49 protein-coding genes (1 of these 49 cut by a window edge) are annotated in these 56769 nt (G+C 72.8%); 31 read left to right on the top strand and 18 right to left on the bottom strand.

Annotation, left to right across the window (positions count from 1 at the left end):
- Positions 1-197 carry the 3' portion of an AzlD domain-containing protein gene (locus ACZ6Y1_RS13675; protein ID WP_469627493.1) on the top strand. 112 nt of this gene lie to the left of the window's left edge, so 197 of the gene's 309 nt are visible here — the last part of the coding sequence; its start codon lies off the left edge, out of view; the stop codon is at positions 195-197.
- On the opposite strand, the gene ACZ6Y1_RS13670 is transcribed toward ACZ6Y1_RS13675, so the two are convergent.
- Complete coding sequence (locus tag ACZ6Y1_RS13670) at positions 166-1149, bottom strand: hypothetical protein (RefSeq protein ID WP_469627405.1); 984 nt, start codon at positions 1147-1149, stop codon at positions 166-168. The genes ACZ6Y1_RS13675 and ACZ6Y1_RS13670 overlap by 32 nt on opposite strands.
- A gap of 81 nt (positions 1150-1230) precedes the next feature.
- Between ACZ6Y1_RS13670 and ACZ6Y1_RS13665 the strand changes: the two genes are divergently transcribed.
- Both ACZ6Y1_RS13665 and ACZ6Y1_RS13660 read left to right on the top strand, forming a co-directional pair.
- Positions 1231-1425 (top strand): DUF3046 domain-containing protein, encoded by a 195-nt coding sequence (locus tag ACZ6Y1_RS13665; protein ID WP_469627402.1) that lies wholly within the window; start codon positions 1231-1233, stop codon positions 1423-1425.
- Between the two features lie 467 nt (positions 1426-1892).
- A complete protein-coding gene (locus tag ACZ6Y1_RS13660; protein ID WP_469627490.1) occupies positions 1893-2981 on the top strand; it encodes an AI-2E family transporter in 1089 nt (362 codons plus the stop codon).
- On the opposite strand, the gene ACZ6Y1_RS13655 is transcribed toward ACZ6Y1_RS13660, so the two are convergent.
- Together ACZ6Y1_RS13655 and ACZ6Y1_RS13650 are read right to left on the bottom strand one after the other, a co-directional pair.
- Positions 2935-3690 carry a Clp protease N-terminal domain-containing protein gene (locus ACZ6Y1_RS13655; protein WP_469627399.1) on the bottom strand — a complete coding sequence of 252 codons (756 nt, stop codon included), beginning with the start codon at positions 3688-3690 and terminating at the stop codon, positions 2935-2937. The two genes, ACZ6Y1_RS13660 and ACZ6Y1_RS13655, sit on opposite strands and share 47 nt — an antisense overlap.
- Positions 3691-3758: 68 nt before the next feature.
- Positions 3759-4535, bottom strand: a complete 777-nt coding sequence (locus ACZ6Y1_RS13650; protein WP_469627396.1) for a hypothetical protein — start codon at positions 4533-4535, stop codon at positions 3759-3761.
- Positions 4536-4649: 114 nt separating this feature from the next.
- Here ACZ6Y1_RS13650 and ACZ6Y1_RS13645 point away from each other — a divergent pair, with 114 nt between their 5' ends.
- On the top strand, positions 4650-5273 hold the full coding sequence (locus ACZ6Y1_RS13645) for a class I SAM-dependent methyltransferase (protein ID WP_469627393.1): 624 nt from the start codon (positions 4650-4652) through the stop codon (positions 5271-5273).
- Between the two features lie 25 nt (positions 5274-5298).
- Here the strand turns inward: ACZ6Y1_RS13645 and ACZ6Y1_RS13640 are convergent, their stop codons facing one another.
- Positions 5299-6447 (bottom strand): winged helix DNA-binding domain-containing protein, encoded by a 1149-nt coding sequence (locus ACZ6Y1_RS13640; RefSeq protein WP_469627390.1) that lies wholly within the window; start codon positions 6445-6447, stop codon positions 5299-5301.
- A gap of 182 nt (positions 6448-6629) precedes the next feature.
- Between ACZ6Y1_RS13640 and recA the strand changes: the two genes are divergently transcribed.
- The 3 genes from recA to ACZ6Y1_RS13625 all read left to right on the top strand — a co-directional run bounded on the left by recA (position 6630) and on the right by ACZ6Y1_RS13625 (position 10970).
- Positions 6630-7748, top strand: coding sequence for a recombinase RecA (gene recA / locus ACZ6Y1_RS13635; protein ID WP_469627387.1), 1119 nt, complete (start codon positions 6630-6632; stop codon positions 7746-7748).
- A gap of 3 nt (positions 7749-7751) precedes the next feature.
- Positions 7752-8327 (top strand): recombination regulator RecX, encoded by a 576-nt coding sequence (gene recX, locus ACZ6Y1_RS13630; protein WP_469627384.1) that lies wholly within the window; start codon positions 7752-7754, stop codon positions 8325-8327.
- 90 nt (positions 8328-8417) lie between these two features.
- A complete protein-coding gene (locus tag ACZ6Y1_RS13625) occupies positions 8418-10970 on the top strand; it encodes an FtsX-like permease family protein (protein WP_469627381.1) in 2553 nt (850 codons plus the stop codon).
- A 310-nt stretch (positions 10971-11280) separates the two neighbouring features.
- Here the strand turns inward: ACZ6Y1_RS13625 and ACZ6Y1_RS13620 are convergent, their stop codons facing one another.
- From ACZ6Y1_RS13620 to ACZ6Y1_RS13585, 8 genes are all read right to left on the bottom strand, one after another.
- Positions 11281-11670 carry a rhodanese-like domain-containing protein gene (locus tag ACZ6Y1_RS13620; RefSeq protein WP_469627377.1) on the bottom strand — a complete coding sequence of 130 codons (390 nt, stop codon included), beginning with the start codon at positions 11668-11670 and terminating at the stop codon, positions 11281-11283.
- Positions 11667-12218: a cupin domain-containing protein gene (locus ACZ6Y1_RS13615; RefSeq protein WP_469627374.1), complete on the bottom strand. Its 552-nt coding sequence runs from the start codon at positions 12216-12218 to the stop codon at positions 11667-11669. The genes ACZ6Y1_RS13620 and ACZ6Y1_RS13615 overlap by 4 nt, the downstream gene beginning before the upstream one ends.
- An 80-nt stretch (positions 12219-12298) precedes the next feature.
- Positions 12299-12385 carry a putative leader peptide gene (locus ACZ6Y1_RS13610; protein WP_311318651.1) on the bottom strand — a complete coding sequence of 29 codons (87 nt, stop codon included), beginning with the start codon at positions 12383-12385 and terminating at the stop codon, positions 12299-12301.
- A gap of 32 nt (positions 12386-12417) precedes the next feature.
- On the bottom strand, positions 12418-14016 hold the full coding sequence (locus tag ACZ6Y1_RS13605; protein ID WP_469627371.1) for an FAD-dependent monooxygenase: 1599 nt from the start codon (positions 14014-14016) through the stop codon (positions 12418-12420).
- A gap of 153 nt (positions 14017-14169) precedes the next feature.
- Positions 14170-15063, bottom strand: coding sequence for an amino acid ABC transporter permease (locus ACZ6Y1_RS13600; protein WP_469627368.1), 894 nt, complete (start codon positions 15061-15063; stop codon positions 14170-14172).
- Positions 15060-15734, bottom strand: a complete 675-nt coding sequence (locus ACZ6Y1_RS13595) for an amino acid ABC transporter permease (protein ID WP_469627364.1) — start codon at positions 15732-15734, stop codon at positions 15060-15062. The genes ACZ6Y1_RS13600 and ACZ6Y1_RS13595 overlap by 4 nt, the downstream gene beginning before the upstream one ends.
- A gap of 83 nt (positions 15735-15817) precedes the next feature.
- Complete coding sequence (locus ACZ6Y1_RS13590; protein WP_469627362.1) at positions 15818-16672, bottom strand: glutamate ABC transporter substrate-binding protein; 855 nt, start codon at positions 16670-16672, stop codon at positions 15818-15820.
- Positions 16673-16789: 117 nt separating this feature from the next.
- Complete coding sequence (locus tag ACZ6Y1_RS13585) at positions 16790-17575, bottom strand: amino acid ABC transporter ATP-binding protein (RefSeq protein WP_469627359.1); 786 nt, start codon at positions 17573-17575, stop codon at positions 16790-16792.
- A gap of 273 nt (positions 17576-17848) precedes the next feature.
- Between ACZ6Y1_RS13585 and ACZ6Y1_RS13580 the strand changes: the two genes are divergently transcribed.
- The 3 genes from ACZ6Y1_RS13580 (at position 17849) to ACZ6Y1_RS13570 (ending at position 21085) form a co-directional block, all read left to right on the top strand.
- Positions 17849-18565: a response regulator transcription factor gene (locus tag ACZ6Y1_RS13580; RefSeq protein WP_469627356.1), complete on the top strand. Its 717-nt coding sequence runs from the start codon at positions 17849-17851 to the stop codon at positions 18563-18565.
- A gap of 12 nt (positions 18566-18577) precedes the next feature.
- A complete protein-coding gene (locus ACZ6Y1_RS13575) occupies positions 18578-19990 on the top strand; it encodes a sensor histidine kinase (protein WP_469627353.1) in 1413 nt (470 codons plus the stop codon).
- A 117-nt stretch (positions 19991-20107) separates the two neighbouring features.
- Positions 20108-21085, top strand: coding sequence for an ROK family protein (locus ACZ6Y1_RS13570; protein ID WP_469627487.1), 978 nt, complete (start codon positions 20108-20110; stop codon positions 21083-21085).
- Positions 21086-21127: 42 nt separating this feature from the next.
- Here the strand turns inward: ACZ6Y1_RS13570 and ACZ6Y1_RS13565 are convergent, their stop codons facing one another.
- A complete protein-coding gene (locus ACZ6Y1_RS13565; RefSeq protein ID WP_469627350.1) occupies positions 21128-22123 on the bottom strand; it encodes a TAXI family TRAP transporter solute-binding subunit in 996 nt (331 codons plus the stop codon).
- A gap of 133 nt (positions 22124-22256) precedes the next feature.
- Here ACZ6Y1_RS13565 and miaB point away from each other — a divergent pair, with 133 nt between their 5' ends.
- Together miaB and ACZ6Y1_RS13555 are read left to right on the top strand one after the other, a co-directional pair.
- Positions 22257-23777: a tRNA (N6-isopentenyl adenosine(37)-C2)-methylthiotransferase MiaB gene (miaB, locus tag ACZ6Y1_RS13560; protein WP_469627347.1), complete on the top strand. Its 1521-nt coding sequence runs from the start codon at positions 22257-22259 to the stop codon at positions 23775-23777.
- Between the two features lie 397 nt (positions 23778-24174).
- Entirely contained in the window at positions 24175-24885 is a 711-nt protein-coding gene (locus ACZ6Y1_RS13555; protein ID WP_469627344.1) for a class III extradiol ring-cleavage dioxygenase family protein, read from the top strand.
- A 58-nt stretch (positions 24886-24943) separates the two neighbouring features.
- On the opposite strand, the gene ACZ6Y1_RS13550 is transcribed toward ACZ6Y1_RS13555, so the two are convergent.
- Together ACZ6Y1_RS13550 and ACZ6Y1_RS13545 are read right to left on the bottom strand one after the other, a co-directional pair.
- On the bottom strand, positions 24944-25192 hold the full coding sequence (locus ACZ6Y1_RS13550; protein ID WP_469627341.1) for an antitoxin: 249 nt from the start codon (positions 25190-25192) through the stop codon (positions 24944-24946).
- Between the two features lie 23 nt (positions 25193-25215).
- Positions 25216-25446 carry a hypothetical protein gene (locus ACZ6Y1_RS13545; RefSeq protein ID WP_469627338.1) on the bottom strand — a complete coding sequence of 77 codons (231 nt, stop codon included), beginning with the start codon at positions 25444-25446 and terminating at the stop codon, positions 25216-25218.
- A 154-nt stretch (positions 25447-25600) separates the two neighbouring features.
- On the opposite strand from ACZ6Y1_RS13545, the gene miaA reads away from it, so the two are divergent.
- The 6 genes from miaA (at position 25601) to hflX (ending at position 33578) form a co-directional block, all read left to right on the top strand.
- Positions 25601-26539 carry a tRNA (adenosine(37)-N6)-dimethylallyltransferase MiaA gene (gene miaA / locus ACZ6Y1_RS13540; RefSeq protein ID WP_469627335.1) on the top strand — a complete coding sequence of 313 codons (939 nt, stop codon included), beginning with the start codon at positions 25601-25603 and terminating at the stop codon, positions 26537-26539.
- A 131-nt stretch (positions 26540-26670) separates the two neighbouring features.
- Positions 26671-27216: a hypothetical protein gene (locus tag ACZ6Y1_RS13535; RefSeq protein ID WP_469627484.1), complete on the top strand. Its 546-nt coding sequence runs from the start codon at positions 26671-26673 to the stop codon at positions 27214-27216.
- A 53-nt stretch (positions 27217-27269) separates the two neighbouring features.
- Complete coding sequence (gene dapF, locus ACZ6Y1_RS13530; protein ID WP_469627332.1) at positions 27270-28145, top strand: diaminopimelate epimerase; 876 nt, start codon at positions 27270-27272, stop codon at positions 28143-28145.
- Positions 28146-28285: 140 nt separating this feature from the next.
- A complete protein-coding gene (locus tag ACZ6Y1_RS13525; RefSeq protein ID WP_469627329.1) occupies positions 28286-30364 on the top strand; it encodes a RelA/SpoT family protein in 2079 nt (692 codons plus the stop codon).
- Positions 30365-30495: 131 nt separating this feature from the next.
- A complete protein-coding gene (locus ACZ6Y1_RS13520; RefSeq protein ID WP_469627327.1) occupies positions 30496-31938 on the top strand; it encodes a M1 family metallopeptidase in 1443 nt (480 codons plus the stop codon).
- 134 nt (positions 31939-32072) lie between these two features.
- Positions 32073-33578 (top strand): GTPase HflX, encoded by a 1506-nt coding sequence (gene hflX, locus ACZ6Y1_RS13515; protein ID WP_469627324.1) that lies wholly within the window; start codon positions 32073-32075, stop codon positions 33576-33578.
- A 125-nt stretch (positions 33579-33703) separates the two neighbouring features.
- Here hflX and ACZ6Y1_RS13510 read toward each other — a convergent pair whose 3' ends face one another.
- Positions 33704-34879, bottom strand: a complete 1176-nt coding sequence (locus ACZ6Y1_RS13510; RefSeq protein ID WP_469627321.1) for a trypsin-like serine peptidase — start codon at positions 34877-34879, stop codon at positions 33704-33706.
- 443 nt (positions 34880-35322) lie between these two features.
- Between ACZ6Y1_RS13510 and ACZ6Y1_RS13505 the strand changes: the two genes are divergently transcribed.
- From ACZ6Y1_RS13505 to ACZ6Y1_RS13485, 5 genes are all read left to right on the top strand, one after another.
- A complete protein-coding gene (locus ACZ6Y1_RS13505; RefSeq protein WP_469627317.1) occupies positions 35323-36660 on the top strand; it encodes a diaminobutyrate--2-oxoglutarate transaminase family protein in 1338 nt (445 codons plus the stop codon).
- Positions 36661-37443: 783 nt separating this feature from the next.
- Positions 37444-39384, top strand: coding sequence for an IucA/IucC family protein (locus ACZ6Y1_RS13500; RefSeq protein WP_469627481.1), 1941 nt, complete (start codon positions 37444-37446; stop codon positions 39382-39384).
- 32 nt (positions 39385-39416) lie between these two features.
- A complete protein-coding gene (locus ACZ6Y1_RS13495) occupies positions 39417-40115 on the top strand; it encodes a GNAT family N-acetyltransferase (protein WP_469627315.1) in 699 nt (232 codons plus the stop codon).
- Positions 40116-40211: 96 nt separating this feature from the next.
- Positions 40212-42068, top strand: a complete 1857-nt coding sequence (locus ACZ6Y1_RS13490; protein ID WP_469627312.1) for an IucA/IucC family protein — start codon at positions 40212-40214, stop codon at positions 42066-42068.
- Between the two features lie 52 nt (positions 42069-42120).
- Positions 42121-44091 (top strand): ATP-dependent DNA helicase, encoded by a 1971-nt coding sequence (locus tag ACZ6Y1_RS13485; RefSeq protein ID WP_469627308.1) that lies wholly within the window; start codon positions 42121-42123, stop codon positions 44089-44091.
- 84 nt (positions 44092-44175) lie between these two features.
- Here the strand turns inward: ACZ6Y1_RS13485 and lexA are convergent, their stop codons facing one another.
- Complete coding sequence (gene lexA, locus ACZ6Y1_RS13480) at positions 44176-44970, bottom strand: transcriptional repressor LexA (RefSeq protein ID WP_384579735.1); 795 nt, start codon at positions 44968-44970, stop codon at positions 44176-44178.
- A 467-nt stretch (positions 44971-45437) separates the two neighbouring features.
- Between lexA and nrdR the strand changes: the two genes are divergently transcribed.
- The 7 genes from nrdR to ACZ6Y1_RS13445 all read left to right on the top strand — a co-directional run bounded on the left by nrdR (position 45438) and on the right by ACZ6Y1_RS13445 (position 54207).
- Complete coding sequence (nrdR, locus tag ACZ6Y1_RS13475) at positions 45438-45950, top strand: transcriptional regulator NrdR (RefSeq protein ID WP_384579736.1); 513 nt, start codon at positions 45438-45440, stop codon at positions 45948-45950.
- Between the two features lie 140 nt (positions 45951-46090).
- A complete protein-coding gene (locus ACZ6Y1_RS13470; protein ID WP_469627303.1) occupies positions 46091-48982 on the top strand; it encodes a vitamin B12-dependent ribonucleotide reductase in 2892 nt (963 codons plus the stop codon).
- 179 nt (positions 48983-49161) lie between these two features.
- Complete coding sequence (locus tag ACZ6Y1_RS13465) at positions 49162-49998, top strand: arylamine N-acetyltransferase family protein (protein ID WP_469627298.1); 837 nt, start codon at positions 49162-49164, stop codon at positions 49996-49998.
- A gap of 32 nt (positions 49999-50030) precedes the next feature.
- Positions 50031-50636, top strand: coding sequence for a YdbC family protein (locus ACZ6Y1_RS13460; RefSeq protein ID WP_469627295.1), 606 nt, complete (start codon positions 50031-50033; stop codon positions 50634-50636).
- A gap of 106 nt (positions 50637-50742) precedes the next feature.
- A complete protein-coding gene (locus ACZ6Y1_RS13455; protein WP_469627292.1) occupies positions 50743-51402 on the top strand; it encodes a histidine phosphatase family protein in 660 nt (219 codons plus the stop codon).
- Between the two features lie 11 nt (positions 51403-51413).
- Complete coding sequence (locus tag ACZ6Y1_RS13450; protein WP_469627289.1) at positions 51414-52331, top strand: ADP-ribosylglycohydrolase family protein; 918 nt, start codon at positions 51414-51416, stop codon at positions 52329-52331.
- Positions 52332-52503: 172 nt separating this feature from the next.
- Positions 52504-54207: a DUF4153 domain-containing protein gene (locus ACZ6Y1_RS13445; protein ID WP_469627286.1), complete on the top strand. Its 1704-nt coding sequence runs from the start codon at positions 52504-52506 to the stop codon at positions 54205-54207.
- Positions 54208-54275: 68 nt separating this feature from the next.
- Here the strand turns inward: ACZ6Y1_RS13445 and ACZ6Y1_RS13440 are convergent, their stop codons facing one another.
- On the bottom strand, positions 54276-55829 hold the full coding sequence (locus tag ACZ6Y1_RS13440; protein ID WP_469627283.1) for an MFS transporter: 1554 nt from the start codon (positions 55827-55829) through the stop codon (positions 54276-54278).
- Positions 55830-55983: 154 nt separating this feature from the next.
- Here ACZ6Y1_RS13440 and ACZ6Y1_RS13435 point away from each other — a divergent pair, with 154 nt between their 5' ends.
- Complete coding sequence (locus ACZ6Y1_RS13435) at positions 55984-56586, top strand: TetR/AcrR family transcriptional regulator (RefSeq protein WP_469627478.1); 603 nt, start codon at positions 55984-55986, stop codon at positions 56584-56586.
- Positions 56587-56769 lie beyond the last annotated feature (183 nt).

The following is a 56769-nucleotide window of genomic DNA, read 5'->3' as shown; positions in this document are numbered from 1 at the left end:
CCGCGCTGCTGCCCGTCGCCCTGCTCGCCGCGCTCACCGCCCAGCAGACCTTCGCCACCGGGCACGAGCTCGTCCTCGACGCGCGGGCCGCCGGGCTCGCCGCCGCCGGACTCGCCCTGCTGTTGCGGGCACCGTTCCTGCTGGTGGTCGCCGCCGCCGTCGTCGTCACCGCGGGCGTCCGGGCGCTGGGCGGCTGACCGGCGCCGGCAGGCGCCCGTACGCCCGCAGCGTGAGCAGCGCCTCCAGCGTGGCGATCGGCCGCCGCTCCAGCGAGCTGCCCGGCGCCCAGGCCCTGCGGCGCACCGGCCAGCCTCCGTCCGGCTGCTGTTCGGCGGCCAGGAAGTCCAGCGAGCGGCGCACCTCCTCGTCGGTGAACCAGCCCCGCGCCAGGGACTCCGGCCGCCGGGCGTAGTCGTACGGGAACAGCCGCTCGCCCGGCGCGTAGCCGGGGGCGAGCGGGTACTCCTCGCACCGCCCCGGGTCCAGCACGGCCAGCCCCCGCTCGCGCACCAGCCGCCCGAGCCGGTCCGCGGCCGCCGCCGCGCGGGCCCGGTCGGGCGCGCCGTCCAGGAACGCCACCGCGCCCTGGAGCTCGTACGGATGCGTATGGCGCAGGCTCTCGACCCGGTCCCAGCAGAAGTCCGTGGCCCGGAAGAGCCACGCGTGCCAGACCCGGTTGCGGTGCAGCACCCCGACCACCGGGCCCGTGGTCAGCAGCTCGCCCGGCGGATCGTCGTGCACCGGGTGGTAGGGCGCCGCGGGGTAGCAGCGCGGCGCCGGGAAGGCCACCGGAAGCGCGCCCTCCGGGGTGGACACCCGGGTCAGGTGCCGGCAGAGCCGCTCGATGCGCTGTCCGGCGCACCGGCCCAGGCTGTCCAGCACGCGCAGCGCGTGCGCGGTGTGCAGGGGCTGGCTGAGCGGGCCGCGCAGATCCGGATCGAGCGCGTGGCCGTATCCGCCGTCGCCGTTCAGGTACGAGCCGAGGGCGGTGTCCACGGCGTCGGCGTCCCCGCCGAGGAAGTGGAACGCGAACCGCCGCTGCTCCAGGACCCGGGCCGTGAGCCAGATGAACTGCTCGGCGCGGGCCAGCGGAGTCGGTGAGGGCGGTGAGGTCGGGGAGGTCGGTGAGGGACCTTCGTCTCCGGGCATGCGTGCAACGTAGGACGCCGTGACGCGGAGCGGAGGGCCGAACGCGGCCGGTGCACTCTCCAGGGGCGGGATACTGGGGGCATGCGGTTGACGATTTTCTGGGAGCGGATGGCGGAGCACTTCGGCGAGGGCTACGCCGACTCCTTCGCGCGGGACCACGTCATGACGGAGCTCGGCGGCCGGACCGTCCACGAGGCGCTCGACGCGGGCTGGGAGACCAAGGACGTGTGGCGCGCCGTGTGCTCCGCGATGGACGTACCGGCCTCGCTGCGGTAGCGCTCCCGCCCGCGGGGTGGGTGCTCCGGCCCCCGGGCCGTACGGTGCGGGGGGCCCCGCGCCACAGGGGCAGGCGCCGGCCGTCGTACGCCGTGGGCCGGCGCCCCCGGCCAGTGGCCGGACGCGGGCGCCGGGCACCGCTTCGCGGTACCGGGCGCCGGTGGGACAGACTTGGCGGCGTGGCAGCCAGTGATGAGACGACGACCGATCCGACCGCCGATGCCCGGGACGCCCCGCCGCGCGAGCGGTCGACGGGTCCGGATCCCGATCCGACCGGGGCCGCCCCCGCCGCGGAGCCCCGCCGCCCCCGCGGCGACGGCCCGGCCGCCATCGGCCCGCAGCGCGGGCCCGGCGGGACCGGGGGACCTGGTGGTGCCGGGGACCCGGCCGGTGCCGAGCCGCAGGCTGCGCCCGCCGGGGCCGGGGCGCCGCCGACCGCTGCCGCGCCCGCCGGGGGCGACGCACGGATGCCGCGCTGGCTGCCCCGCGCGGTGGTCCTCGTACTGGCGCTCGTCGCCTGCTTCCAGCTCGGCAGCTGGGCCTTCCACCAGCTGATCGGGCTGCTCGTCAACATCCTGATCGCGTTCTTCCTCGCGCTCGCGATCGAACCCGCCGTCGCCCGGATGGCGTCCCGCGGCATGCGCCGCGGGTTCGCCACCTTCCTGGTGTTCCTCGGGGTGATCGTCGCGGCCGCCGGATTCCTCGCCCTGCTCGGCTCCATGCTGGCCGGGCAGATCGTCGAGATGGTCGAGGGCTTCCCCCGCTACCTCGACTCGGTGATCGACACGATCAACTCGACCTTCCGGACCGAGCTCTCCCGGCTGGAGATCCAGGAGAGCCTGCTGCGCTCCGACTGGCTGCGCAAGTACGTGCAGAACAGCGCGACCGGCGTGCTCGACGTGTCCGCCACCGTGCTCGGCGGACTCTTCAAGCTGCTGACGATCGGGCTCTTCTCCTTCTACTTCGCCGCCGACGGCCCGAGGCTGCGGCGCGCGCTGTGCTCCGTGCTGCCGCCCGCCAAGCAGTCCGAGGTGCTGCGGGCCTGGGAGATCGCCGTCGCCAAGACCGGCGGCTACCTCTACTCGCGCGGGCTGATGGCGCTGATCTCCGGCATTGCCCACTACATCGTGCTGGTGGTCCTCGGGGTGCCCTACGCGCCCGCGCTCGCGGTGTGGGTGGGGCTGGTCTCCCAGTTCATCCCCACCATCGGCACCTACCTGGCGGGCGCGCTGCCGATGCTGATCGCCTTCACCGTCAACCCCTGGTACGCGCTGTACGTCCTCGGGTTCGTGGTGATCTACCAGCAGTTCGAGAACTACGTGCTGCAGCCGAAGCTGACCTCGAGGACCGTCGACATCCACCCGGCCGTGGCCTTCGGATCGGTCATCGCGGGCACCGCCCTGCTGGGCGCGGTCGGGGCGCTCATCGCGATCCCGGCCGTCGCCACGCTGCAGGCCTTCCTCGGCGCGTACGTGAAGCGGTACGAGCTGACGGAGGGGGCGGCCGCCGCTACGGACCGTCCGCGCCGCCGAGTACGGATGCCAGGGCTTCGGTGACGGCCGTCTCGGCGTCGCCCTTGTCCAGGCCGAGGCCGCTGAGCGGGCCCTCGCCGTTCTCCTGCTCCAGCAGCGCGAGCAGGACGTGCTCGGTGCCGACGTAGGAGTGGCCCAGCCGCAGGGCCTCGCGGAAGGTGAGTTCCAGGGCCTTCTTCGCGGACGCGTCGAAGGGGATGAGGGCGGGAAGGTCCTCCTGGGCCGGAGGCAGTGCGGCCGTCGCGGCGGCGCGCACGTCCTCCTCCGCGACGCCCTGGGCGCGCAGGGCGAGGGCCGCGAGGCCCTCGGGCTCGGCGAGCAGGCCCAGGATCAGGTGCGCGGTGCCGATCTCGGGGCTGCCGGCGGCGCGGGCCTCGTTCTGCGCGGTCACGACGACGTTGCGGGCGCGGGGGGTGAAGCGGCCGAAGCCCGCGTTCGGGTCGAGGGCGGCGTCGCCCTCCTTGTCGGCCTTGGGGACGAAGCGCTTCTGGGCGGCCTGGCGGGTGACGCCCATGCTGCGGCCGATGTCGGTCCAGGACGCGCCGGAGCGGCGGGCCTGGTCCACGAAGTGGCCGATGAGGTGGTCGGCGACCTCCCCGAGCGCCTCAGCGGCCACGACGGCGTCGCTGAGCTGCTCCAGGGGGTCGGTGTGGACCTTGTTGATGGCCGCGATCAGATCGTCGAGGCGTACCGGATTGGTCATGCGAACGGGTTCCACCGAAGGGTTCGTCATGAGTGCAACCGTAGGTTGACAGTCGAAGGACTGTCAACCTCTGGTTGTCACTTGGGGGTGGGGTGCGGTTACGAGCCCGCCCCGCCCGCCTTCGAGAACTTCTCCCACTGGGCCGCGACCACTTCCTCCGGCACTCCGCCGAAGTCCTTCGTGTCGATGACGTCCGACCGGAAGGAAACGGTCACCGGCCCGGAGCGGATCACCGTCAGGTAGTCGTGGAGCGAGATGCCCCCGTCCTTCACGTCCTGCGTCACGATGCGGTAGGCGAGCGCCTCGTCGCCCAGCGCGGGAGCCCTGACCGGCTCCACCCGAAGGACCTTCGCCGTCGCGAGCCCGCGCTCCTCCGTGTACCCGCCCGCGCACCGGCGGCCCGCCTCGGCCAGGTCCTTCATCGCCGAGGCCGCGCCGCCGCCCTGGTACGAGCGCAGCAGGATCTCGGTCCCGACCGACTGCCATTCGCCGGGCACCGCGGTCCTGGCGTAGGCCTGGGCCGTGTGGCCCGCCCTGCCGAGCGCGGTCAGCGGCTGGCAGACCGCCGGCTGTGCGTCGTACAGCTCGCTCATCGGCTCGTCCAGGACCGGCTCCGAGGCCTGGTACCGGCCCGCCTTCTCGCCGGCGGTGAGCACCATGGCCTTCAGCCGCTCCGCGCCCGGGCCGCCGGACTCGCCCGGTCCTCCGGGCCCGCCGGCGGTCGCGGGCGCGCTCGTGGGCGCCGTCGTGACCTTGGCCTCCCCGTCCGCCCCGGTGCTGCCGCCGCATGCCACGGCCCCGGCCAGCACCGCCGCCGTGCCGAGCGCGACCGCCGCCCTTCGGCGCGTCCTCCCGCCCTCCATCACCCTGTTCACGTACTGCCGTCCCCCTCAAGAGCGATTCGGACCCACGATTGTGCGTGACGTATCGCGGCTGCGGGCATCCGGGTGCCCGCGGTGCCATGCTGAAACCGGACACGGAGGGCCGAGATGGGGTTCTACACGGACCGGATCCTGCCGCGGATCATCAACCTCGCGTGCGGGGCCAGGCAGGCGCGGCCGCTGCGGCGGCGGGTGTGCGCGGGCCTGCGGGGCGAGGTCGTCGAGATCGGATTCGGCTCGGGGCACAACGTCCCGTTCTATCCGCCGGAGGTGACGGGCGTGGCCGCCGTCGAACCCTCCGACCTCGGGTGGAAGCTGGCCGCGGGCCGGGTGAGGGCCTCGCGGATCCCGGTGCGGCGGGCCGGACTCGACGGGCAGTCACTTCCCTTCGAGGACGACACCTTCGACACCGCCCTGTGCACCTGGACCCTGTGCACCGTCCCCGACCCGGGAGCGGCCCTGCGGGAGTTGAGGCGCGTACTGAAGCCGGGAGGGACCCTGCACTTCGTCGAGCACGGCCTCGCCCCGGAGGGGGACCCGAAGGTGCGCCGCCGACAGCGCCGGCTCGAACCGCTCAACAAGCGGCTCCTCGGCGGATGTCACCTCACCCGGCCCACCGTCGACCTGCTGACCGCGGCGGGGTTCACCGTCACGGCGCTCGACGTCTTCTACGAGGAGGGCGCGCCGAAACCCCTGGGCGCGGCCTCCCTGGGAACCGCCCTCTCCCGATGACCGCCGGGCTTCCGGTGCCGGGCGCTCAGAGCATCCGCACCTCGGCCTCCGGGAGCTTGGCCCACCAGTGGTGGTAGCGGCCGTAGACCGCCGGCTCGCGGCCGCCGAGGAAGGCCGTCAGGGACCGGGCCTCCTCGGCCAGCCCCTCCCAGACGGCGGCCGGGAGGGGGCGGAACGCCGTGGCCTCGACGCCGCGGTCCGTCGCGCGCCACACGCCCGCGACGCGGCCGTCCACCAGCAGGGTGGGCAGCACGTCGCCGTTGCGCCGGATCACGAGCGGGCGGTACTCCGGGGGTATCACCCGGCTTCGGTCGGCGTAGGCCAGCAGGACGCTGTCCCACATGGCCATGAGCCGGGGCGGGGCGGGGGTCCCGGCGGGCGGCCGGGAGGCGCCCGGGAGGTCGTACAGCGTCACGCCGTCCGGCCCGCGGAGCTCCTCGACGGCACCGTCCAGCACCCGGAGCGCCTCCCGGACGGGCCCCCGCCCCACCATGGCGAACTGCGCCACGTCCGCGACGGAGGCGGGTCCGAACCCCGCCAGATACCGCAGGACCAGGGTCCGGAGGGCGTACGGGTCCACGGCCCGGCCCGCGGGAACCTCCGCCGGGCAGCCTTCGCCGGGTCCCGCCGCGACGAAGGACGGGCGGTGGCCGAATGACCACGGCGGGCCCGTCGGGGCGTGGTGCAGCGGCGCGTAGCCCTTCAGTCCCCACCAGGCCGCGTCCCGCCGCTCCGGGCCGACCCGCTCCCCGGTCCACGCCTGCATCTGCGCGGAGGTCCGCGGCCGCTCCGCGAAGGCCAGCAGGTCCGGGAGGAGCGCCTCGGCGTCGGCGGGGGTCAGCCCCGCGGCGGCGAAGCGGCCGCCGAGCCGGGAGGCGTACAGGGTGGGCCGCACCGCGGCGCGGAAGGCCGGGTAGTCCTCGGCGTGCACGGCGTGCAGCGTGATCCGCATCAGGGTCGCCTTGACCGCCGAGCGCCCGGAGAAGGCGGCGTCGAGCTCGGCGGGGGCGAACCCGGCGAGCCTGTTCCACAGGGCGACGTACGGCGAGGCGGGGTGCTGGGCCTGGAGGGCGACCACGCGCCGCAGGCCGTCGGGAACGGTCAGCGGCCGGCGTTCCAGCAGGAGCTGGCGGCTGAGGGTGGCCCGGTTGAGTTCGCGCTCACTGATGATCACAGGCCTGGATTCTGCCCCGCGGCGCCGTGCGCCGGTGCGGGCGTGACTCGCTTGACAGGGAAATCGAACATCCATTCTGATGGGTTGTCCACAGCCGAACCGGTCGTGGAGGCGCATTGTCAGTGGCAGGCATTAGCGTCAATGGCGTGAAGCGATCGACTCAAGCAAACCGGGTGGAACCCATGGCAGGCACCGACCGCGAGAAGGCTCTCGACGCCGCGCTCGCACAGATTGAACGGCAATTCGGCAAGGGTGCGGTCATGCGCCTCGGCGACAAGCCGAACGACCCCATCGAGGTCATCCCCACCGGGTCGACCGCGCTGGACATCGCGCTCGGCGTCGGCGGGCTGCCCCGCGGCCGCGTCATCGAGGTGTACGGCCCGGAGTCCTCCGGTAAGACGACCCTGACCCTGCACGCCGTGGCCAACGCGCAGAAGGCCGGCGGCACCGTCGCCTTCGTGGACGCCGAGCACGCGCTCGACCCGGAGTACGCGAAGGCCCTCGGCGTCGACACCGACAACCTCATCCTGTCGCAGCCGGACACCGGCGAGCAGGCGCTGGAGATCGTGGACATGCTCGTCCGCTCCGGCGCCCTCGACCTGATCGTCATCGACTCCGTGGCGGCCCTCGTGCCGCGCGCCGAGATCGAGGGTGAGATGGGTGACTCGCACGTGGGTCTCCAGGCCCGACTGATGAGCCAGGCGCTCCGGAAGATCACCGGTGCGCTCAACCAGTCCAAGACCACCGCGATCTTCATCAACCAGCTCCGCGAGAAGATCGGTGTGATGTTCGGCTCGCCCGAGACCACGACCGGTGGCCGCGCGCTGAAGTTCTACGCCTCGGTGCGCATTGACATCCGCCGCATCGAGACCCTGAAGGACGGCACGGAGGCGGTCGGTAACCGCACCCGCTGCAAGGTCGTCAAGAACAAGGTCGCGCCGCCCTTCAAGCAGGCCGAGTTCGACATCCTCTACGGCCAGGGCATCAGCCGCGAGGGCGGTCTGATCGACATGGGCGTGGAGCACGGCTTCATCCGCAAGGCCGGCGCCTGGTACACGTACGAGGGCGACCAGCTCGGCCAGGGCAAGGAGAACGCCCGCAACTTCCTCAAGGACAACCCGGACCTCGCCAACGAGATCGAGCGGAAGATCAAGGAGAAGCTGGGCGTCGGCGTGCGCAAGGACGCCGCGGACGGCGCGGGTGACGAGGCGGCCGCAGCGCCGGCCGACGCCTCGACGGCCGTGCCCGCACCGGCGACGAAGGCCAAGACGACGGCCAAGGCCGCCGCGTCCAAGAGCTGACCCGTGCAGGAGCAGGAAAGGGGCGGCGGGAGCCGGGGCGGCCGTGAGGGCCGCCAGGAGCTGCCGCCCCAGAGTCCCGAGGAGCAGGCGCGGGCCATCTGCCTGCGTCTGCTCACCGGGAGCGCGCGCACCAGGCGCCAGCTCGCGGACGCCCTGCACAAGCGGGGCATCCCCGAGGAGGTGTCGCAGGAGGTCCTCTCCCGGTACGAGGAGGTGGGCCTGATCGACGACGCCGCCTTCGCCGGGGCCTGGGTCGAGTCCCGGCACCGCGGCCGGGGACTGGCGCGCCGCGCGCTCGCCCAGGAGCTCCGCACCAAGGGGGTGCACGCCACCCTCGTCGAGGAGGCCCTGGAGCAGCTGGACTCCGACCAGGAGGAGGAAACCGCCCGGGAGCTCGTGGAGCGCAAGCTCCGCGCCACCCGGGGGCTGGACCGCGACAAGCGGATCCGGCGCCTCGCCGGGATGCTCGCCCGCAAGGGGTACCCGGAGGGCATGGCCCTGCGGGTGGTCCGCCGCGCCCTGGAGGCGGAAGGCCAGGACCCCGACGACGCCGACGGCCTCGGGTATCCGGGAGAGTGAGCCGGTGCGCCCGGGGTGGGGGTAGCCCCCGGGTGCGGACGCCGGAGTACACCAATGTCAGGAGGCGTGCCCGGCGCCAGAGTTGACCGCATGATGCTGCGTTACGCCCTCCAGACCATCAGGGACCGCAAAGCCGGATTCCTCGGCGCCTTCGTCGCGCTCCTCTGCGCGGCCGCCCTCGTCACCGCCTGCGGCACCCTCCTGGAAACGGGACTCCGCGGAAAGATCGGCACCGAGCGCTACGCGGCGACGCCGGTCCTCGTCTCCGCCGACCAGAACGTCCACGAGACCACGGTCAAGGAGAAGAAGGGCAAGACGAAGACGAAGCACAAGGCGAAGCCCGTCGCCGAGCGGGCCTGGCTCCCCGCCACCACCCTGGACACGGTCCGCGCCGTGCCCGGAGTCGGGCGGGCCGTGCCCGAGCTCACCTTCCAGGCCGTCCCGCTCGTCAAGACCGCCGGCGAGCCGAAGCCCTCGTACGGGCACGCCTGGACCTCGGCCGCGCTCACCCCCTTCACGCTCGTGGAGGGCCGCGCTCCCCAGGGCGGCGGCGAGGTCGTCGTCGACCGCGCGCTGGCCGCCCGGGCCGGACTGAAGGCCGGCTCGCAGCTGACCGTGCAGGCGACCGGAGAGCCGAAGACCTACCAGGTCAGCGGAATCGCGCAGAGCGCACACGGGGACCTGGTCCGGCAGAGCGCCCTCTTCTTCGGTGACACCGAGGCCCAGCGGCTCGCCGCCCGTGACGCCGGACGGATCAGCGCCGTCGGGATCCTGCCCGCCCCCGGTGTGAACACCGCCGAGCTGGCCGGACGGGTCGAGCAGGCCCTGCGGGGGACCGGTGCGCAGGTGAGCACCGGGGACGAGCGCGGCCCCGTGGAGTTCCTCGACGCCGCCGGAGCCCGCGTCAAGCTGGTCTCCATGGGCGGCGCGATGGGCGGCACCTCGCTCCTCGTCGCGATCCTCGTCGTCGTCGGCACCTTCGCCCTCTCCGTCCAGCAGCGCTACCGCGAACTCGCCCTCCTGCGGGCCATCGCCGCCACCCCCCGCCAGCTGCGGCGGCTGATCGGACGCGAGGCCCTGCTCGTCGGCCTGGCCGCGGGCATCGCCGGAGCCTTCGCCGGACTGCCGCTCGCCGCCTGGCTGCACGGCCGGTTCGTCGACAGCGGGGTCGTTCCCGCGTCGCTGGAGCGCACCGCCGGGATCTTCCCGATGTTCGCCGCCGTCGCGGCGAGCCTGCTCGGCGCCTGGGCCGCCGCACGCGTCACCGGACGGCGCATCGCCCGGATCCGCCCCGCCGAAGCACTCGCCGAAGCCGCCGTCGAGACCGCGCGGCCGCACCGGCTCCGCACCGCCTTCGGGCTGCTCCTGCTGGCCGGCGGCGCCGTGCTGGTCGTCGTGCTCGGCTCGTTGCGCACCGAGCCGGCCTCCACCCCGGTGACCTTCCTGGCCGTGGTGGTCCTGGCCGGGGCGGTCTCCCTGCTCGGGCCGCTGCTCGTACGAGGCGCCACGGCGCTGCTCGCCGGTCCGCTGCGGCTGGCCGGGGCGGGCGGCCACCTGGCGGGCGCGAACCTGCGCGGCAACGCCACCCGCATGGCGTCCGCCGTCACCCCGCTCGCCCTGCTGGTCGGCATGACCTGCACCGTGCTCTTCATCACCCCGACCCTCGGGGACGCGGCCCGGACGCAGGCCCGCGAGGGCATCCGCGCCGACTGGATGCTGGCGGCGCAGGGCCCGGGAGTCACCCCGGAGGCAGCCGAAACGATCCGCCGTACGCCCGGCGTCACGGCGGCCACCGAGATCGTCCACACCTCCGTCCGGGTGGGCCTGGCGAAGTACGCCGCCCAGGGCGTGACACCGGCGGGCCTGACCCGGACCTGGGACCCCGCGGTCACCGGCGGCAGCCTGGCCGGCTTCGGTGAGGGCGACGCGGCGGTGAGCGAACTCGCCGCCGACCAGCTCGGCCTGAAGCCGGGCAGCCCGCTGGAGCTGACGCTCGGCGACGGGACCCCGGTCACGCTGAAGGTCGCCGCCGTGTACGCGCGGGGATTGGGCTTCGGGGATCTGACGCTGCCGCACGGCCTGGTCGCCGCGCACGTCGACAACCCGCTCGCGAGCAATGTGCTGGTGGCGACGGAACCGGGGTCGGGCGCGGGGCGCGAGCGGCTCGCCGCGGCGGTGAAGGGGTTCCCGGGGGTGGCCGTGCTGTCCGCGGCGGACGCCGACGCGGCCCGGGCCGAGCGGCAGGACGCCGGGGCGGAGATCAACCTGCTGGCGATGGGGCTGGTGCTGGCCTTCACCGCGATCGCGGTGGTCAACACCCTCGCGATGTCCACCGCCGAGCGGGTGCGGGAGTTCGCGATGCTGAGGCTCGCGGGGGCGAAGCGGCGGCAGGTGCTGCGGATGCTGCGTGCGGAGGCCGTCTCCGTCCTGCTGATCGGGGCGGTGCTGGGGTCGGGGATCGCGCTGGCCGTGCTGACCGCGTTCAGCGTGGGCATGACGGGCGTGGCCGCGCCGGCGGTGCTGCCGGTGGCGTACGCGGTGGTGGTGGGGGTGGCGGGGCTACTGGCCCTCGCGGCCACTTCCCTCCCGGGGAGGGTGGCGCTCCGGGTCCGGCCGGTGGACGTGGCCACGGCCAAGGCGTAGCCCGCCCGGGGCCCGCGCCGCTGCCGGGAGCTCCGCCCCCGGACCCGCGGTCCTCAAACGCCGCACGGGCCGGTATGTGCCTCCGGCGGCGCCTCAAACGTCGGCGGGGCTGAAATTTCCAGCCCCGCCGGCGTTTGAGGCGCGGGGTCCGGGGCGGAGCCCCAGGATCTTTCAGCCCGTCCGGCGTCTGAGGTCCGGATCCGGGCAGCGCCCGGGGAACGGTGGAAGGGCGGGTGGGGGCCGGCTCCGCGCAGCGGCCCGAACCGCCGTCGGGCAGGCTCCGTCGGGCGCGCCCCGCCCGGAGGGGCCGTCAGGGAGGCGACACCGGCAGGCCCGCCGCACGCCAGGCCTGGAAGCCGCCCGCGAGGTCCGTCGCACGGCGCAGCCCCAGCGCGTGGAGCGAAACCGCCGCGAGGCTCGACGCGTAGCCCTCGTTGCAGATCACGATCACCTGGAGGTCGTGCCCCGTCGCCTCGGCCGCGCGATGGCTGCCCTGCGGGTCCAGCCGCCACTCCAGCTCGTTGCGCTCCACCACCAGCGCCCCGGGGATCAGCCCGTCCCGCTCGCGCAGCGCCTGGTAGCGGATGTCCACGAGGAGGGCGCCCGCGCGGGAGGCCTCGTACGCCTCCCGCGCGTCGACGCGGGTGTAGCCCGAGCGGACCCGCTCCAGCAGCTCGTCGATGCCGACCGGGGCGCTCACTGCCAGTCCCCCGGGCGCTCGACGTGCTCCAGGTGCAGCACCGGGCCGCTGCGGCTGTAGCGGCGGATCAGCGGGAGCGGCGGGTAGTACGCGTGCACAGAGATGGCGTGCTCGGTCGCGGACTCGTTCAGGACCTCGTGCACGTGGTGCTCCCCGAACGCCCGCCCGGCGCCCGCGCCCAGCCGCCGGCTGCGGTCCACGCCGGAGGCGAGGTGCAGGGACTGCCAGCCCTCCGAGGGGAGCCGCACGGACAGCGAGTGCTCGGTGAGCCGGCCCCGCGCGGTCGCGAACGCGCCCCGCGACTCGGCGTGGTCGTGCCAGCCGGTGCCGGTGCCGGGCGGCCAGCCGATCAGCCACGCCTCGCTGCCGCCCGGCCCGTCCAGCCGGATCCAGGTCCGGCCCTCGGGGTCGAGGGGGAGCGCGGCGACGGCGTCCGGGTCGGCCGCGGTGCGCAGCGCGAACGCGAGCAGCTCGGCGGCCGTGGGCCCCGCCGCGGGCGACGCGGCCGGGTCGACGGTGGTGGCAGGGGAGAACGCGGGTGCAGACATGGAGGTTGACCGTTCCTGGGTTCGCGGAAGTGCGCGGCGGCCGGCGGACGGCACGGGGCGCGCAGGGGCGTAAGGGCGAATCAGCAGGAAGGGCGACACACGCAGCCCGCATAGCGGAGCAGGTCCATATGGACCCTCCGCCACAGGCGTACGTCGTTGCCGGTCATTCCGCGAGTGAACCACGCGGTCCCGGAAACGGTCAATCGATCACGGATGTCGGTGTCGTGGCGGGAGCCGGCGCCGGTGGGGACGCGGGCCGCGCCGCGGGCGCGCCCGCCCGGACCGCGTCCGCCGCCTCGTACAGCTCCGCCGGGCGGACCCCCGCGAAGGTCGCGGCCAGGTGCCCGTCCGGACGTACGAGGAGCACGGTGTGCGCCGGAGCCCCCGGGTAGCCGTCCGCGACCACCAGATCGGTACGGACCGGCAGGGCGCTCACCGCCGCGGCGAGCCGGGGCATCAGCCCGGCCCCCAGCCAGTGGCGGCGGTCCCAGACCCCGGTGCCGGGAGCGACCAGCACCACCAGCAGCCTGCCCTGCCCCAGCAGGTCGCGCAGCGGCACCGTCGAGCCGTCGGGCGCGGTCACCGGGACGTCGGCCACCTGGCCCCCCGGCTCCGTGGCCGTCGGGACCTCCCGGACGGCCATCGGCGGGGCGTACGTCGGCTCCGCGCCCAGCGGCCCCCGCCCCAGGTGGCCGTCGGTGAGCAGGGTTTCCGCGGAACGCGCGGCCCCGGGCAGGTAGGTGCGCAGCGCGCCGCCCGCCCGCAGTGTGGGCATCGCCTGGTCGGCGGCGCGCAGCCGGGCCGCGACCGCCGTGCGCCGCTCGCCCTCGTAGCTGTCGAGGAGTTCCTCGGAGGCGCCCTGGTGCCAGGCCAGTGACAGCTTCCAGGCCAGGTTCTCCGCGTCCCGCAGCCCCTCCTCGACGCCCTGGGTGCCGAGCGCGCCCAGCAGGTGCGCGGCGTCCCCGGCGAGGAAGGCGCGGCCGTCGCGCCAGCGCCGGGCGAGGCGGTGGTGCAGGGTGTGGACGCCCGTGTCGAGGAGGTCGTACGGGGGAGTGGTGCCCCCGCACCACACCGCGAGGGTGTCCCGGATCAGGGTCACCAGGGCGTCGGGGGTGACGAGGTCGCCGCGGGCCGGGAGCAGCCAGTCCAGCCGCCACACCCCGTCGGCCAGTGGACGCGAGGTGACCTCGGCGGGGCCGGAGGGCGGATTGCGGTGCAGCAAGGCCTCGCCGGGCCAGGGCAGTTCGGTGCGCAGCGCGGCCACGGCGTGCCGTTCCACGGCGGTGCGGCCGGGGAAGCGGATGCCGAGCAGTTTGCGGACGGTGGAGCGGGCGCCGTCGCAGCCGACCAGGTAACTCCCGCGCCACCACGTGGTCTCGGCGCCCCGGGTGTGGGCGGTGATCCCGCGCTCGTCCTGTTCCAGCGAGTCCAGTTTGCTGTCGGTGACCAGTTGGACGAGGGGGTGCGCGGCGGCGCGGTCGCGCAGTCCGCGCGTGAGGGCGTGCTGCGGGACGTGCAGCGGCGCCGGGTGCTCCTCGAAGGTGATCCGCTGGGCGGGCCGGCCGCGGCGCACGGTGCGCCAGGCGGCGTAGTACGCCCCTTCGTCGCGCAGCGTCGTGCAGCCCAGCCGGTGCGCCATCGCGGCGGTGTCGGCGTGCAGGACGACCGTGCGGGCGGGGCGGATCTCCTCCTTGCCGGGGCCTTCGTCGAGCACGACGGAGGGCACGCCCTGGCCGGCCAGGGCGAGGGCCAGTGACAGCCCGACGGGGCCCGCGCCGACGACGATCACCGGGTCCATGATGTGGCTCCCGGTGTCCGGTATGTGATCACAGAACGTATGCAACCCACTGGAGGTGCCTGCGTCAAGTGACACAGGTCGGGACAACGCCGTGTGGTGCGGCGGATGACTCCCGCCGCACCACACATGTCACGCCAGTGTACTGACCGGGCGTCAGGGAGCCTTGCCCACGCCCGCCGCGCCGCCCGCGTCGACCTCGGCCACGTCGGCCTCGACCACGGCGCCCGTGCCCTTCTTCGACTGCCGCAGCCGCTTCTCGAGCCACGAGGCCAGGGTGGTGAGGGTGAAGTTCACCGCGATGTAGATCAGGGCGATCACGACCATGGTCGCGATGGTGTTGCTGTAGTTCGCCGAGATCTGCCGGTTCATCGACATCAGGTCGGCGAAGCCGAGGAAGGCACCGCCGAGCGCGGTGTCCTTGAGGATCACCACGAGCTGGCTGACCAGGGCGGGCAGCATCGCCGTGACGGCCTGCGGGACCAGGACGTACGTCATGATCTGGCCCTTGCGCATGCCGATCGCCTTGGCCGCGTCGGTCTGGCCGCGGGGCAGCGACAGGATGCCGGCCCGGACGATCTCGGCGATGACCGCGGCGTTGTACAGGACCAGGCCGGTGACCACCGCGTACAGGGGCCGCAGATCGGAGCTGACGGTGCCGAGCATGACGTACAGCGCGGAGCTGAAGATCATCAGGATCAGGACCGGGATGGCGCGGAAGAACTCCACGACCGTGCCGACCGGGACGCGGACCCACGCGTGGTCCGAGAGCCGGGCGATGCCGAGGAGCGCGCCGAGCGGCAGCGCGATCACCATGGCGATCAGGCCGGCCTTGAGGGTCTCACCGAGGCCGGGCAGCAGGAACGTGGTCCAGATCTCGCTGTCGGTGACGAACGGGCTCCACTTGTCGGCCGCGAGCTGGCCCTTCTCGGCCATCAGGCTCAGGGCCCACCACAGGACCAGCCCGATGATCACCACGAAGGCGGCGGTGTAGATCCAGTTGCGGACCTTGGCCCTGGGGCCGGGGGTGTCGTACAGAACGGAGGTCATCGCTTCACCGCCACTCGCTTGGCCACCCAGCCCAGCAGGAGGCCGGTGGGCAGGGTCAGCACGACGAAGCCGAAGGCGAAGACAGCGAAGACCGCGAAGATCGCGTCCGCCTCGTTCTCCAGCATTTCCTTCATCAGCAGGGCCGCCTCGGCCACGCCGATGGTCGCCGCCACCGTGGTGTTCTTGGTGAGGGCGATCAGTACGTTGGCGAGCGGTCCGACGACCGCCCGGAACGCCTGGGGGAGCACGATCAGCGTAAGGACCTGGAAGAAGCTCAGCCCCAGCGCGCGGGCGGCCTCGGCCTGGCCCACGGGCACGGTGTTGATGCCCGAGCGCAGCGCCTCGCAGACGAACGTGCCGGTGTAGGCGATCAGGCCCAGGATCGCGAGGCGGAAGCCGGTCTCCTTGAAGGTGTCGCCGCCGAGATTGATGCCCAGGGTCTGGCTCAGGCCCAGTGAGCAGCCGAGGACCAGCAGGGTCAGTGGCGTGTTGCGCACGGTGTTGACGTACGCGGTGCCGAAGGCCCGCATCAGCGGGACCGGACTGACCCGCATCCCGGCCAGCATCACCCCCCAGATAAGGGACCCGACGGCCGAGTAGAGGGTGAGCTGAACCGTCACCCAGAAGGCTCCGAGCACGTCGTACTGCCCGGACTCAAGAAAATCGAACACGATGCCCTGCGCTCTCCCCAGGATGGCCGGTGAGGGGCGCCGCCGCCCGTGACAGGCGGGCGGCGACGCCCCTCACCGATGAATCAGCTGCCTTCGGTGATCTGCGGGGCGGGCTCGGCCTTGTAGCCGGCCGGGCCGAGGTTCGCGTCCACGGCCTTCTGCCAGGCGCCGTCCGCGACCATCTTCTTGAGGGCGGCGTTGACCTTGGTCTGGAGCTCGGTGTCGCCCTTCTTCAGGCCGATGCCGTAGGGCTCGTTGCTGAGCTTCAGGCCGACGAGCTTGAACTTGCCCTTGTTCTTCTCCTGCGCGGCGTAGCCGGCCAGGATCGAGTCGTCGGTGGTCAGCGCGTCCACGGACTTGTTCTCCAGGCCGGTCAGGCACTCGGAGTAACCGGGGAGCTGCTGCAGGTCGGCCTCGGGGGCCAGCTTGGTCTTGACGTTCTGCGCCGAGGTGGAGCCGGTGACCGAGCAGAGCTTCTTCTTGTTGAGGTCCTCGGCCTTGGTGATCGAGGTGTCGTCGGCGCGGACCAGCAGGTCCTGGTGGGCCAGGAAGTACGGGCCGGCGAAGTCGACCGACGCCTTGCGCTTGTCGTTGATCGTGTAGGTCCCGACGACCAGCTTCACGTCGCCGTTCTTGATCAGGTTCTCGCGCTCGGCGCTGACGGCCTGCTTGAACTCGATCTGGTCGGGCTCGTAGCCGAGCTCCTTGGCCACGTACCTCGCCACGTCGACGTCGAAGCCGGTGAACTTGCCGTCCGGGGTCTTGAGGCCCATGCCCGGCTGGTCGTACTTGATGCCGATGACGATCTTGTCCTTCTTGGCGCCACCGGACGCCCCGCCGTCACTGGCGGCCTTGTCGCTGCCGCCGCCGCAGGCGGTCGCGGTCAGGGCGAGAGCGACGGCTGCGGCCGCGGCCGCAACGGCCTTGGAAATCTTCATGTGAACTTCCCTCGGATGAGACGTTGTTGAACGACGAGCGACGCGAACGGCGCATGACGGCCGGTCAGGATCTGTTCCGGCAGGGATCCGCCTAGGGATGCCTACCAGAGAAGACCCTCAGTGGTGCAGGATCTTGGACAGGAAGTCCTTGGCCCGGTCGCTGCGGGGGTTGCTGAAGAACTGCTCGGGCGCGGCCTCTTCGACGATCTTTCCGTCCGCCATGAAGACGACGCGGTTGGCCGCAGAGCGGGCGAAGCCCATCTCGTGCGTGACGACGACCATCGTCATCCCCTCCCGGGCGAGCTGCTGCATGGCCTCCAGCACCTCGTTGATCATTTCCGGGTCGAGCGCCGAGGTCGGCTCGTCGAACAGCATCACCTTCGGCTCCATGGCGAGCGCGCGGGCGATCGCCACGCGCTGCTGCTGGCCACCCGAAAGCTGCGCCGGGAACTTGTCGGCCTGCGAGCCGACACCCACGCGGTCCAGCAGCTCACGGGCCTTCTTCTCGGCCTCGGGCGCCTTGGTCTTGCGCACCTTCATTTGACCGAGCATCACGTTCTGCAGCACCGTCTTGTGCGCGAACAGGTTGAACGACTGGAAGACCATGCCGACGTCGGCACGCAGCCTGGCCAGCTCCTTGCCCTCCGACGGAAGTTCCTTGCCGTCCAGGGTGATGGTGCCGGAGTCGATCGTCTCCAGGCGGTTGATGGTCCGGCACAGCGTGGACTTGCCCGATCCCGAAGGACCGATCACCACGACGACCTCACCGCGGGCAATGCTCAGATCGATGTCCTGAAGCACGTGCAGCGCGCCGAAGTGCTTGTTGACGTTGCTCAGTACGACCAGGTCGTCCGCGGCGCCGGCCGCGTCCTGCACGTCCTTGGCCACTGATACTCCGCTCATCGGCTTCTTGCTCCGTCCTCCTCGGTTGGCAGGACAGTAGTGACGTCTTGAGCACACCGTCATCACATCTGAGGGAGAATTGAGCATAACGATCCGGCCTCGCACGGATACGCTCCGTGTGCCGCACCGGCGTGGCCCGTGATGGGCTCGTACCGGGTGGATAACGGAAGGCGCGCCGGAGCGGAACCCCCTTGACGCGGGCCTCCGCGTCCGCATGGGATGCAGGGTGGCCCTCACGGAACGTGAAGATCGAGAGAAGGAGAGGGGGACGCCATGAGACTGCTGCTCGTCGAGGACGACGACCACGTCGCCGCCGCCCTGTCCGCGATCCTCGCCCGGCACGGCTTCAAGGTCACCCATGCCCGCAACGGCGAGGAGGCCCTGCAGGCGCTGCTGCCCGCCGGTGCCCCGCCCTTCGGCGTCGTCCTGCTCGACCTCGGCCTGCCCGACCAGGACGGCTACGAGGTCTGCGGCAAGATCCGCAAGCGCACCTCGACGCCCGTCATCATGGTCACCGCGCGCGCCGACGTGCGCTCCCGCATCCACGGCCTCAACATGGGCGCCGACGACTACGTGGTCAAGCCGTACGACACCGGCGAACTCCTCGCCCGCATCCACGCCGTCGCCCGGCGCACCGGCACCGGCGCCGCCGAGGAGACCGCCGCCACCGGCGGCGCCCCCGGGGTCGTCCGCCTCGGTCCCGTCACCATCGAACTGCCCACCCGCCGGGTCAGCGTGGACGGCGCCGACGTGCCGCTCACCCGGAAGGAGTTCGACCTCCTGGCCCTGCTCGCCCAGCGGCCCGGGGTCGTCTTCCGCCGCGAGCAGATCATCAGCGAGGTGTGGCGCACCAGCTGGGAGGGGACCGGGCGCACCCTGGAGGTCCACGTGGCCTCGCTGCGCTCGAAGCTGCGCATGCCCGCACTCATCGAGACGGTCCGCGGGGTGGGCTACCGGCTCGTCACGCCGGCCGCCCCCGCCACCCCCTAGCGGTAACCCTCCGTGCGCGCCCGACTGCTTCCCCTGCTCGTCGTCCTCATGGCGGGCGTCCTGCTCGCGCTCGGCCTCCCGCTGGCCGTGAGCCTGGCCGCCGCTCAGCAGCAGCGGGTGGTCGTCGACCGCATCGACGACAGCGCCCGCTTCGCGGCCCTCGCCCAGTTCGTCATCGACGCCGAGGGCTCCGGAGCCACCGGCGCCGACGAGCGCCGCGATACCCTCCAGCTCGAACTCGCCCGCTACCAGGAGCTCTACGGCATCCGCGTCGGCATCTTCTACCGCGACGACAACGCCATGGTCCGGGCGCCCGGCTGGTGGCAGCTCCCCGAGACCGGCGAGGGCCGCGTCGCCTTCGAGGAGGCGCTCGCGGGACGGCGCAGCCACGACCCCCGCCAGGTCTGGCCCTGGCAGACCCACGGGAAGCTGCTCGTCGCCTCCCCGGTCGTCCTCGACGGGGACGTGGTCGCCGTCGTCGCCACCGAATCACCCACCGACCAGATGCGCGACAGGATCCTGAAGGGCTGGCTGCTCATCGCGGCCGGCCTCGCCGCGGCCATGCTGGTCGCCTTCGGCGCCGCGCTCAGGCTCACCAGCTGGGTGCTCAAGCCCGTACGGACCCTGGACGCGGCGGCCCACGGCATCGCCACCGGACGGATGCAGTCCAGGGTGGCCGCCGCCGGCGGCCCGCCGGAACTCCAGCGGCTGGCCAGATCGTTCAACGAGATGGCCGACAACGTCGAAGAGGTGCTGGAGCAGCAGCGGGCGTTCGTCGCCGACGCCTCCCACCAGCTGCGCAACCCGCTCGCGGCGCTGCTCCTGCGGATCGAGCTGCTCGCCCTCGAACTGCCCGAGGGGAACGAGGAGATCGCCTCCGTACGCGCCGAGGGCAAGCGGCTCACCCGGGTCCTCGACGACCTGCTCGACCTGGCGCTGGCCGAGCACGCCTCCGCCGAGATCAGCCTCACCGACATCGGCGCGCTCACGGCCGAACGGGTGACGGCGTGGCGCCCGTACGCCGAGGAGAAGGGCGTCCGCCTCACCGGAACGGGCCGCAGCGCCATCACCGGCTGGGCGGATCCCGTCGCCCTGTCCAGCGCCCTGGACGCCGTCATCGACAACGCCCTGAAGTTCACGCCCGCGGACGAGGAGGTCGAGGTGTCGGTCTCCGCGGCAGGGAGCTTCGTCCGGGTGGTCGTCGCCGACCGGGGTCCCGGCCTCACCGAGGAGGAGCTGCTCCGCGTGGGCGACCGGTTCTGGCGAAGCGGCCGCCACCAGAACGTGAAGGGCTCCGGGCTCGGCCTCTCCATCTCCCGCGCCCTGCTCGCCGCGGGCGGCGGCACCCTGGCGTACGAGACGAACCCGCCCCACGGGCTGCGGGTGACGGTCAGCGTCCCGCGCACCGAACCGCACGGCGGCTGAGCGGGCAGCGGGTAGCGGGCCGGTACGCCGGACCGGGGCCGGGGCCGAGCGGGAGTACGGCGCCGCCGCCCGGCGCATACTGAAGCCTGACCCCTTCCTGGAGCCGCCACCGTGATCATCCCCACCGCCCCGTTCCCCGCCCCGCGAGCCGCGGCGGCCGCCGGACCGACGGTGGCCATCGACATCGGCGGCACGAAGATCGCGGGTGCGTTCGTGCACCCCGACGGCACCATGACGGCCACCACCCGCCGCCCGACCCCGCGCGGGACCGACGCGGAAGGGGTCATGGCGGCGGTGACCGAGGTCGTCGCGGAGCTCTCCGCATCGCCGCTGTGGCCCACGGCGGTCCGCTGCGGGATCGGCAGCGCCGGCCCCGTGGACGCCTCGCGGGGCACGGTCAGCCCGGTCAACATCAGCGCGTGGCGGGAGTTCCCCGTCCAGGCCCGGATCGAGGCGGAACTCGGGGCGCGCGGGGCCGCGCTGCCGACGGTGCTGGCCGGGGACGGCGTGGCGATGACCGCCGCCGAGCACTGGCTGGGCGCGGCCCAGGGGCACGCGAACGCGCTGTGCATGGTCGTCTCCACGGGAGTGGGCGGCGGCCTCGTCCTGAACAACCAGCTTCACCCCGGCCCCACGGGCAACGCGGGCCACATCGGTCACATCAGCGTGGCCTTCGACGGAGAGCCGTGCGCGTGCGGCGGTCACGGCTGCGTGGAGTCCATCGCCTCCGGCACGGCGATCGCCCGGTGGGCGCTGGCGCAGGGCTGGACTCCGGGGGAGGACGCGTCCGCGGCGGGAGTGGCCGTCGCGGCACAGGCCGGGGACCCGGTCGCGCTGGCGGCCTTCGACCGCGCGGGCCGCGCCCTGGCCGCCGCCATCGCGGCCACGGCCACCCTCGTCGAGACGGACATCGCGGTGGTCGGGGGCGGGGTCGCCGCCAGCGGGGACACCCTCTTCGAGCCGATCCGCCGGCACCTGGCCTCGTACGCGACGCTGTCCTTCGCCCAGGACCTCGAGGTGGTGCCGGCCGCCCTCGGGACGCACGCGGGCCTGATCGGCGCGGCCGCGGCGGCGACGATGCTGCTGCCGTCCTGACCCCGGCTCGTCGTGCCGTGACCGGCAAGGTTCACCGGACTACTAGGGCTTGACCGACCGGTAGTACCGGCGGGCGCCCTCGTGCAGGTCCAGCGGATCGGTGTAGATCGCCGTCCGGAGGTCCACCAGCTGCGCCGCGTGCACCTCGTGGCCGATGCCGTCACGGCTGAGGATCACGGTCCGGGTGAACTGCTCGGTCAGCTCGGGGTCCGTCCCCTCGGTGGTGACCAGCAGGTTCGGCACGGCCAGGGTCGCCACCGCGCTGGTGTTCCGCGCCCGCGCGTACGCGTCCTGCGGCATCACCGCCGCCCGGTAGTAGCGCGCCGGGCTCCCGCTGCCCTGCAGCTGCTCCACGAGGTCGCCGAGCTGTACGAGCCGGATCTCGAAGCGCTCCGACAGTTCGCGCACCGCGTTGGTCGGCAGGCCGCCGGACCAGAAGAACGCGTCGATCCGCCCGGCCTCCAGTTCGGCCGGCATGGTGTCGATGCCGATGGACACGGCCTTGACGTCGCGGACCGGGTCCAGCTTGGCCGCCGCCAGCAGCCGCTCCGAGATCAGCCGAACCCCGGAGCCGGGCTGGCCGACCGCGACCCGCTTGCCCCGCAGGTCCCGCGCCGACTGCACCGGCGAGCCGGCCGGCACCACCAGTTGCACGTAGTCGTCGTAGAGGCGGGCGCAGCCGCGCAGGTAGGCCGCCCCGGGCTTCCCGTCGAGCCGGTACTTGGCGACCGCGTCGGCCGTCGCCACCGTGAAATCCGCCTCACCGGCGGCCACGCGCTGGAGGTTCTGCTGAGAGCCCTCGCTGGGCTCCAGGCGCACCTTCACCCCGGGCATGTCCCGCTTGAGCGCCTGCTCCAGCAGCTCCCCGTAGCGGTGGTAGACCCCGGTCCGGACGCCGGTGCTGAAGGTCAGCTCGCCCTTGAGCTCGGGCTCCCCGAAGGGCCGCAGCCACCACACCAGGACGCCGAGCACGGCGAGTACCGCCACCAGGGCCCGCAGGGCGTGGCGCCTGCTGATCCGGGGCGGTACGAGAGGCATGCCGGCGATCCTGCCACCCCCCTGCCTCCCCTGTCACGCCCCGCCCCCTCCCGGCCCCCGGGGCCGTGGCCCGGCCCGCGGCCCCGCCCCACGGCGGGCCGGAGGGCCCTCCGGCACCGCCTACCCTTGTTGCATGACCAGCAGCGACCGGAGCCAGGCAGTGGACGTGAAGCGAAGCTACGAGGTGCGCACCTACGGGTGCCAGATGAACGTGCACGACTCGGAGCGGCTCTCCGGTCTGCTGGAGGACGCCGGCTACGTCCGGGCGCCCGAGGGCTCCGACGGCGACGCCGACGTCGTCGTCTTCAACACCTGCGCGGTCCGTGAGAACGCCGACAACAAGCTCTACGGCAACCTCGGCCGGCTGGCCCCGATGAAGACGAAGCGTCCCGGGATGCAGATCGCCGTCGGCGGCTGCCTCGCCCAGAAGGACCGCGAGACGATCGTCAAGAAGGCTCCCTGGGTCGACGTCGTCTTCGGTACGCACAACATCGGCAAGCTGCCCGTGCTGCTGGAGCGCGCCCGCATCCAGGAGGAGGCGCAGGTCGAGATCGCCGAGTCGCTGGAGGCGTTCCCCTCGACGCTCCCGACCCGCCGCGAGTCCGCGTACGCCGCCTGGGTCTCGATCTCCGTCGGCTGCAACAACACCTGCACCTTCTGCATCGTCCCGGCGCTGCGCGGCAAGGAGGAGGACCGCCGCCCCGGCGACATCCTCGCCGAGGTGGAGGCCCTGGTCGGCGAGGGCGTCTCCGAGATCACCCTGCTCGGCCAGAACGTCAACGCGTACGGTTCCGACCTCGGCGACCGCGAGGCCTTCAGCAAGCTGTTGCGCGCCTGCGGTGAGATCGAGGGCCTGGAGCGGGTCCGGTTCACCTCCCCGCACCCGAAGGACTTCACCGACGACGTCATCGCCGCCATGGCCGAGACCCCGAACGTGATGCCGCAGCTGCACATGCCGCTGCAGTCCGGCTCGGACCCGATCCTGCGGGCGATGCGCCGGTCCTACCGGCAGGAGCGTTTCCTCGGGATCATCGAGAAGGTCCGCGCCGCGATCCCGCACGCCGCGATCTCCACCGACATCATCGTGGGCTTCCCCGGCGAAACCGAGGAGGACTTCCAGCAGACGATGCACGTGGTCCGCGAGGCCCGCTTCGCCAGCGCCTTCACCTTCCAGTACTCCAAGCGCCCGGGCACCCCGGCGGCCGAGATGGAGGGGCAGATCCCCAAGGAGGTCGTCCAGGACCGCTACATGCGCCTGGTCGCCCTCCAGGAGGAGATCTCCTGGGAGGAGAACAAGAAGCAGGTCGGCCGCACCCTGGAGGTCATGGTCGCGGAGGGCGAGGGCCGCAAGGACGGCGCCACGCACCGGCTGTCCGGCCGCGCCCCCGACAACCGCCTGGTGCACTTCACGAAGCCGGAGGCGGAGGTCCGCCCGGGCGACGTGGTCACCGTGGACATCACCTACGCGGCCCCGCACCACCTGCTGGCCGAGGGCCCGACCACGGCCGTACGCCGCACCCGGGCCGGCGACGCGTGGGAGAAGCGCAACGCCGCCCCGGCCCAGCCGGCGGGCGTCATGCTCGGCATCCCCACCCTGGGCGTCCCGGCTCCCCTGCCGGCGGCCACTTCGGGCTGCGCGGCCCCGCAGGGCTGAGCCCGCCCCCGGGCACCGGCGTGGCCCCCCAGGGCGCGCGCTGCCCACGCAGGGCGGGGCAATGCCGGCCCCACCGGCGTTCGAGGCGCGGTCCGGGGCAGGAGCCCCGGACCGCGCTGGCACCGGCACCGGCACCGCACGAGCGGCACGCACCGGCCCGGCGGGGGTCCCATCGGCACCGCACGAGCGGCCCCGCCGGCCCCGGCCCGGCGGGGGTCCCACCGGCACCGCACGAGCGGCCCCGGGGTCGCACCGGCACCACGCGAGTGGCACCGCACCGCCCCGGCGCGGGTCGCACCCGCACCACGCGAGCGGCGCCGCCCCGGCCCGGTGCGGCGGAACGGCACCACGCCCGGACCCTCGGGGCCCGGCCGCGCTTGGCGATAGGCTGCGGATCATGCTCGTAGCCGCTGCCGTCTGCCCCGCCCCGCCGCTGCTCGTGCCGGAGGTCGCCGCGGGGGCCGCCGCCGAACTCGGCGACGCCCGTACCGCATGCTCCGACGCGCTCGCGCTGATCGCCGCCTCCCGGCCCGACCTGCTCGTCGTCGTCGGGGCCGCCGACCGGGAGCACGGCGGGTCCTACCCCCAGGGCGCCCGCGGCACCTTCCGCGGGTTCGGGGTCGAGGCCGACGTACGGCTGGGCCGCGGCGAGGAGGGGCTGCGCATGCTGCCGGCCCCGCTCGCAGTCGGCGCCTGGCTGCTGGGCCACGCCCGGTGGGGCGCCGCCCCCGTCGAGGGGTTCGCGGTCGCGGAGCCGCAGGACGACACCGCGCACTGCCTGCGGGCCGGCCGGGAACTCGCCGCGCGCGCCGAGCGGGTCGCACTGCTGGTGATGGGCGACGGCAGCGCCAAACGGACCCTCAAGGCCCCGGGCTACCTCGACGAGCGTGCCGCCGCCTTCGACGCGGCCGCCGCCCGCGCGCTCGCCGCCGCCGACGTCGCCGCGCTCGCGGCCCTCGACCCCGCGCTCGCCGCCGACCTCCAGGCCGCCGGCCGGGGCCCCTGGCAGGTGCTGGCCGGCGCCGCCGAGGGGGCGGGCCTCGAAGGGCGGCTGCTGTACGAGGACGCGCCGTACGGCGTGGGGTACTTCGTCGCCGCCTGGTCCTGACACGACGAAGGGGCGCGGGACCGGCCACAGCCGGCGCCGCGCCCCTTTCGGCACCGCGTCAGGAAGCCGTGGGCGGCTTCGCCCCGCCGCCGGGGGCGTCCTTGTGCGCGATCTTGCCCAGGGCGTCCTTCGCCTTGCCCGTCCCGCTCGTGATCCGGTCGCTGTACTTGCCGTGGGTCTTCTCGTCCACGGCCCTGGCCATCTTGTCCAGACTCCCGGCGATCTTGCCTTCGTTCTTCTGCGCGAGGTCGCCGACCTTCTCCTTCGCCGGCGCGAGCTTGGCCTTCAGACTGTCCAGCAGGCCCATGGGTCACCTTCCATTGGCGGTCGCTACGTACGGGCGCCCTCGCCGGCCTCGCGGTCCACGGCCGGCTCGGCCGACTGCTGCTTGGGAATCTCCACGGCTTCCACCGCCGGAGCTTCCACCGCCGCCTCCGCGGCCCCGGTCTCCCCGGCCGCCTCGGCCGCACCGGACTCCGCCGTCGTGGCCTCGGCGGAGACCGCCTCGGTCACGACCTCTTCCTTTTCCTTGCGGCGGAAAAGCCGATCGAAAACGCCCATTTCTCCTCCTATAACGTTACTCATGTGAATGGAGTTCCGCCTTGGTCCCACGGGGCCTCGGCAGGCGCCTGAGCAACGACCCCGCCCCCGCCCCGTCACGTAGCTCGATCGGGTACGTGCCGGCGTCTTGACCGGGGGCTGCGAGACTGGGGCGGTGAGGAAAGCAGCCCCCGCCCAGCGGGTCATCGCCGTCGTCGGTCCTACCGCGGCCGGAAAGTCCGACCTGGGTGTAGCCCTGGCCCGCCATTTCGACGGCGAGGTCGTCAACGCCGACTCCATGCAGCTGTACCGGGGGATGGACATCGGTACCGCCAAGCTGACGACCGAGGAACGCGGCGGGGTCCCGCACCACCTCCTCGACATCTGGGACGTCACCGACACCGCCAACGTGGCCGAGTACCAGCGCCTGGCCCGCGCCGAGATCGACAAGCTGCTCGCCGCGGGCCGCACGCCCGTCCTCGTCGGCGGCTCCGGCCTCTACGTCAGGGGCGCCCTGGACGTCATGGAGTTCCCCGGCACCGATCCCGAGGTCCGCGCCCGGCTGGAGGCCGAGCTCGCCGTGAGCGGGTCCGGAGCCCTGCACGCACGCCTCGCCGCCGCCGACCCGGCCGCCGCGACGGCGATCCTGCCCAGCAACGGCCGCAGGATCGTGCGCGCGCTGGAGGTCATCGAGATCACCGGCCGCCCCTTCACCGCCAACCTGCCGGGCCACGAGTCGGTCTACGACACCGTCCAGATCGGCGTCGACGTGGCGCGGCCGGAGCTCGACGAGCGGATCGCGCTGCGCGTGGACCGGATGTGGGAAGCCGGGCTCGTGGACGAGGTCCGCGCGCTGGAGGCCCGCGGCCTGCGGGACGGAATCACCGCCTCCAGGGCGCTCGGCTACCAGCAGGTGCTCGCGGCGCTCGCCGGCGAGTGCACCGAGGACGAGGCCAGGGCAGAGACCATCCGGGCGACCAAGCGCTTCGCCCGCCGCCAGGACTCCTGGTTCCGGCGCGACCCGCGCGTCCACTGGCTCAGCGGGGCCGTCGCCGACCGGGGGGAACTCGCCGGACTCGCGCAGTCGTTGGTCGAACGAGCGGTCACAGCCTGATCACGTGATGGCATCGGGACGCCCCGCGGGCCCGTAGCGGGCCCGGGGGCGTGCCATCATCAAACTCCGGCGGGTGTGTCACCCGCGGTGAATGGCGGCGTACTGAATCCGAGTGGGGAGGGCGCGTGGCGATGGAGGCCGGCCCTCGTGACACCGGGCGGGACGACACCCGGCGGGAAGCGGACCCGACGCTTCTGGCCCCTGCGGAGGGCCGCGGCGGGCCGCGGACCGACGTCCCTGACGTCCCCGACTCCCTCGGCCTGCCCGCCCACCCGGCGCGGCTGACCACCGACGGCCCGGACGCCCCGGACGGCGCGGAGGCCGGGGCCGCCGCCGGGCCCGAGGTCGAGGTCGAACTGCGCCCGCAGCGACGCCTGCGCGTGTGGCAGATCGTGCCCATCGTGGTGCTGGCCGCCGCCGGTTCGCTCATGTTCGCCTTCCCGCTCGCCTTCGAGTTCGGCGACGGCGGAGCCGTGGTCGCCATGCTCGGCTTCCTCATCAGCTGCTGCGCCGGCGGCTGGGGGATGATGGCCGCCCGCCGCGTGGGCTACAGCTGGCCCGGGCTCCCGGCCCGCGGGAGCGGCCGCCGCCCCGACTGGCGCATGGCCGCGCTGTACGCCGCGGTCGCGCTGGCCGTCGTAGCCCTCGCCGTGTACCGGGTGGCGCGGCTCCGCTGACCGCCCCTCGGACGTCGCCGCGCCCCTGACCAGGGGATCGGTACGATGGGCCCGTGACGCAGACCACCCTCCCCTTCCTCAAGGGCCACGGCACCGAGAACGACTTCGTGATCGTCCCGGACCCGGACAACGCCGTCGAGCTGCCGGCGGCCGCCGTCGCCAAGCTGTGCGACCGGCGGGCCGGGATCGGTGCGGACGGTGTCCTGCACGTCGTCCGGTCCGCCGCGCACCCCGAGGCGGCCCACCTGGCCGACGAGGCGGAGTGGTTCATGGACTACCGCAACAGCGACGGCTCGATCGCCGAGATGTGCGGCAACGGCGTACGCGTCTTCGCCCGCTACCTCCAGTACGCCGGCCACGTCGAGGCGGGCGACCTCGCCGTCGCCACCCGGGGCGGCGTCAAGCACGTCCACCTCGACAAGGCGGGCGACGTCACCGTCTCCATGGGGCGCGCCGAACTCCCCGAGGGAGAGGTCACCGTCGCCGTCGGCGCGAAGAGCTGGCCCGCGCGGAACGTGAACATGGGGAACCCCCACGCGGTGGCGTTCGTCGAAAGCCTCGACGACGCCGGCACGCTCTACGAGGCCCCCGGCTTCAGCCCGGCGTCCGCCTACCCGACGGGTGTCAACGTCGAGTTCGTCGTCGACCGCGGCCCCCGGCACGTCGCCATGCGCGTCCACGAGCGCGGCTCCGGCGAGACCCGCTCCTGCGGCACCGGCGCCTGCGCCGTCGCCGTGGCCGCCATCCGCCGCGAGGGCGCGGACCCGGCCGTCACCGGCGAACCGGCGACGTACACCGTCGACCTCCCGGGCGGCACGCTCGTCATCACCGAACACCCCGACGGCCGGATCGAGATGACCGGCCCCGCCGTGATCGTGGCCGCGGGGGAGTTCGACGCGGTCTGGCTCACCGAAACGGCTTTCGCCTGAAGCTTCCCTCTAATGGGTGATCCGTTTCACGCTCAGCGAGAGGTGGACTGCGCCACGTGGTGGGGTCGGTAACATCAGGCACCGGCCCTGAGGGCTCACCCCATGCCCGCCACCGCCGGTCGAAGCCGCCGGAGGTGCCCATGAGTGCAGAGGCCACGAACCCCGAAGCACGACCCGAAGTGCGCCCTGAGCTCCGCAGACGTGGCCGGACCAGGCTCGATCTGCGCCGGCTCGGCCGAGCGGCGCTGCTCGGGCCGACGTCCCGCGACCGTCTTCCGGACGCCATCGGGCACGTCGCGGAAGCGCACCGAGCCCACCATCCCGACGCCGATCTGTCCGTTTTGCGGCGCGCCTACCTGCTCGCGGAGACCTCGCACCGCGGCCAGATGCGAAAAAGTGGTGAGCCGTACATCACACATCCACTCGCCGTCACCCTGATCCTCGCCGAACTCGGCGCCGAGACGACCACCCTGACGGCCTCTCTCCTCCACGACACCGTCGAGGACACCGATGTGACCCTCGATCAGGTCCGCGAGGAGTTCGGCGACGAGGTCTGCTTCATCGTCGACGGCGTCACCAAGGTGGAGAAGATCGACTACGGCGCCGCCGCCGAACCCGAGACCTTCCGCAAGATGCTCGTCGCGACCGGCAACGACGTGCGCGTGATGTCCATCAAGCTCGCCGACCGGCTCCACAACATGCGCACCCTCGGCGTGATGCGTCCCGAGAAGCAGGCCCGCATCGCCAAGGTCACCCGCGACGTCCTCATCCCGCTCGCCGAACGGCTCGGCGTCCAGGCCCTCAAGACCGAGCTGGAAGACCTCGTCTTCGCGATCCTCCACCCGGAGGAGTACGAGCACACGCGCGCGCTCATCGCCGCCCACGCGGGCGAGAACGACCCGCTGCCCGCCATCGCCGACTCCGTACGGACCGTACTGCGCGAGGCCGGCATCGCCGCCGAGGTACAGGTTCGTCCCCGGCACTTCGTCTCCGTACACCGCGTCGCCCTCAAACGCGGCGAGCTGCGCGGTTCCGACTTCGGACGCGTCCTCGTCCTCGTCGGCGAGAACGCCGACTGCTACGCGGTCCTCGGGGAGCTGCACACCTGCTTCACCCCGGTCGTATCGGAGTTCAAGGACTTCATCGCCGCCCCCAAGTTCAACCTGTACCAGTCGCTGCACACCGCCGTCGCCACCCCCGAGGGGTACGTCGCCGAGGTCATCGTGCGGACCCGGCAGATGCACCGCGTCGCGGAGGCGGGCGTCGTCGCCCTCGGCAACCCGTACGCCACCGCCTCGGCCGACACCGCCGACGCTGACGAGGAGCGGGTGGACCCGACGCGGCCCGGCTGGCTCTCCCGGCTGCTCGACTGGCAGCAGTCCGCGCCCGACCCCGACACCTTCTGGAGCGTGCTCCGCGCGGAGCTCGCCCAGGACAGGGAGATCACCGTCTTCCGTGCCGACGGCGGCACGCTCGGCCTGCCGGCCGGCGCCAGCTGTATCGACGCCGCCTACGCCCAGCACGGCGAGGCGGCCCACGGCTGCATCGGCGCCCGGGTCAACGGGCGCCTCACCTCCCTCTCCTCCCCGCTCTCCGACGGCGACACCGTGCAGCTGCTGCTCGCGCAGGACGCCTCCTCGGGCCCGGCCGCCGAATGGCTCGACCACGCCAGGACCCCGGCCGCCCGGATCGCCATCAGCAGCTGGCTCGACGCCCACCCCGACCGGGCCCTGTCCACCACCTCCGCCGCGCGGGCGCCCCTGTCCGTGGTCGGTGCCCGGGGCGGCGGCGCCAACGCGGTCGCCGACCTGCCGAACGCCCCCGTACGGCTCGCCGGGTGCTGCACGCCGGTGCCTCCTGACGCCGTCGCCGGATTCGTGGTCCGTGGCGGCGCCGTCACCGTGCACCGCATCCACTGCGCGGCGGTGGCACAGATGCGCGCCGTCGGCCGGACCTCGGTCGCCGTGCACTGGCGGGCCACGGCGGACTGCCGGGTCACCCTGCTCGCTGAATCGTTCGGCCGCCCCCACCTGCTGGCCGACCTGACCGAGGCCATCGCCCGGCAGGGCGTCGAAGTGGTCTCCGCGACCGTGGAACCCCCGGTCGAGCAGCGTGTCCGGCACACCTACACCCTCCAGCTCCCCGACGCGGGCGGCCTGCCCGCCCTGATGCGTGCGATGCGCGACGTACCCGGCGTTTACGACGTCAGCCGTGCCTAGTAGGCCGCAGTCGGCCCCGGCCCGCACGCGGCCCTCCCGCGTGTCAGCGGGCGGGTCCGGAAGGTCCCGTTCGGGTGGCCCCGTCGCGCGTCGCGGGCGGCCGTGAGGCGGGCGCTGGTAAGCGGTGGGGGATGCAGCTCACCTCCCCGCGCCTGCGCGCCGCCCTGCTCGCCGCGGCCTCCCTCACCCTCGTCGCCGCAGTCCTGCCCCCGCCGAAGCCGCTCGGCATCGGCGACCGGCTGTTCCCGGAGCTCGGGAACCCCGGCTACGACGTGCTCTCGTACGACCTGTCGTTCACGTACAAGGACAACAAGAGCCCCCTCGACGCGGTCACCGTCATCGACGCGCGCGCCCTGCGGCCGCTGGAGCTGATCAACCTCGACTTCACCCACGGCAAGGTGGCGTCCGTCGAGGTCAACGGGGAGCCGGCCCGCTTCGAGAGCGCGGGAGAGGACCTCGTGCTGACCCCCGCGCGCCCCGTCGTGCCGCAGGCGCCGCTGCACATCACCGTCCGGCACACCAGCGACCCGCGCGGCCGCGGCGACGGCGGCTGGGTGCCCACCCAGGACGGCCTCGCCATGGCCAACCAGGCGGACGCCGCCCACCGGGTCTTCCCCTGCAACGACCACCCCGCCGACAAGGCGTACTACACCTTCCGGATCACTGCCCCGGCCGGGCTCACCGCCGTCGCCAACGGGGTGCCCGGCGCATTGCCCGTCCCCGGCGCGGCCGGCGCGACGACCTGGACCTACCGGACCCTGCACCCCATGGCCACCGAGCTCGCACAGGTCTCCGTGGGCCGCTCCGCGGTCGTTCACGGCACCGGACCGCACGGGCTGCCGCTGCGCGACGTGGTGCCCGCGTCCGACCGCGACCGCCTCACCCCCTGGCTGAAGAAGACCCCCGGCCACATCGCCTGGATGGAGGAGCGGGTCGGCCGCTACCCCTTCGAGAACTACGGGGTCCTGATCGCTCGGGCGACCACCGGTTTCGAGCTGGAGACGCAGACCCTCTCCCTCTTCGAGAACAGCCTGTTCTCCGGCGAGGGCTTCCCCGAGTGGTACGTGGAGTCCGTGATGGTCCACGAACTCGCCCACCAGTGGTTCGGCGACAGCGTCAGCCCGCGGACCTGGTCCGACCTGTGGCTCAACGAGGGCCACGCCACCTGGTACGAGGCCCTGTACGCGGACGGGCTCGGCAAGTACTCCCTGGAGCGGCGCATGCGCGAGGCGTACACCCGCTCCGACCAGTGGCGGGCCGCGGGCGGACCGCCGGCGGCCCCGAAGGCCGCCGCGCCCGGCGAGAAGATCGGGCTCTTCCGGCCGGTGGTCTACGACGGCGCCGCGCTGATCCTGTACGCCCTGCGGCAGGAGATCGGCGTCCGGGCCTTCGACCGGGTCGAGCGGCGCTGGGTGGCGGAGCACCGGGACTCCGTCGCGGGCACCCGGGACTTCGTACGCCTGGCCTCGCAGGAGGCGGGCCGGGACCTCACGGCCTTCCTGGAGCCGTGGCTGTACGGGCAGACGACCCCACCCATGCCGGGCTACCCGGAGTGGAGCGGGAAAAGCGTGTGACCCGCGCGGAACGGGCATGTCACCATCGACGGGTCCCTCCGGGGAATCCCCGGGCGGTGCGACACGTTGGACGTGACAGCTAACGTGTCCCCTGCCGGGCGTGACACCGCTATTCGAATCGACGTAAGGATCCAATGACCTCCTCTTCTTCCCCTTCCCAGGACGCGCGGGACGCACGGGACGTGCGGGATCCGCAGAGCTTCACCGAGAGCCTTCGGGCCGATGCCCTGATGGAAGAGGACGTCGCCTGGAGCCACGAGATCGACGGAGACCGGGACGGCGAGCAGTTCGAACGCTCCGAGCGCGCGGCCCTGCGCCGCGTGGCCGGCCTCTCCACCGAACTCGAAGACGTCACCGAGGTCGAGTACCGACAGCTCCGCCTGGAGCGCGTCGTACTCGTCGGTGTCTGGACCTCCGGCACGGTGCAGGACGCCGAGAACTCCCTCGCGGAGCTCGCGGCGCTCGCCGAGACGGCGGGCGCCCTCGTACTCGACGGCGTGATCCAGCGCCGCGACAAGCCGGACCCGGCCACCTTCATCGGCTCGGGCAAGGCGCGCGAGCTGCGTGACATCGTCCTAGAGAGCGGTGCCGACACCGTCGTGTGCGACGGCGAGCTCAGCCCCGGCCAGCTCATCGCGCTCGAAGACGTCGTCAAGGTCAAGGTGGTCGACCGGACCGCCCTCATCCTCGACATCTTCGCCCAGCACGCCAAGTCCCGAGAGGGCAAGGCGCAGGTCGCGCTCGCGCAGATGCAGTACATGCTGCCGCGACTGCGAGGCTGGGGTCAGTCGCTGTCCCGCCAGATGGGCGGCGGCGGCGGTGGCGGCATGGCCACCCGAGGCCCCGGTGAGACCAAGATCGAGACCGACCGGCGCCGGATCCGCGAGAAGATGGCGAAGATGCGCCGGGAGATCGCGGAGATGAAGACCGGCCGTGACATCAAGCGGCAGGAACGACGTCGCAACAAGGTGCCCTCGGTCGCCATCGCCGGCTACACCAACGCCGGAAAGTCCTCCCTGCTCAACCGCCTCACGGGCGCGGGCGTGCTGGTGGAGAACGCACTGTTCGCCACCCTCGACCCGACCGTGCGCCGGGCCGAGACGCCCAGCGGCCGGATCTACACCCTGGCCGACACGGTCGGCTTCGTCCGGCACCTGCCCCACCACCTCGTCGAGGCGTTCCGCTCCACGATGGAGGAGGTCGGCGACTCCGACCTCATCCTGCACATCGTGGACGGCTCGCACCCGGCGCCGGAGGAGCAGCTGGCGGCGGTGCGCGAGGTGATCCGCGAGGTCGGCGCGGTCGACGTCCCCGAGATCGTCGTGATCAACAAGGCGGATGCGGCGGATCCGCTCGTCCTGCAGCGGCTGCTGCGGATCGAGCGGCACTCGATCGCCGTCTCGGCGCGGACCGGCATCGGCATCGACGAGCTGCTCGCGCTCATCGACGCCGAGCTGCCGCGGCCCGAGGTCGAGGTGGAGGTCCTGGTGCCCTACACGCTCGGCTCGCTGGTGGCCAAGGCGCACGCCGAGGGCGAGGTGATCTCCGAGGAGCACACGGCCGAGGGGACCCTGCTCAAGGCCCGGGTCCACCAGGAACTGGCGGCGGACCTGGCTCCGTACGTGCTCGCCAAGAGCTGAACCCGCACCGCCCGGACACCGCCGCGGCCGGTGCGAGGCGCTGAACGACCGAGGGCCCCCTGCGATGTGCAGGGGGCCCTCGGTCATTCGCCCATATTCGCTCATGCCGCTTCGGGACGGCCGGGCTACTTGAACTTGCCGCTCACGGCGTCGAAGACACCCTTCGCCTCGGGCCCCAGCCGGGGACCGGCCAGCCAGCCCGCCTTCGACGGACCGATCGAGGTGTTCGACACCAGCGCCGGCTTGCCGTCGGCGCCCGCCGCGACCCAGCCGCCGCCGGACGCACCACCGGTCATCGTGCAGCCGATGCGGTACATCACCGGGTCACTCGCGTTCAGGGAGAGACGGCCCGGCTTGTCCGCGCACTGGTAGGCCTTCTGGCCGTCGAACGGAGGCGCCGCCGGGTAGCCGGTCGCCGTGATGCTCGCGACCTTCGGCACGGCCGGAGCGTTGAACTCCACCGGGAGCGCCGAACCGACCGTCTCCTCCAGCGACTTCCCGCCGCCCTGCTCGGGAGTCACGTGCAGCACCGCGAAGTCGTAGGGGGCACCCGCGCCGCCCGTCGGACCGCCCGTGGCGATCCACTGGTCGGAGGTCTGCGCCCAGTCGCTCCACCACACGCCGTACGGGGCCACCTGCTCGCGGGGCGTGCCCTTGAGCTGCGCCGTCGGCTTGCCCGCGTTGTTGTACGACGGCACGAAGGCGATGTTGCGGTACCAGCCACCGGACTTGCCCGCGTGCACGCAGTGGCCCGCCGTCCAGACCATGTTGGACTTGCCGGGGTGCGCCGGGTCCTTGACCACGGTCGCCGAGCAGACCATCGAACCCTCGGGCCCGTCGAAGAAGACCTTCCCGGACGTCGGAACGCTCTGGTGGTAGGGCGGGTTCGCCGCCTTGGCCGTCACCGGAGCCGGGGTCGGGTCCGTCACGCCCTGGTCCTTGCCCGCGTCCGGGTCGACGGCCGGCTGCTTCGGCTGCTCGGCGTCACGCATGCGGTCGGGGTCCCACAGGCCCTCGATGATCGGGTTGATGTAGTCGCCCGCCTCGCGGAGCCAGTCCTCCTTCTTCCAGTTCTTCCACGCGCCCCCCTTCCACTTCTCCATGTCGATGCCGTGTTCCTTGAGCTTGTCCTTGAGCTGGTCGGGGATTTTGAGCCCGCCCGAGCCCGGGACCGGACTGGCCTGCGCCACGGTCGGCTTGGCGTCGCCGCCGGCCTCGTCGTCGCCCGGGCCGCACGCGGCGGCGGTCAGTGCGAGCGCGGCCGCGCACAGGATCGCGGTGACCGGTCGGTTCGGTCGCATGTCGGTTCGTCCCCCTGGTGGATTCGAGGCGTCGAGTGCAGCAACCCACTATGCCGCCGAGGTTGGGGACGGCACAGCCGGGGTCGTGGTTCCTCGCCCGGGCGCCGTCTCTCGCCTCGACCGCCAAGGATCTTGCGTCCACCCGTGATCCCTCGGCGTCACCGTCGTTGGTACGTACGGGGGATGGGGGAGCAGCGTTGATGTTCGAGGCGCAATCCGGAAGAGCAATCAGTGCGGGAGGTCCGACACTCGTGGCTTTGACCGAGCCGGCCGCGGCGGCCGAGGCCGCTGCCGCCGCTGCCGAGGCGCAGGTACCGCCCCAGGTGAGCCGTGCAGGACGACCCGGGGCACCGGGGGCACCCGGCCCTGTGCCCGGCAGCCCTGTCGCCGGTGGCCCTGCCCCGTGCAGCCCTGTGCCCGGCAGCCCCGGCCCCGGTGGCCCTGTGCCCGGTACTGCCGCCGCGGGCAACTCCGTCCTGGGCGCCACTGCCTCCGCCACCGGCATCCTGCGCAGGCAGTCCCAACGGGAGTCCGCCGCACGGACGTACGCACGCTCCCTCCCCATCGTCCCGGTGCGCGCCCGCGGGCTGACCATCGAGGGCGCCGACGGGAGGCGCTACCTCGACTGCCTCTCCGGCGCCGGCACCCTCGCCCTCGGGCACAACCACCCCGTGGTGCTCGAAGCCGTCCGGGGCGTCCTCGACTCCGGGGCCCCGCTGCACGTGCTGGACCTCGCGACACCGGTCAAGGACGCCTTCACCACCGAGCTGTTCGCCAACCTGCCGCCCGCGCTGGCCGCGGACGCCAGGATCCAGTTCTGCGGGCCGGCCGGCACGGACGCGGTGGAGGCGGCCCTCAAACTGGTCCGCACCGCCACCGGGCGCTCCGGTCTGCTCGCCTTCACCGGGGCCTACCACGGGATGACCGCCGGGGCTCTGGACGCTTCGGGCGGAGCCGCGGACGTACGGGTGACCCGGCTGCCGTACCCGCAGGACTTCCGCTGCCCGTTCGGCGTCGGGGGAACCGAGGGCGCCGAACTCGGGGCCCGCTGGACGGAGAACCTCCTGGACGACCCCAAGGGCGGGGTCCCCGCACCTGCCGGGATGATCGTCGAACCCGTCCAGGGCGAGGGCGGTGTCCTCCCGGCACCCGACGCCTGGCTGCGACGGATGCGCGAGATCACCGCAGCGCGGGGGATCCCGCTGATCGCGGACGAGGTGCAGACGGGAGTGGGCCGGACCGGCGCCTTCTGGGGCGTGGACCACGCCGGGGTCGTGCCCGACGTGCTGGTCCTGTCCAAGGCGATCGGCGGCAGCCTGCCGCTGGCGGTCATCGTGTACCGGGCGGGACTCGACGTCTGGGCTCCCGGCGCGCACGCCGGGACCTTCCGGGGGAACCAGCTCGCCATGGCGGCCGGCACCGCCACCCTCGCCTACGTTCGCGAGAACCGGCTGGCCGAACGCGCCGCCGCCCTGGGGGAACGGATGCTCACGGCCCTGCGCGGCCTCGCCGCCGATCACCCCTGCATCGGCGACGTACGGGGCCGGGGCCTGATGATCGGCGTCGAACTCGTCGACCCCGACACCGGTGACAGCGCCCCCGCGCTCGCCGCGGCCGTCCGCAGGGAGTGCCTGGACCGCGGGCTGATCGTCGAACTCGGCGGCCGCCACTCCGCCGTCGTCCGTCTGCTGCCCCCGCTGACCCTGACCGACGAGCAGGCCGGGGCGGTCCTCGACCGCCTGGCCGACGCCATCCCGGCAGCCGCCCGCCGGCCCCACTGACCCGTACCCCGAGGACCCGCGATGCCCGACGCGCACCACTCCACACCCACCCCAGACCCTGGCGGCGAGGAGCACGGCCTGCGACCGGCCCCGGCCCCGGCCACCCGGTCGCAGCTCCCGCTGCCCGCCCCCATGGAGCAGCCGGCACCGCCCCAGCCTCCCACCCACCGAGGCCATGCCGAGGCCGCCCGCCCCGCACGCCCGCCCCACCCCACCCCCCAGCCCTGGTCCCCACCCCCCACCCCGCCCCCCGCACCGGCCCCCCTCTGGACCGCCCCCGCCGAGCCCACCCCAGGGCAGCCCGCGTCCCCGGCCCAGCCCCACCCCCCGCACGCGGACCCCGGCCATGGCCACCCCGTACCCCCCGCCCCGGCCGCCCCCCGGACCGCCCCCGCCGAGCCCACCCCAGGGCAGCCCGCGTCCCCGGCCCCGGCCCAGCCCCGCCCCCCGCACGCGGACCCCGCTCGCGAGCAGCCCGCACCGCTGGCATCGGCGCGCCCTTGGACCGCCCCCGCCGAAGCGGCCCCGGCGCAGCCCGCGTCCGCGGCCGAGGCGCAGCCCCGTGCCCCGCGCACGGAGCCCGACCAGGGGCAGGCCTCACCGCCGGCCCCGGCCAACCCGTGGACCGAGCCCGCCGAGCCCGTCGCGCCCCGGGCCCCGCACGCCGGGCCGGTGCACCCTCGGCCCGTTGCCCCGGGGCCCGCCCAGTCCTGGGCCGGGGCTGCCGAACCCGCCGATCCGCAGCCGGCGTCCACCGAGCGCCGGGCCGACCACCCCGAGGTCCTGACGGCAGCCGGGAGTGACGAGGCGTGCGCCTCCATCCGGGAGCCGGCACGGCGGGCGCCCGGGGCGGAGGGCCCGGTGGCCGCCACCGTTCCCGTGCCCCGGCAGAAGGACGGCACGGCCCCGCCCCGTTCCGGCCGGAGAGACACGGCCCGGCCGGAGCCGGCCGTGCCCCCCGAGCCCCTGGATCACCCCGACCCGACGGTCGCCGCCGAGGCCGCGGCGGTCGAGAACCTGCTCCGCTGCTGGGTCCGCGAAGCCGGACTCCGCCGCCCCGACGGCCCCGCCGGCACGCCGTTGCGCATCCCCCTCCCCGCCTCCGGCGCCGCCCTGCACGTCGCCGTCCACCACTGGTCCCCGGCAGGCTGGCACCGCTTCGGCCCGGCCCGACTGGAGGCCGCGCCCACCACGGCCCCCGCCCTGGACGCCGTCGCCCTCGCCGCCCTCCTCGCCCGTGAAGGCGCTCGTACGCGCGCCTCCACCGACGACGGCCACGACCCCGAGCACGGCTCCGCGGACCTCGTGGCCAGGGTGGCCGACTCGGTCCGCCGCACCGCCGAGTTCATCGCCGACCGACGCGAACGCCCCACCGCCCCGGCCCCCGTCGGCACGGACCGCTTCCTCACCTCCGAACAGTCGCTCCTGCTGGGCCACCCCCTCCAACCGGACCCGAAGAGCCGCGAAGGACTCTCGGAGTCCGAAGTCCGCCGCTACTCACCCGAACTGCACGGCTCCTTCCCCCTGCACTGGTTCGCCGTCGAACCCTCCGTCCTCGCCACCCAATCGGCCTGGACGGAACGCGGCCGCCCCGTCTCCGCCGCCCGGCTCCTCGGCCGGCTCGCCCCCGGCCTTGCGGTGCCCGATGGCGCGACCCCCCTTCCCCTGCACCCCTGGCAGGCCCGCGACCTGCTCCAACGCCCCGCCGTTACCGCCCTCCGCGACGCCGGCCTGCTGCACGACCTCGGCCCCTACGGTGCCCCCTGGTACCCCACCTCCTCCGTGCGCACCGTCCACCGTCCCGGCGCCCCCGCGATGCTCAAGCTCTCCCTGGGCCTGCGCATCACCAACTCCCGCCGCGAGAACCTCCGCAAGGAACTCCACCGCGGCGTCGAGGTCCACCGGCTGCTCCGCACCGGTCTCGCCGAGCAGTGGCAGACGGCCCACCCCGGCTTCGACATCGTCCGCGACCCCGCCTGGGTCGCCGTCGACGCCCCGGACGGCACCCCCGTCCCCGGACTCGACGCCCTGCTGCGCCACAACCCCTTCCGTTCCTCCGACGACGCCGTCTGCGTCGCCGCCCTGACCTCACCCCGCCCGTGGCCCGGCCGGACCGGCATGACCTCCCGGCTCGCCGAGACCGTCTCCCGCCTCGCCGCGAGCACCGGCCGCCCCACCTCCGCCGTCGCCGCCGAGTGGTTCCTGCGCTACCTCGACCAGGTGGTGCTGCCGGTCCTCGCCTTCGACGCGCTCGCCGGCATCGCCCTCGAAGCCCACCAGCAGAACACCCTGGTCCTCCTCGACCCGGCCGGCTGGCCGGTCGGCGGCCGCTTCCGCGACAACCAGGGCTACTACTTCCGCGCCTCCCGCCGCGCGGAACTGGAGCACCGGCTCCCCGGCATCGGCAGCGTCAGCGACACCTTCGTCTCCGACGCCGTCACGGACGAACGCTTCGCGTACTACCTCGGCATCAACAACGTGCTCGGCCTCGTCGGTGCCTTCGGCTCCCAGCGCCTCGCCGACGAGCGCGTACTGCTGGCCGCCTTCCGCCGGTTCCTCGGCAAGGCAGCCCACCTCGGCCCGCTCCCCGCGCGGCTCCTCGACTCACCCACCCTGCGCTGCAAGGCGAATCTGCTCACCCGCCTGGGCGGCCTCGACGAGCTGGTCGGTCCCGTGGACACCCAGTCCGTCTACGTCACCATCGCCAACCCCCTCCACGATTGACACGTCAGCGCCGACACGGAGAAGAGCCCCCGATGCCCTCCACCGAAACCACTGCCGACCCCACCTCCTCCGCCGCCCGTCCGTTCGGCAGCCCGCGCACCATCGGCGATACGATCGAACTACGGCTCCCCGCGCACCGGTTGCCCCTGCTCGCCGAGGCGGACCTGCTCGATTCCCCGGCCCTCTGGGGCAGCACGCAGACACCCGCCGGAGCCTTCCGCCTCGAACCCGTACGCCCCAGCAGGGACCTGCGGCTGATCGCCGGCTGGATGAACGATCCGGATGTCGACGCCTACTGGGAGCTCGCCGGCCCCGAAGCAGTCACCGAGGCCCACCTACGGGCCCAGCTCGACGGAGACGGGCGCAGCATCCCCTGCCTCGGCCTGCTCGACGGCACGCCGATGAGCTACTGGGAGATCTACCGGGCCGATCTCGACCCGCTGTCCCGGTACTACCCGGCGCGCCCCCACGACACGGGTATCCACCTGCTGATCGGAGACGGAACGAACCGCGGCCGGGGCCTGGGCACCACACTGCTGCGCGCCGTCGCCGACCTGGTGCTCGACAACCGGCCTCGCTGCACACGCGTCATCGCCGAACCGGACATCCGCAACACCCCCTCCGTATCAGCCTTCCTGGGTTCTGGTTTCCGCTGTTTCGCGGAAATCGACCTACCCGAGAAGCGCGCCGCCCTGATGATCCGGGAGCGGGCGCTGCGCAATCTCCTCTGACTGCCGCCCCGCAGGCCCCGACCGCCCGCCGCTTCGCACCTCTCCCTTCGAAAACTCCGCGCCACGCGGCAAAGTTCCCGAGCCCCGAGGAGACCCGTGCAGAATTTTCCGACCCCCCACGGCGCCACGGAACCGCCCGTGCCGCCCTCGCCCCAGCACCCCTGTACGCCCCCCGAACTCACCCGCTCGACCTGGGACTTCGCGGCCCGCCGACTGCTCGCCAAAATGCTGTCCGAGTTCGCCTACGAGGAGATCATCAGCCCGGTCCGCGCCTCCGCCCCGAACGGCGACGCATGGAGCCTCACCCTCGACGACGGCAGCGTCCTCGGCTTCCATGCCCGCCGCCGCGTCTACGGCAGCTGGCACGTCACACCGGACACCATCACCCTGACCCCGGCACCGCCCTCCACCCAGCCGCCCGGCGCCTTCGGGGACCCGTACGCCTTCCTCATCCGCGCCCGCACCCTCCTCGGCCTCGACGGCGCCACCCTCGGGCACCTCGTCCGCGAGCTCAGTGCCACCCTCGCCGCCGACGCCCGGATCGACCACACCGCGCTCACCGCCGACGTCCTCGCGGACCTGGACTACGCCGCGCTCGAAGGCCACCAGACGGGACACCCCTGGCTCGTCCTCAACAAGGGCCGCATCGGACTCTCCGCCTCCGACACCGCGGCCTGGGCGCCCGAGGCCCGCGCCCGCCAGCGGCTGCCCTGGCTCGCCGCCCACACCTCGATCGCCGCCTACCGGGGCACCGCCGGCCTGCAGGACCCCGCCCGCCTCTACTCCGCTGAGCTCGATCCCGTCACCCGCGCCGCCTTCGACCAGAGCCTGCGCGACCGCGGCCTGGACCCGCTCGGCTACCTCTACTTCCCGGTCCACCCCTGGCAGTGGGACGAGGTGGTCCTCCCGCTCTTCGCCCCGGCCCTCGCCGCCGGCACCCTCGTCCCGCTGCCCGCCGACCCCGACGTACGCCTGCCGCAGCAGTCGATCCGTACCTTCCTCAACCTCACCCGGCCCGACCGGCACAGCGTCAAGCTGCCGCTCTCCGTCTTCAACACGATGGTCTGGCGCGGCCTGCCCTCCGAGCTGGCCCTGGCAGCTCCCGCCGTGACCGCCTGGATCCACTCGCTCCGCGACGGTGACCCCTTCCTCCGCGACGAATGCGGGGTGATCCTGCTCGGTGAAGTGGCCTCCGTCACCGTCCGCCATCCCGTCTACGACGAGCTCCCCGAGGTCCCCTACCAGTACAAGGAGCTCCTCGGGGCGATCTGGCGCGAGCCCCTGACCGGCCGCCTCGCCCCCGGTGAGCGCGCCCGTACGCTCGCCTCCCTCCTCCACACCGACCCGCGCGGCCGGTCCTTCACCGCCGAGCTCGTCGCCCGCTCCGGTCTGGCCCCGGCGGTCTGGCTCCAGCGCCTCTTCGCCGCCGTGCTGCCCCCGCTGCTCCACTTCCTCTACCGCTACGGCACCGTCTTCTCCCCGCACGGGGAGAACGCCGTCGTGATCTTCGACGAGAACGAGGTCCCGGTCCGGCTCGCGGTCAAGGACTTCGTGGACGACATCAACATCAGCGACGAGCCGCTCCCCGAGCTGGCCTCGCTGCCGGACGAGGTCCGGGCGGTCCTGCTCAGCGAGCCCGCGGACTTCCTGCCCCAGTTCATCCACTCCGGCCTCTTCGTGGGCGTCTTCCGCTATCTCTCCGCGCTGTGCGAGGACCGCCTGGACGTCCCGGAGGGCGAGTTCTGGTCCCTCGTACGGGCGGAGATCGTGCGCCACCAGGCGCGCTTCCCCGAGCTGAAGGACCGCTACGAGCTCTTCGACCTGCTCGGAGAGCGCATCGGACGGCTCTGCCTGAACCGGAACCGGCTCTACGAGGACGGCTACCGCGACCGACCCGACCGCCCGCACGCCGTGCAGCACGGCACCGTACCCAACCCCTTGTACCGGCCGTGATTCCTCGCCGGTGCGCTCACTGTCGGTGCGGCCCCGTAGGGTTGGCAGTGCTATGACGAAGCCCTCCCTCCCCGACCTGCTGCACGCCGCCGTCTCCGCCGTCGGCGGCACGGAGCGCCCCGGCCAGGTGGCCATGGCCGAAGCCGTCGCCGAAGCGATCGACGACAACTCCCACCGGCTCATCCAGGCCGGCACCGGCACCGGCAAGTCCCTCGGCTACCTGGTGCCGGCCCTCGCTCACGGGGAGCGAGTGGTCGTCGCCACGGCGACCCTCGCGCTCCAGCGGCAGCTCGTCGAGCGCGACCTGCCGCGGACGGTGGAGGCGCTGCACCCGCAGCTGCGCCGCCGCCCGCAGTTCGCCATGCTCAAGGGCCGGTCCAATTACCTGTGCCTGCACCGCCTGCACGAGGGTGCGCCGCAGGACGAGGAGGAGGGCCTCTTCGATCAGTTCGAGGCGGCCGCCCCCACGAGCAAGCTCGGCAAGGACCTGCTGCGCCTGCGGGACTGGGCCGACGAGACGGAGACCGGCGACCGCGACGATCTGACCCCCGGCGTGTCCGACAAGGCCTGGGGGCAGATCTCCGTCTCCTCCCGCGAGTGCCTGGGCGCGACGAAGTGCGCGTACGGGGCCGAGTGCTTCGCCGAGGCCGCCCGCGAGCGCGCCAAGCTCGCGGACGTGGTGGTCACCAACCACGCGCTGCTCGCCATCGACGCCATCGAAGGCGCCCCGGTCCTGCCCCAGCACGAAGTGCTGATCGTGGACGAGGCGCACGAACTGGTCTCCCGCGTGACCGGGGTCGCCACCGGCGAGCTCACGCCGGGGCAGGTCAACCGGGCCGTGAAGCGCGCGGCCAAGCTGGTCGACGAGAAGATCGCGGACTCCCTGCAGACCGCCGCCGAGTCCTTCGAACGGGTCATGGAGCTGGCGCTCCCGGGCCGCCTCGAAGTGGTCCCCGAGGACCTGGGCTACGCGCTGATGGCCCTGCGGGACGCCGCGCGCAACGTGATCTCCGCGATCGGTGCGACCCGCGACAAGTCCGTCCACGACGAGGACGCGGTCCGCAAGCAGGCCCTGGCCGGCGTGGAGGGCATCCACACGGTGGCGGAGCGGATCACCAACGGCTCCGAGTACGACGTCGTCTGGTACGAGCGCCACGACCGCTTCGGCGCCACCGTCCGGGTCGCCCCGCTGTCGGTGTCCGGCCTGCTGCGGGAGAAGCTGTTCGAGGACCGCTCGGTGGTCCTGACCTCGGCCACCCTCAAGCTCGGCGGCGACTTCAACGGCGTCGCCGCCTCGCTGGGGCTCTCTCCCGAGGGGGTCGAGGGCGATGACGTTCCGGCCTGGAAGGGCCTCGACGTCGGCTCGCCGTTCGACTACCCGAAGCAGGGCATCCTGTACGTGGCCAAGCACCTGGCCACGCCCGGCCGCGAGGGCACCCGCGGAGACATGATGGACGAGCTCGCCGAGCTGATCGAGGCGGCCGGGGGCCGCACGCTCGGGCTCTTCTCCTCCATGCGCGGCGCCAAGGCCGCCGCCGAGGAGCTGCGCGGCCGGCTCGACAACCCGATCCTGCTCCAGGGCGAGGAGACGCTCGGCGAGTTGATCAAGGCCTTCGCGGCCGACCCGAAGACCTGCCTGTTCGGGACACTGTCGCTGTGGCAGGGCGTGGACGTGCCCGGCCCCAGCTGCCAGCTCGTGGTGATGGACCGGATCCCCTTCCCGCGCCCCGACGACCCGCTGATGAGCGCCCGCCAGAAGTCGGTGGAGGAGCACGGCGGCAACGGCTTCATGGCCGTCGCGGCCACGCACGCCGCCCTGCTGATGGCCCAGGGCGCGGGCCGGCTCGTGCGGGCCTCGGGCGACCGGGGTGTCGTCGCCGTACTGGACCCCCGGCTGGCCACGGCCCGCTACGGGAGCTTCCTGCGGGCCACGCTTCCGGACTTCTGGTACACGACGGACCGCAACCAGGCCCGCCGCTCGCTGGCCGCCATCGACGCCGCCGCGAAGGCCGACGGCAAGTAGCGGGGAGTCGGTGCGGCAGCCGTCACACAACAACCCCCGGGACCGGCGCAGTGGGTCCCGGGGGCTGGATGGGGGCGGCGGGAGTCAGACCCGACGCAGTACGGCGACGACCTTGCCGAGGATGGTCGCTTCGTCGCCGGGGATCGGCTGGTAGGCGGCGTTGTGCGGGAGGAGCCAGACGTGTCCGTCCTCGCGCTTGAAACGCTTGACGGTGGCCTCGCCGTCCAGCATCGCGGCGACGATGTCGCCGTTCTCCGCGACCGGCTGGCGACGCACCGTGACCCAGTCGCCGTCGCAGATCGCGGCCTCGATCATCGAGTCGCCGACGACCTTGAGGACGAAGAGCTCACCGTCGCCGACGAGCTGGCGGGGGAGGGGGAACACGTCCTCGACGGACTCCTCGGCGAGGATCGGGCCGCCGGCCGCGATCCGGCCGACCAGGGGGACGTAGGACGCGGCGGGCTTGCCGGTGGTGTCCGTGGGCTGCGAGCTCGGCTGGTCGGAGCCGCGCACCTCGTAGGCGCGGGGGCGGTGCGGGTCGCGCCGCAGGAAGCCCTTCCGCTCCAGGGCCATCAGCTGGTGGGCGACGGACGACGTGCTCGACAGTCCGACGGCCTGGCCGATCTCGCGCATCGACGGCGGGTAGCCCCGGCGCTGCACGGAGTCGCGAATGACCTCGATGACGCGCCGCTGCCGGTCCGTGAGTCCGGAGCTGTCGGCGCGGATGCCTGGAGGTCGACCTGGCAGCGAGCGTGCGGGGCGTACGACGGGCTCCGCCTCCGGATTCAGGTTTGCGTCGTTCATGGCATGCACCGGCTCGAGTCGGCTCTGGGAGCGGTTCTGGGCAGTGATGGTGGCACTGTCTGCGGTCGTGGTCACGTCGGCCCCTCTCGAAATGTTCTCCCTAGCTGGACAACGGTAGTAGCTTTCGAAAGGTTGCGCCAAACACACGTTCGAGTGAAAAATCGCAGATCGTCCCGCGTGGGCATATCAAGAGGTGTATAGACGCTCGGTTTGCCGAACGCGGGTTCGGCTCGGCATTCGCCGCTTACGGTACCCTTCCCGGTCGGGTCGCCACCGGCGGGGCTCCGCCCAGTGTGGCACCGCGGGGCCTCGTATCCGGCTATCGGACGGTGCGACACGCGGAGTGGGTTAAATCCGCCGGAACCCAAGATCTAGTGGTTGGATGAGCGCTGCCACCCAGAGGTTGTGGTCCTCGGTCTGCCGAGGGTCCCGGCATCGCATATGCTTGTGGCTGCTTCACGAGCCCCCGACAGAGCTTGGCCCTGTCGTTCAGGGGCCCCGTGGGGTGATTCAGTCGTGCCAAGAGGGAGGGTGAGGGAACCATGCACTGCCCCTTCTGCAGGCACCCCGACAGCCGCGTCGTCGACAGTCGCACCACGGACGACGGCACGTCGATCCGCAGGCGCCGTCAGTGCCCCGACTGCTCCCGTCGATTCACGACGGTGGAGACGGCCTCGCTGATGGTGATCAAGCGCAGCGGGGTGACCGAACCCTTCAGCCGTACCAAGGTCATCTCCGGCGTGCGCAAGGCGTGCCAGGGGCGACCGGTCACCGAGGACGCCCTCGCCAAGCTCGGCCAGCGGGTCGAGGAGGCGGTGCGCGCCACCGGGAGTGCCGAGCTGACCACCCACGACGTGGGTCTGGCCATCCTCGGCCCGTTGCAGGAGCTCGACCTGGTCGCGTACCTGCGGTTCGCGTCCGTTTACAAAGCTTTCGACACCCTTGAAGACTTCGAGACCGCCATCGCGGAACTCCGCGAGCCGCGGCCTCATCCTGAAGAGTGCGAGCCCGGGGGGACCGGTTCGGTCCCCGTGCCCGCCTCCGCCGCCGACTGACCGGACGGCCCTCACCGTGGAGCCCAGGCGCCGCGGTGCGGCCGGTCAGCCGAGCGAAGAGACGTAGATACAGATACACAGCACCGTGCCGCGGAATAGCGCTGGCACTTTAGGGCGTTTTGCCCGCATTGGGAGGCGGCATGACAGAGACGGCGAGCAGCTCGGCACGTGGTTCCCGCGCCAAGGGGACCAAGGCCGCCAAGGGCGGCCTGCGTATCGAGCGCATCCACACCACCCCCGGCGTGCACCCTTACGACGAGGTGAGCTGGGAGCGTCGTGACGTCGTCATGACCAACTGGCGCGACGGCTCGGTCAACTTCGAGCAGCGCGGCGTCGAGTTCCCCGACTTCTGGTCGGTGAACGCGGTCAACATCGTCACCAGCAAGTACTTCCGCGGCGCGGTCGGCACCCCGCAGCGCGAAACCGGTCTGAAGCAGCTGATCGACCGGATCGTGAAGACCTACACCAAGGCCGGCGAGGACTACGACTACTTCTCGTCGCCCGCCGACGCGGAGATCTTCGAGCACGAGCTGACCTACGCCCTCCTGCACCAGATCTTCAGCTTCAACTCCCCGGTGTGGTTCAACGTCGGCACGCCCCAGCCGCAGCAGGTCTCCGCCTGCTTCATCCTGTCCGTCGACGACTCCATGGAGTCGATCCTCGACTGGTACAAGGAAGAGGGAATGATCTTCAAGGGCGGCTCCGGCGCCGGCCTGAACCTCTCCCGCATCCGCTCCTCCAAGGAGCTCCTGTCCTCCGGCGGCAACGCCTCGGGTCCGGTCTCCTTCATGCGCGGCGCCGACGCGTCCGCGGGAACGATCAAGTCGGGCGGCGCCACCCGCCGCGCGGCCAAGATGGTCGTCCTGGACGTGGACCACCCGGACGTCGAGGCCTTCATCGAGACCAAGGTGAAGGAGGAGGAGAAGATCCGCGCCCTGCGCGACGCGGGCTTCGACATGGACCTGGGCGGCGACGACATCACGTCCGTCCAGTACCAGAACGCCAACAACTCCGTCCGCGTCAACGACGAGTTCATGACGGCCGTCGAGAACGGCACCGAGTTCGGCCTGCGCGCCCGCATGACCGGAGAGGTCATCGAGAAGGTCGACGCCAAGGCGCTCTTCCGCAAGCTGGCCGAGGCCGCGTGGGCCTGCGCCGACCCGGGCATCCAGTACGACGGTGTGATCAACAACTGGCACACCTGCCCCGAGTCCGGCCGCATCACCGCGTCCAACCCCTGCAGCGAGTACATGCACCTGGACAACACGTCCTGCAACCTCGCCTCGCTCAACCTGATGAAGTTCCTGAACGACGACGGCAAGGGCAACCAGTCCTTCGACGCCGAGCGCTTCGCCAAGGTCGTCGAGCTCGTCATCACCGCGATGGACATCTCCATCTGCTTCGCGGACTTCCCGACCCAGAAGATCGGCGAGAACACCCGCGCCTTCCGCCAGCTGGGCATCGGCTACGCCAACCTCGGCGCCCTGCTGATGGCCACCGGCCACGCGTACGACTCGGACGGCGGCCGCACGCTCGCCGCGTCGATCACCTCCCTCATGACCGGTACGGCCTACAAGCGCTCCGCCGAGCTGGCCGCGATCGTCGGCCCGTACGACGGCTACGCCCGCAACGCCGAGTCGCACAAGCGCGTCATGAAGCAGCACGCCGACGCCAACGCCGCCGCGCCGCGCACCGACGACCTCGACAACGCGATCTGGGCAGCGGCCACCGAGGCCTGGCAGGACGTCCTGCGCCTCGGCGAGAAGAACGGCTTCCGCAACTCCCAGGCCTCCGTCCTCGCGCCGACCGGCACCATCGGTCTCGCGATGTCCTGCGACACCACCGGTGTCGAGCCGGACCTGGCCCTGGTCAAGTTCAAGAAGCTCGTCGGCGGCGGCTCCATGCAGATCGTCAACGGCACCGTCCCGCAGGCCCTGCGCCGCCTGGGCTACCAGGAGGAGCAGATCGAGGCGATCGTCGCCCACATCGCCGAGCACGGCGTGGTCGTCGACGCCCCGGGCCTGAAGACCGAGCACTACGAGGTCTTCGACTGCGCCATGGGCGAGCGCTCCATCTCCGCGATGGGCCACGTCCGCATGATGGCCGCGATCCAGCCCTGGATCTCCGGCGCGATCTCGAAGACGGTCAACATGCCGGAGACGGCGACCGTCGAGGAGATCGAGGAGATCTACTTCGAGGCGTGGAAGATGGGCGTCAAGGCGCTCGCGATCTACCGCGACAACTGCAAGGTCGGCCAGCCCCTCTCCGCCAAGAAGAAGGAGGAGGAGAAGGAGGAGGTCACCGCCAAGACGGAGGAGACCATCCGCGCCGCCGTCGAGAAGGTCATCGAGTACCGACCCGTCCGCAAGCGCCTCCCCAAGGGCCGCCCGGGCATCACCACCTCCTTCACGGTGGGTGGCGCCGAGGGCTACATGACCGCCAACTCCTACCCGGACGACGGTCTCGGCGAGGTCTTCCTGAAGATGTCCAAGCAGGGCTCGACGCTCGCCGGCATGATGGACGCCTTCTCTATCGCCGTCTCCGTCGGCCTCCAGTACGGCGTGCCGCTGGAGACCTACGTCTCGAAGTTCACCAACATGCGCTTCGAGCCGGCCGGCATGACGGACGACCCGGACGTGCGGATGGCGCAGTCGATCGTCGACTACATCTTCCGCCGCCTGGCGCTGGACTTCCTGCCCTTCGAGACCCGCTCGGCCCTCGGCATCCACACCGCCGAGGAACGCCAGCGCCACCTGGAGACCGGCTCCTACGAGCCCCTCGACGAGGAGCTGGACACCGAGTCGCTGGCCCAGTCGGCCCCGCTCGCCGCGGTGCCGTCGGCCCCGAAGCCGGCCGCGGTCACCGTCCCGGTCCCGGCTCCGAAGACGGCGCACAGCAGTGCCGAACTGGTCGAGATGCAGCTCGGCGTCTCCGCCGACGCCCCGCTCTGCTTCTCGTGCGGTACGAAGATGCAGCGCGCCGGCTCCTGCTACATCTGCGAGGGCTGCGGCTCCACCAGCGGCTGCAGCTGACGCCAGTAGGTCGGTAGGCCCCCGGGCCCGCTGACCGGCAGTGCAACGAAGGGGACCGGCCGCCGGCCGGTCCCCTTCGGCATGTCCGCGCCGGTGACCGGATACTCGTTTCCCGCTCAAACGATCACCGGTTAGTCTCCAGCCGCACGCGTGATCAGTGGGGCGGGGGACGGGGAGCCATGTGGAGCGGTGACGAGCTGGACCTGGACGCGTACCTGGCGCGGATCGGATTCCCAACGGGGACGGCTTCCGGGGAACTCCGGCCGGATCTCGCGACGTTGTACGCAGTGCACCGCGCCCACACCGCCGCCGTCACCTTCGAGAACCTGGACGTGCTGCTCGGCCGCCCCGTCGAGCTGGACATGAAGGCGATCGAGGGCAAGCTCGTGCACGCCCGCCGCGGCGGGTACTGCTACGAGCAGAACTCGCTGCTGGCCGCCGCCCTGGAGCGGATCGGCTTCGAGGTCTCCGGGCGCGGTGCCCGCAACCGCACGCGCGGAGACGCCCTCACGGCCGTGACGCACGCCGTCCTCGTCGTCACGGTCGAGGGCGAACCATGGCTCTGCGACGCGGGGTTCGGTTACCAGGGGCCCTGCGAGCCCGTCCCGCTGGGCCGGCCCGGTGCCGAGGCGCGGCAGGGGGAGTGGACGTACCGCGTCCGCGAGGAGGACGGCGGCGTCCTCGTGCTGTGCGTCCTGCGCGGGGGAGCCTGGCGGGACTTGTACGCGTTCTCCCCGCAGCGCTACCACCCCGTCGACTACGCGGTCCTCAACCACTACAGCTCCACGCACCCCCGCTCCGCCTTCGTCTCCCGGGTCATCGCGCAGCGGCCCGGCGACGCGGTCCGCCTGGCGCTGGTCGGGCGCGAGCTCACCCGGTTGCATCCGGACGGCCGGGCCGAGCGGGAGGGCGTGGGGCCGGAGGAGCTGATCGCGGTGCTCGACAGGGAGTTCGGCCTTCGGCTGTCCGGGCGGGATGAGGCGGATCTGGTGCGGATCCACCGCGCCGGGGACTGACCGGGGACGCGCCGGGACCGTACGATGGCGCAGTGCTGGTCAAGTGGATTCGCTGCACGGTGACGGACCGACGGGGGTTCGAGCGCGGGCAGCGAAAATGGGCGGGGCTGCCGGGCGAGCCGGGATTCCGGGGGCAGGGCGGCGGCTGGAGCCGGGGCCGGCAGGGGGTCGCGCATGTCTTCGCGTTCTGGGAGAGCCGCTCCTTCTACGACTCCTTCATGGCCCGCAGCCACGACCGGCTGGCCGCGTCGCAGAACGGCACCTACACCGATCTGCGCGTCACCCTCTTCGACCACCGCTTCGACGTGAAGACGGGGTTCGAGCCGCGGTTCACCGACGCCGACGTCGTACGCGTCGCGCACACCAGGGTCCGCGAGGGCCGGCTCGACCACTTCGCCCTCATGCAGGAGAAGGTGTGGAACCCGGCCATGGCCGGCTCGCCCGGGATGATCCGGGGGCTCTTCGGAGAGGCCCCCGGCCGGGAGTTCCTGGTGCTGTCGATGTGGCACGCGGCGGCCGAGCACGGCAAGTACCGCCAGGAGCGGGTGGAGCGGCTCTCCCTGCGGGCCCAGATCCAGGCCGACGTCGAGGCCCTCACCGGCGACGTCGTCGATCTCGAACCGTCCTGGACGGTGTGATCGTCTGACGGCACGGCGGTACGGATGTACGACGACCGCCGGGGCGGCCGGGCCCTGACCGGCGTGCCCGTCGTTCGGCCCGCCGGTGGCCGAATAGGGTCGTGGGATGTCTCGACCACGTCGCATCGTCCTTGTCCGGCACGGGGAATCGGAGGGTAACGTCGACGACTCGGTGTACGAGCGCGAGCCCGACCACGCCCTGCGGCTGACCAGGAAGGGGCGCGAACAGGCCGCGGCGGCCGGCGAGCGGCTGCGCGAGCTCTTCGGCGACGAGACGATCAGTGCCTACGTCTCGCCCTACCGGCGGACCCTGCAGACCTTCCGGGAACTGCGGCTGGACCCGACCCGCGTCCGCATGCGCGAAGAACCGCGGCTGCGCGAGCAGGACTGGGGCAACTGGCAGGAGCGAGAGGACGTACGGCTCCAGAAGGCCTATCGGGACGCGTACGGGCACTTCTTCTACCGGTTCGCGCAGGGGGAGTCGGGCGCGGACGTGTACGACCGGGTCGGGTCCTTCCTGGAGAGCCTCTACCGCAGCTTCGAGGCCCCGGACCATCCCGAGAACGTGCTGCTCGTGACGCACGGGCTGACCATGCGCTTGTTCTGCATGCGGTGGTTCCACTGGTCGGTGGCCGAGTTCGAGTCGCTGTCCAATCCCGGGAACGGCGAATACCGGGTCCTCATGCGCGGCCCGGACGGCCGCTACCGGCTGGACCGCCCGTTTGAGCGGTGGACCACACCCGAGCCTTACGACCTCGACGGCTAGAGTGGCCCGCGATGACGCCTGATTCCACTCCCGAACGGCGCTACGCACGCGCCATGTCCAGCCTCCGAGGGCTGGCCCTGGGGGACGCCCTGGGCTCCCAGTACTTCGTCCCCGTGAACTACCCGCTGCTCAAGCGGCGCGAACTGCCCGTCGGCACCGAGACCTGGCAGTGGACCGACGACACCGAGATGGCCTGCTCGGTCGTGGCCGTGCTGGCCGGGCACGGCCGCATCGACCAGGACGCGCTCGCGAGCTCCTTCGCCCACCACCACGACTTCGACCGGGGCTACGGGCCCGCGGTGAACCGGATGCTGAGGCTGATCCGGGAGGGCGAGGACTGGCGCACGCTCGCCGCCGAACTGTTCAACGGGCAGGGATCCTGGGGCAACGGCGCCGCCATGCGGATCGCTCCGCTCGGAGCCTGGTACGCCGACGACCCCGAGCAGGCCACGCACCAGGCGGAGATCTCCTCCTACACCACCCACCAGCACCGCGAGGCGGTGTGCGGGGCCATGGCCGTCGCCGCGGCGGCCGCGCTCGCGGCGGATCCGGCCGGCCCGCCGAAGGCCTCCGACCTGCTGGACGGCGTCATCGCCCTGGTGCCGCGCAGCGCGGTGGGGGCGGGGCTGCGGCGGGCGCGGGACATGCTGGACTACGGCGACGCGACCACGGTCGCAGCGGTCCTGGGCTGCGGGCGGCGCACGAGCGCCCACGACACCGTGCCCTTCGCCCTGTGGTCGGCCGCACGCTCTCTGGATGACTACGAGCGGGCCTTCTGGACCACCGCGCAGGTGGGCGGTGACGTCGACACGACCTGCGCCATCGTCGGAGGGGTGCTGGGCGCCCGCGGCGACGAGGTGCTGCCGGAGGCCTGGCTGGCCCGCACCGAGGCCCTTCCGGCCTGGCTGCCGGAGGCGGCGGCGAGCTAGGTCCTGCCCGAGTCGGTCCGGGGGTGCCCCTGTCGGGGTGCCCCCTTCCGTTTGTCACGGTCCTGCCACAGGGTCTTTTGATCCTGTTCAAAACCTCCCTGTCGCGTCCTACGCTGACCGCTCAGCCGCCCCGAACCGGAATGCCGGGGCGGCCCGCAGGGAGGGGATCCTGATGTCAGAGAGCACCGACGGCGTGGATGAAACCGCGTCCGGGGCCGCCGGTGGGGCGCCGGAGCCGACCGCACCGCCGGCTCCGGCGCCAGGCGCACAGCCCGGCACCCCGGCAGGCCAGCAGCCCCCGAGGTCCCCCGAGGCCGGCCCGCATGCCGCCTGGCAGGCACGCCAGGAGCGTGAGCGCGCCGCGGCCCTCGCCAAGGCTGCCGCCCCGCCCACGTGGGCCGTACGGATACGTCCCGCCGAAGCCGCTCCCGTGCAGTCCGCGACGCTCGCCGCCGCCCTCGCGGCCGGTCTCGCCGCCGCGCTGCTGCTCGGCGACGGTCTCGGCCCCGGCCTGCCGCTCGCGGTGCTGCCGGCCGCCGTCGCCGCGTACGTCGCCGCCCGCGCGGCCGGCCGGGCGCCCCGCCCCTGGAGCCTGGTCTGGGCGGTCGGCTGCCTCGTGCTCCTCGTCGTACCGGCCCTGCGCGACTCCGCCTGGCCGACCACGCTCGCGATCCTGACCGCCGTCCTGCTCGGGGCGCTCGCCCTGCACGGCAGCCGCACCTGGCACGGGGTGCTGCTCAGCCCGTTCGGCTTCTTCGCGTCTGCCGTGAGCGGCATCGGATGGGCCTGGGCGGGCCTGCGGTCGCGCAGCGGGGGCATCAGCAAGGACCGCTGGCTGCCCCTGCTGAAGGCGACCGCCGTCGCCGCCGCACTGCTGGTGCTCTTCGGCACGCTCTTCGCCTCCGCCGATGCCGCCTTCGCCGACCTGGCGGGCGACCTCATGCCCGAGGTCTCCGTCGGGGAGGGCCCCTTCCGGACCGTTCTCTTCGTCCTCGGCGCCGTCCTCGCGCTCGCCGCCGCCCACACCGCCGCGGCCCCGCTGCGCTGGGACCGGATCGAGGTCGCGCCGGGCAGGCCGCGCTCCCGGGTCGAATGGGCACTGCCGCTCATCGTGCTCAACCTGCTCTTCGCCGGCTTCAACGCCGTCCAGCTGGCCGTCCTGTTCGGCGGCTACGACAAGGTCCTGCGCAGTACCGGTCTCACCTACTCGGAGTACGCCCGGCAGGGCTTCTGGCAGCTGCTCTGGGCCACCCTGCTGACGCTCGCCGTGATCGCGCTCGCCCTGCGCTGGGCTCCGCGGGCCGGAGCGGGCGACCGTCGCTTCGTCCGGGTCGTCCTCGGGGTGCTGTGCGCGATGACGCTGGTGGTCGTGGCCTCGGCGCTGCGCCGGATGGACCTCTACGTGGACGCGTACGGGCTGACCAGGCTGCGCGTGTCGGTCGAGGCGATGGAGCTCTGGCTCGGGCTGGTCATCGTACTGATCATGGCGGCTGGGGTGTTCGGTGCCCGCTGGCTGCCGCGCGCGGTCGCGGGCAGTGCCGCCGCGGCCGTGCTCGCCTTCGGTCTGCTGTCCCCGGACGGGATGGTCGCCGAGAACAACGTGGCCCGCTACAAGGCCGACGGCAAGATCGACCTCGCCTACTTCCAGTCCCTGTCGGCCGACGCGGTGCCGGCCCTCGACGGGCTGCCCGAACCGCAGCGGTCCTGCGCCCTGCGGGGGATCAACGACGAGATGTCGAGGGCCGGGGACGTCCCCTGGTACGCGATGAGCCTGAGCGAGTACCGCGCGCGGAAGATCCTGCGCGAGCGGCCGGTGACCGCTTCGTACGCGGAGTGCTCGCGCCTCGGCACCTTCGGCAGCCGCATCGAGTACTAGGAGCCCGTGTACGAGGGCCCGGGCGCGGGGATCGTTCCCGGCCCGGGCCCTCGTACCGCGGAACGCGCTCAGGCGGCCGGGCCGGCCTTGGAGGCCGCGCCGTTCAGGGCGTCCAGGTCGCTCTTGCGCACCCGGATCACCAGCAGTGCGGTGGCCAGGGCCAGGCCGGCCATCGCCACGGCGGCGAGGAACGCGGTGGAGATGCCGTGGGCGAGCACGAGGTCTCCCCAGGGGTCGGGCAGCCGCCCGGACTCCTTGGCCGCGGCCAGCTGAGCGGGATCTGCCTGGGCGATGAAGGCCTGGGTCTGCTTCCCGGCCTCGCCACGGGTGGCCGTGCCGAAGACGGTGACCAGGATGGACAGGCCGAGCGAGCCGCCGACCTGCTGGCTGGCGTTGAGCAGCCCGGAGGCGGCGCCGGCCTCCCTGGGCGCGACGCCGGAGACCGCGGTGAGGGTGAGCGTCACGAAGTTGAGGCCCATGCCGAAGCCGAACAGCAGCATGGGTCCGAGGACGCCGGAGACGTACGAGGAGTCGGTCCGCAGGAAGGACAGCCAGAACAGCCCGGTGCCGACGAGGGCCGTGCCGGTGACCATGAACGGCTTGGGGCCGAGGCGCGGCAGGAAGCGCTGCGAGAGGCCGGCCGCCGTGATGATGGCGGCGGTGACGGGCAGGAAGCCGAGCCCGGACCGGATCGGGCTGAAGTCCAGTACGTTCTGGACGAACTGGACGATGAAGAAGAACATGCCGAACATCGCCGCGGCCAGACCGAGCATGATCAGGTAGGTGCCGGCGCGGTTGCGGTCGGCGAACATCCGCAGCGGGATGATCGGTTCCCGGGCCCTCGACTCGATGGCCACGAACAGCGTGAGCAGGACGACGGCCGCAAAGAAGGAGCCGAGGGTGAGCGAGTCGCGCCAGCCGTCCTCGGAGGCGCGGATGAACCCGTAGACGAGCGAGGCCATGCCACCGGTGGAGGTGAGCGCTCCGGCGACGTCGAAGCGCCCGGGGTGGCGCTCGGACTCGCTGATGTAGAGCGGCGCGAGCACCGCGATCAGCACACCGATCGGCACGTTGACGAAGAACACCCAGCGCCAGTCGAGCCACTCGGTCAGCATGCCGCCCGCGAGCAGGCCGATGGCGCCACCGCCGGCCGAGACGGCTGCGAACACCCCGAAGGCCCGGTTGCGTTCGGGGCCTTCGGCGAAGGTGGTGGTGATCAGCGCGAGCGAGGTCGGCGAGGCGATGGCGCCGCCGACGCCCTGGAGGGCGCGGGCCGCGAGCAGTTGCCAGGGCTCCTGGGCGAAGCCGCCGAGGAGGGAGGCCAGGGTGAAGAGCAGGATTCCGGCCATGAAGACCCGGCGCCGGCCCAGGATGTCACCGGCCCGGCCGCCCAGCAGGAGCAGTCCGCCGAAGGTCAGGGTGTAGGCACTGAGCACCCATGAGAGGTCGGTGGTGCTGAAGGCGAGGGCGGTCTGGATGTGCGGGAGGGCGATGTTCACGATGGTCGCGTCGAGGACGACCATCAGCTGACAGGCGGCGATGACGGTGAGCGCCACTCCGGGGCGCCCCTCGCGTCGGGCCGCTCCCGGTATTCGGGGCGTGGCGAGTTGAGAGCTTGTCACTGAGGATCCCGCCACCAAAGTGAAACAGTGAACGCATCCGTTCACTTGGGCCTACGGTAGGAGCCCGGCCTTAGGGAACGCAAGCGTTCACTAAGGCTGAAAATGTGTACGAGGGGCGCGCGGCGGGCGCGCCGGCCGGTGGGAGGTTCGGATGATGGCGGGTTCGCGCTGGTCGGCGGCGTCACCGGGACGCAGACGGGGTCCCGAACTCGAACGGGCGATTCTCGACGCCGCGTTGGAACAGCTGAGCACCGTCGGCTGGAACGCGCTCACGATGGAAGGCGTCGCGGCGGGTGCGCAGACGGGCAAGGCCGCCGTCTACCGGCGCTGGCCCTCGAAGGCGGACCTGGTGGCCGAGGTGCTGCGGTCCGGGCTGCCGCCGATCGGCGTGATTCCCGACCGCGGATCGATCCGGGAGGACCTGTTCCTCCTGTGCGTGCGGATGCGCGACGTCATGTCCTCACGGGCCGGGCTGGCCCTGCGATCGGTCCTTCACGAATGCGACCACGCGCACGCCGGCCGCTTCCAGGGGGTGATCCGGTCGGGGCTGCACGAGCCGGCCCAGGAGCAGATCAGGGAGCTCCTGGCACGCGGCATCGAGCGGGGCGACGTCCGGCCGGACGCGATCGGTCCGTACCTCGTCGACGTCATCCCGGCGCTGCTGATGTACGGGGCGAAGGTGCGCGGCAGCGAATGGGGGGACGCGGAGATCGGGGCGATGATCGACGAGGTCATGGTGCCGGCGCTGAGAGTGTGAGACGGGGCACGGGGCGCGGAGGGGGAGCGGAAACGGCGCGCGGAAGCGGACGCAGGGGTCCGGGAGCGCTGCGGCAGCGGTGCGGGGTCCGGGTGGAAGCGGCCTGGTGGGCGACCGTGCGCCAGCCTGTCGGCGCTCTCGCGGGCGCTCTCACGGGCGTTCCTCGGTGCTCTCGCGGGCGGT

It is taken from the genome of Streptomyces sp. NPDC053432 (assembly GCF_055585365.1).
Note: the sequence above shows the minus strand (reverse complement) of the source record. Positions and strands in the feature narration are given on the sequence as shown.

Coding starts and splice junctions, on each gene's coding strand:
- ACZ6Y1_RS13670 (WP_469627405.1), bottom strand. CDS start 1,149: ATGCCCGGAGACGAAGGTCCCTCACCGACCTCCCCGACCTCACCGCCC.
- ACZ6Y1_RS13665 (WP_469627402.1), top strand. CDS start 1,231: ATGCGGTTGACGATTTTCTGGGAGCGGATGGCGGAGCACTTCGGCGAG.
- ACZ6Y1_RS13660 (WP_469627490.1), top strand. CDS start 1,893: ATGCCGCGCTGGCTGCCCCGCGCGGTGGTCCTCGTACTGGCGCTCGTC.
- ACZ6Y1_RS13655 (WP_469627399.1), bottom strand. CDS start 3,690: ATGACGAACCCTTCGGTGGAACCCGTTCGCATGACCAATCCGGTACGC.
- ACZ6Y1_RS13645 (WP_469627393.1), top strand. CDS start 4,650: ATGGGGTTCTACACGGACCGGATCCTGCCGCGGATCATCAACCTCGCG.
- recA (WP_469627387.1), top strand. CDS start 6,630: ATGGCAGGCACCGACCGCGAGAAGGCTCTCGACGCCGCGCTCGCACAG.
- ACZ6Y1_RS13625 (WP_469627381.1), top strand. CDS start 8,418: ATGATGCTGCGTTACGCCCTCCAGACCATCAGGGACCGCAAAGCCGGA.
- ACZ6Y1_RS13615 (WP_469627374.1), bottom strand. CDS start 12,218: ATGTCTGCACCCGCGTTCTCCCCTGCCACCACCGTCGACCCGGCCGCG.
- ACZ6Y1_RS13610 (WP_311318651.1), bottom strand. CDS start 12,385: ATGACCGGCAACGACGTACGCCTGTGGCGGAGGGTCCATATGGACCTG.
- ACZ6Y1_RS13605 (WP_469627371.1), bottom strand. CDS start 14,016: ATGGACCCGGTGATCGTCGTCGGCGCGGGCCCCGTCGGGCTGTCACTG.
- ACZ6Y1_RS13600 (WP_469627368.1), bottom strand. CDS start 15,063: ATGACCTCCGTTCTGTACGACACCCCCGGCCCCAGGGCCAAGGTCCGC.
- ACZ6Y1_RS13590 (WP_469627362.1), bottom strand. CDS start 16,672: ATGAAGATTTCCAAGGCCGTTGCGGCCGCGGCCGCAGCCGTCGCTCTC.
- ACZ6Y1_RS13585 (WP_469627359.1), bottom strand. CDS start 17,575: ATGAGCGGAGTATCAGTGGCCAAGGACGTGCAGGACGCGGCCGGCGCC.
- ACZ6Y1_RS13580 (WP_469627356.1), top strand. CDS start 17,849: ATGAGACTGCTGCTCGTCGAGGACGACGACCACGTCGCCGCCGCCCTG.
- ACZ6Y1_RS13565 (WP_469627350.1), bottom strand. CDS start 22,123: ATGCCTCTCGTACCGCCCCGGATCAGCAGGCGCCACGCCCTGCGGGCC.
- miaB (WP_469627347.1), top strand. CDS start 22,257: ATGACCAGCAGCGACCGGAGCCAGGCAGTGGACGTGAAGCGAAGCTAC.
- ACZ6Y1_RS13555 (WP_469627344.1), top strand. CDS start 24,175: ATGCTCGTAGCCGCTGCCGTCTGCCCCGCCCCGCCGCTGCTCGTGCCG.
- ACZ6Y1_RS13550 (WP_469627341.1), bottom strand. CDS start 25,192: ATGGGCCTGCTGGACAGTCTGAAGGCCAAGCTCGCGCCGGCGAAGGAG.
- ACZ6Y1_RS13545 (WP_469627338.1), bottom strand. CDS start 25,446: ATGGGCGTTTTCGATCGGCTTTTCCGCCGCAAGGAAAAGGAAGAGGTC.
- ACZ6Y1_RS13535 (WP_469627484.1), top strand. CDS start 26,671: ATGGAGGCCGGCCCTCGTGACACCGGGCGGGACGACACCCGGCGGGAA.
- ACZ6Y1_RS13525 (WP_469627329.1), top strand. CDS start 28,286: ATGAGTGCAGAGGCCACGAACCCCGAAGCACGACCCGAAGTGCGCCCT.
- ACZ6Y1_RS13520 (WP_469627327.1), top strand. CDS start 30,496: ATGCAGCTCACCTCCCCGCGCCTGCGCGCCGCCCTGCTCGCCGCGGCC.
- hflX (WP_469627324.1), top strand. CDS start 32,073: ATGACCTCCTCTTCTTCCCCTTCCCAGGACGCGCGGGACGCACGGGAC.
- ACZ6Y1_RS13510 (WP_469627321.1), bottom strand. CDS start 34,879: ATGCGACCGAACCGACCGGTCACCGCGATCCTGTGCGCGGCCGCGCTC.
- ACZ6Y1_RS13495 (WP_469627315.1), top strand. CDS start 39,417: ATGCCCTCCACCGAAACCACTGCCGACCCCACCTCCTCCGCCGCCCGT.
- ACZ6Y1_RS13485 (WP_469627308.1), top strand. CDS start 42,121: ATGACGAAGCCCTCCCTCCCCGACCTGCTGCACGCCGCCGTCTCCGCC.
- nrdR (WP_384579736.1), top strand. CDS start 45,438: ATGCACTGCCCCTTCTGCAGGCACCCCGACAGCCGCGTCGTCGACAGT.
- ACZ6Y1_RS13470 (WP_469627303.1), top strand. CDS start 46,091: ATGACAGAGACGGCGAGCAGCTCGGCACGTGGTTCCCGCGCCAAGGGG.
- ACZ6Y1_RS13465 (WP_469627298.1), top strand. CDS start 49,162: ATGTGGAGCGGTGACGAGCTGGACCTGGACGCGTACCTGGCGCGGATC.
- ACZ6Y1_RS13455 (WP_469627292.1), top strand. CDS start 50,743: ATGTCTCGACCACGTCGCATCGTCCTTGTCCGGCACGGGGAATCGGAG.
- ACZ6Y1_RS13450 (WP_469627289.1), top strand. CDS start 51,414: ATGACGCCTGATTCCACTCCCGAACGGCGCTACGCACGCGCCATGTCC.
- ACZ6Y1_RS13445 (WP_469627286.1), top strand. CDS start 52,504: ATGTCAGAGAGCACCGACGGCGTGGATGAAACCGCGTCCGGGGCCGCC.
- ACZ6Y1_RS13435 (WP_469627478.1), top strand. CDS start 55,984: ATGGCGGGTTCGCGCTGGTCGGCGGCGTCACCGGGACGCAGACGGGGT.